The following is a 55,821-nucleotide window of genomic DNA, read 5'->3' on the forward strand; positions in this document are numbered from 1 at the left end:
CGCGCCCACCCCGCCCCGGACGCCAAAAACACCACCACCCGCCGCCGCCGTCCCCGCCGCCCCCGCCCCGGCCGCCCCCCCCCCCCGCACTCCAGGCGGGAGCACGGCCGAGTCACGAACCCATCCGACCTGTGAGGAGTGCCCGTGCCCGAAGGAACACCCGTGTCCGAATGGCTCGACCCGACCGTCGCGACGTCGTGGCTGGAACAGGACAGCCTCGTCGGATTCCTCGTGCTGCCCCGGCGAATCGCCGCCACGCTGGTGGCGGGCGACCGGCCGCGGACGAAACTGGTGGCCGACATCGGCAGCGGCCCCGGTGACTTCCTGGAGGTCCTGCTCGATCTGTTCCCCAGCGCCCACGGCATCTGGACCGACGTCTCCACGGTGATGGAAGACGCCGCCCGCGCGCGGCTCGCCCGCTTCGCCGCCCGCGTTTCCTACCAGCTCACCGACATGACGGACCTCGCGCAGCTGCCCGGTGACCTCGACGTGGTGATGACCTCGCGGGCCAGCCACCACCTCAACCCGGCGCAGCTGGCGCGGTTCTACACCGAGGTGGCCGAGCACCTGGCGCCCGGCGGCTGGCTGCTGAACCTCGACCACATCGGGCCCGGGCCGGTGTGGGACGCGCGGCTGCGCGCGGCCCGCAAGCAGCTCATCCCGCCTTCCGACAAGGCCGGTGCCCACAAGCACAACGACGCCCTGCCGTCGGTGAACGACCACCTCGAAGGGCTCGCGAAGGCCGGATTCACCGACGTCGAAATGCCCTGGCGCGGCCTCTACACCTGCCTGCTGGCGGCTCGTCGTGACGGTTGACGGAAGGCTCGCCCGCCTCCGCGTCGCGCTCAGCGGCCGCGAGTGGGCGTCGCTGGGCGGCATGGCCACGGTTGTCCTGCTGCTGAACCTCGTCGGCTGGGGAGTGCTCGGCCTCGTGGTGGCCCCGGAGCACCACGCGCTGGCCGGCGGTGGGTTCTTCGGAGTCGGGCTCGGCGTCACGGCGTTCACGCTGGGGTTGCGCCACGCGTTCGACGCCGACCACATCGCCGCCATCGACAACACCACTCGCAAGCTGATGGCCGAGGGGGGCCGGCCGCTGTCGGTCGGGTTCTGGTTCTCACTCGGTCACTCGACCGTCGTGTTCGGACTGTGCCTGCTGCTCTCGATCGGGGTGCGCGCGCTCGCCGGATCGGTCACGGACGACTCGTCGGCGCTGCACCGGGTGACCGGCCTGATCGGCACGTCGGTGTCGGGGGTGTTCCTCTACATCATCGGGATCGTCAACCTGGTGGTGCTGTTCGGCATCCTGCGCGTGTTCCGCGAGATGCGCCACGGCCGGTTCAGCGAAGCCGAGCTCGAGGAGCACCTCGCGCGGCGCGGCGTGCTGAACCGGATGCTGTCCGGCCTGACGAAGGCGGTCCGCAAGCCCTGGCACATCTATCCGGTGGGTGTCCTCTTCGGACTCGGGTTCGACACCGCCACCGAAGTGGGCCTGCTCGTGCTGGCGGCCGGCGCGGCCACTTTCGCCCTGCCCTGGTACGCGATCCTCGTGCTGCCGGTGCTGTTCGCGGCGGGGATGACGCTGTTCGACACCGCCGACGGCTGCTTCATGAACTTCGCCTACGGGTGGGCGTTCGCGAAGCCGGTGCGCAAGGTCTTCTACAACCTCACCGTGACCGCGCTCTCGGTGGCCGTCGCGCTCGTCATCGGGACGATCGAGCTGCTGTCGATCCTCGCCGACCGGCTCGGGATCGTCTCGGGCCCGCTGGCCGCGATCGCCGACCTCGACCTGAACAACGTCGGCTTCGCGATCGCCGGATTGTTCGTCGCGACCTGGCTCGTCGCCGTGATCGTCTGGCGGGTCGGCCGGATCGAGGAGAAGTGGTCGGCCCACCTCTCCGTCGACCCCGACCGTTAGGTGTGCCGATCGTTACCAATCCGACCACAGTCACGGCCGAATGGCCTTCGTAGCAACGGTTACGTGCCGCGCGGGGGGTCCGCCTACTTTTGGCCGGATTAGTAAGAGGCCGGCCCTTCGAACAGCTCCGCCACGCCCGCGACGGTGATGCCCTCCATCACCTCGCGGGCGGTGTGCGCCACCGGCAGGTCCTGTCCCACTCCGTCGGCCATGCGGAACGCGTTAGCCAGATCCTTGCGGTACCAGGTGAAACGCATCAGTTCGAGTTGCGCGAGCGTGGCGCTCGCGGCCACTCCGTCGAGCAGCGCCCGGCGCAGCTTCGCCGGCTCGACCCCCAGGCTGCGACCGAGCCGCATCGCCTCGACGATCGCCGTGATCTGACCCCAGTGGCACAGGTTGTTCACCGTCTTGCCGACCTGGCCGGAGCCGAGCGGACCGAGGTGGTGCACCGCTTTCGTCCACGGCGCGAGTGCCGGGCGCACCCGGTCCAGCACGGATTCTTCCCCGCCGACCAGCAGGACGATCTCGCCGTTCTCCGCTCCGCGGACGCCACCGGTGAGGGCCGCGTCCAGGACGGCCACTCCGGCACCTCCGGCCTCGGCCTCGACTCGGCGGGAGGTCTCGGGCGTCACCGAACTGCAGATCAGCAACGCGGAGCCGCGCTTCGCGGTGGCCAGCACGGCCGCCGACACCTCGAGCACGTCCTCATCGGACGGCACGATCACGAGCACCACGTCGCACCCGCCGAGCTCCGCCGCGGACCCGGCAGCCCGCGCACCCCCTTCGACGTGTTCGTCCACTGTGGAGCGATTCCGATCGAACACCACTGTGTCCAGGCCGGCGCGGACAAGGTGCCGGGCGATCGGCCCGCCCATCGCCCCCAGCCCTGCCACCCCGACACCGGCGATTCCGTGGTTCGGCATCAGCACGTTCCTCTCCTTCGGCAAACGGTCGAACGAAAAGGGCCTGCCTCGCGGCGAACCACGAGACAGGCCCCTCCGGCGGACGATCAGACGGTCGCGGCGGCTTCGGCCAGCTCGCCGGCGGCGTACTCCGGAGCGTTTTCGAAGTAGTGCACCTTGTCGTAGCCGAGGTGCTTGAACATGCGGTTCTGCGCGGACAGCAACCGCAGCGGAGTGCCGTCGGCGGCGTAATGCACCGCGATTGTGTTCTGCGGAACGTAGAGCGTGTCGCCCTTCGTGATCTCGTGCCGGGTCGGCGTCTTCGCGACTCGCGCGTAGTACTTCTCCGCGATCTCCTCCTGGACTTCCCAGTGCAGCGAATAGCCGGAGCCGTCGAGCACGTAGAGGACTTCGTCGGCCATCTTCCAGTGCTTGCCCGAGCGGCTGCCGGCCGGGATGTCGAGCTCGAAGACGTCGACGGAGAACTGGCGCAGGTCCGTCCGCTCGGGACTGTTGAGCACGCGGACGCGGCCCATCGGGGTCGTTTCCCAGACCGTGTCCTCTTGCCGCACCACCTTCTTGCGCTCCAGCACGCCGTCGGTCCAGATCCTCGACCAGTCCTCGCGCTCACCGAACTCGTCCGGCCGCTCGATCGGGCCGCCGCGGCCCTGCTGCAGCAGGCCCAGGAACATCCACGTGCACTTGGCTTTCATGACCAGCGCGACGGCTTTTTCGTCGTAGGGGTTGTAGTGCCGGTGCACCGAGTCGGTGTGCACGAAGACCAGTTCCCCGGCCTTCCAGTCGTAACGCTGGTCGTCGTGGATCTCGTAGCCGGCGCCTTCGAGGATGTAGAAGGACGCCTCGTTCTGGTGTCCGTGTCCCCGGTTGGAGCTGTGCGGCGGCAGTTCGACGAAATGCACCTGCAACGTCTGGGTCAGGAAGTCCTCGTCCCCCGGCCCGATCCGCCACCACGTGCGGGACTTCTCCGAGTCGCCGGAGTGGCCGACCTTCGCGTCGTCGACCACCACCGAGTCGTCGCGGACCCGTTCGGCGGCCAGCTGGGCCTGACGGAACTGACCGAGCCCGTAGGTCTCAGAAGTCAAGCCACGTACGAACACGCGTCCCTTCTTGCCCATGCGTTCCTCGCTTTCCCGCGCCTTGGCGCTTTTCGACGGAGGCAGAACATGTTCCTCCCGGACGTCCCGCCCGGGTACGCTCCGAAGTATAGGCCTAACTGTCCTACCAATCCAGAGCCCGAGCTTCCGGGAGGCTTCCTTGAGCGACGTCCGCCTCAGCATCGCGACCACCGACTACGACCACTTCCGGGATTTCCGCACCGGCGCCGTGCGCGCCCAGGGCATCGACCACACCTGGTCGATGCTGAGTCACCACGAGATCTTCGCGCGGTTCACCGCGAACCGTGAGTGGGACGTGGCCGAGTTGTCCTTCGCCAAGTTCAGCACGCAGATCACCCGCGACGAGCCGGACATCGTGGGACTTCCGGTCGTCTGCTCGCGCCTGTTCCGGTTCGGCTCGTTCTACGTCAACCGCAACAGCGGCATCCGCTCCGTGGAAGACCTGCGCGGCAAGAAGGTCGGCTCGCCCGAGTGGGCCCACTCCGCGGCGGTGTACATGCGCGGCTGGCTGCACAACGACATGGGCGTCAAACTCGACGAGATCGAGTGGTACCAGGCCGGCGCGAACGCCCCGGGCCGCGTCGAGAAGGTGGAGCTGACCCTGCCGCCCGGCGTGCGGCTCACCCGCGTTTCCGACCGGTCGCTGTCCGACCTGCTCGCCGCGGGCGACATCGACTGCGCGATCATCGCCCGGCCGCCGACGTGCTTCCTCGAAGGACACCCCGACGTCGTGCGCCTGTTCCCGGACTACCGCGAACGGGAACAGGACTACTACCGCGACACCGGCATCTGGCCGATCATGCACCTGATCGCGATGCGCCGGCAGATCCTCGACGAGCACCCCTGGGTGGCGCGCAACCTCTACAACGCCTTCCTGGAGTCGAAACAGCGCAGCGTCGAACGGCTTCTCGACCCCGCCGTGTCGCGCTACCCGCTCCCCTGGCTCGCCACCTACGGCCGCGAAATGCGCGAACTCTTCGCCGGCGACCCATTCCCCTTCGGCATCGAACCCAATCGCGCGACCTGGGAACAACTGCTTACCTATGCAGCCCAGCAGGGAATAGCGCACCGGCTCGCCACGGCCGACGAGATCTTCCCGGCCGGGATCATGACCGAGGTGGTGGTGTGAACCCGGTGCGGTAATCCGCCATTCGGCCCTACGGTTTCCGCCGGGCTTTGGCAGAATGGCTGCCACTTCGCCGCAGGGACGCGCCCGCCCGCACTCATCGCGCACGGGCCGTCCCGCGCTGCGCTCACTGTCCGAAGTGGATCCGTGGGCCGAGGATTTCGATCGGGAGCAGCATCGGCATCAACGGTTGACAAATGGTCATACCATAGGTCCATACTGCTCGAACCGAACGGCCCGTGGCCTCAGGCACCGGACCCTCGGCACCCGAAGCTCTGCGACAGTTCCGCACTCACATCGTGGTGAGCCCGCCTTGTTCCCGGCGGCGGTCCGCTCACCGAAGGGAACCGCAATGCACAAGAGGCGAAGCACCCGACGGACCGTCTCGGCCGTCCTCGCCGGCGGCCTGGCGTTGACGATGGCCGCCGCGTGCGGCTCCGGCGCGGCCAGCTCTACCGACGCGGCCCAGACGACGGCCGACCAGCGCAACCCCCAGCAGCTCGCCGAGGTGGCGGCGAGGGAAGGCCAGGTGGTCTGGTACACCACGTTCGCCGACGCCGACGTCGCGCCGATCATCGCGTCGTTCAACAAGGTCTACCCGAAGATCAAGGTCAACGCGCTGCGGCTGAGCGCCGACAAGATCCCGCCCCGCGTGATCACCGAGCAGCGCGGCGGCAAGTACAACGCCGACGTGGTCTCCGGTGACTCACCGCAGATCGCCCAGCTCCTTCAGGCGGGCGCACTGCAGCCCTACAAACCGGTCGACGCCGCGCCGCTGCCCGCCGGGCTCAGCCTGCCCGACGGCTACCAGGGTGTCGTGTACGCCGTCACCACCGTGCTCTCCTGGAACCCCCAGGTGCTCAGTCAGAAAGGCCTCACCGCACCGAAATCCTGGGAGGACCTCACGAAGCCTCAATGGCGCGGCCAGTTCTCGATCGACCCCGGCGCGGTCAACTGGTACGACAGCCTGATCACGGCGATGGGCCACGACAAGGCACTGGCGTTGCTGAAGGGGCTCGGCGACAACGCGCCGGTGTTCGTCGAGAGCCACACCCAGTCGCTGACCAACGTGCAAGCCGGCGAGCCGCTCGCCGCCGCGACCGCGTACGGCTACAAAGCCTCCAGCCTCAAGAAGAAGACGCCGAACACCCTGGACTTCGTCAACGGCACACCACTGCCCGCGTCGCTGAACCTGATCGACGTCGTGAAGAACTCGCCGCACCCCAACGCCGCCCGCCTCTTCGACGACTGGATGGTCTCCAAGGCCGGGCAGCAGGAGATCGTCGACGTCACCAACCACACGTCGGTCCGCCCGGACGTCACCAACGACGCGAAGGTGTGGGACGAGACGAAGTGGCCGGCCGCGTGGGGGCACCCGAACCTCTCGCAGGCGGACTACAACAACGAGCTCGCGGAAATGAAGTCGGCACTGAAAGCGCCGTGACCCCTGACGGCCGTGGCGGACCCCGCCGGCGAAAGGACCCACGATGACCCTGCTGGACACCCGACCCGGCGACCCGGCACCCACCGAGACCGGCCGGGCCGTGAAGACCTCGCGCCACCGGTCCTGGCGATCCCTGCTGCAGCCGCGCTACCTCACGCTCGCCATCGCGGCGATCGCGGTGGCCTACCTCGCACTGGTGCCGGTCGGCACGATGATCTACGCCAGCCTGCAGACGTCGTTCCTCGGCACCGGCGTTTCGACATGGACACTGCACAACTACGCCACGACCTTCGCGTCCGACGGGTTCGGCACCCTGGTGCTCAACTCGTTCCTCTACGCCGGGCTCACCGCGTTCGTCTGCACGGTGATCGGGTTCGGGCTCGCGTGGCTGGTCAGCCGGACCAACACGCCGTGCAAGACGTTCGCGCAGCTGGCGGCGCTCGTGCCGCTGATCGTGCCGGGGATCCTCAACACGGTGGCGTGGGCGCTGCTGCTCTCCCCCGAACGCGGGCCGCTCAACGGTGTCCTGCGGTCGGTGGGGCTCCCGGCGTTCAACATCTACTCGATCGCCGGCATGGTGTTCGTGCAGTCCATCCATGTCGCGCCGGTCGCGTTCCTCATGGGCACGGCGGCGTTCAGCTCGATGGACTCGTCGCTGGAGGAGGCCTCGCTCGCGTCGGGCGCCTCCCCCGTGCGCACCTTCCGCGTGATCACGCTGCGGATGGCCCGGCCGGCGATCCTGTCGGCCGCGCTGCTGATGTTCATCCAGACCATCTCGACGTTCGAGGTGCCGCAGCTGATCGGTGTGCCAGGCCACACATACGTGTTCGTCAGCCGGATCTACAGCGCACTGCAGGCGTTCCCGGCCGACTACGGCACGGTCGGGGTGATCGGGGTGTTCGTGCTGGTGATCGCGTCGATCGGGCTGATTCTGTCGCAACGGCTGAGCCGGCGCTCGGCGACGCAGACGATCACCGGCAAAGGGTTCCGCTCGACGGTGCAGGACCTGGGCCGGTGGCGGTGGGCGGGACTGGCCGTGTTCATCCTGTTCTTCCTCATCGCGGTCGTGCTGCCGCTGGCGATGCTGATCTGGTCGTCGCTGCTGCCCGGCTACGAACCGCCTTCGCTGAAAGCGCTGGGAGACCTGGGGTTCGGCAACTACGCCCAGATCTTCCGGCAGCCGGCCCTGATCGAGTCGGTGCGCAACAGCGTCGTCACGGCGGTGAGCTCGGCGGTGATCGTCACCGCGCTGAGCGCCGTGGTCGCCTACCTCACGGTGAAGACGAAGGTGTTCGGCCGCGGGCTGCTCGACGGGCTCGCGACGGTGCCGATCGCCGTGCCCAGCATCGTGATGGGCGTGGGCATCCTCTACTGGTACCTCGCCGCGCCGCTGCCCGTGCACCTCTACGGCACGCTGACCATCCTGGTCGTCGCCTTCGTGACGATCAGCCTGCCGTACGCGATGCGCTACCTCGTGCCCGGCATGTCGCAGATCAAGGACGAGCTCGAAGAGGCGGCGACCGCCAGCGGGGCTTCCTGGGCCCAGACTTTCCGGCGGGTGTTCATCCCGCTTCTCATGCCCTCACTGCTGGCCGCGTTCCTGTACACGATGATCGTCGCGTTCCGCGAGATCTCCGCGGCGATCTTCCTGTACTCCTCCGGGTCGGAGGTCGTGTCCGTGAGCATCTACGACCTCTATTCCAACGGCTCGTACCCGGTGGTCGCCGCGCTCGGCGTGGTGATGGTGCTGTTCCTGACGATCCTCGTCGCCGGTGTCCGGCTGCTCGGGCGCCGCTTCGGGATCCAGGGCGCGAATCAGAGCTGAGCACACCCGACAACAACCCCCGCGGGAGAGTGGGATCCGAAGATGATCAGGCTGACCGGACTGACGAAACGATTCCCGGGCCGGACCGTGGCCGCCAACGCGGTCGACGGGATCGACCTGGAGATCGCCGAGGGCAAGCTGGTGACCCTGCTGGGTCCCAGCGGCTGCGGGAAAACCACCACGCTACGGCTCATCGCCGGGCTGGAACGCGCCGACGCCGGCTCGATCGAGCTCGACGGCAAGGTCGTTTCCGACCCGCGCAACGGGGTGTTCGCCGGCGCGCACCGCCGGCCGATCGGGATCGTGTTCCAGTCGTACGCGATCTGGCCGCACATGTCGGTCGTGCAGAACGTGATGTTCCCCTTGCGGGTCAACAAACCCCGGGTCCGCGCCGCCGCGGCGCGCAAGAAGGCGCTCGACGCGCTCGATCTCGTGGGCCTGGCCGACTTCGCCGAACGCCCGGCCCCGGCGTTGTCCGGTGGCCAGCAGCAGCGGGTCGCGCTGGCCCGCGCCCTGGTGCGCGAGCCGAAGGTGCTGCTGCTCGACGAGCCACTGAGCAACCTCGACGCCGGGCTGCGGGACCGGATGCGCGACGAGATCCGCGCCGTGCAGCAGCGGCTCGGCATCACCACGGTGTTCGTCACCCACGACCAGGACGAGGCCCTCGCCGTCTCCGACGACGTGGTCGTGATGAACAGCGGCTCCATCGTCGAACGCGGCCGGCCGCAGGAGATCTACGCCCGGCCGCAACAGGAGTTCACCGCGCGCTTCCTCGGGGTCTCCAACACGCTCACCGGCGTCGTCACCGAGGTGCTGGAGACCGGCGTGTGCGTGCAGGTCGGACCCGGCCGGCTGGTCTGCGGCGCCAACTCCGAGCTGAGCGCGGGCGACACCGTCAGCGTGTTCATGCGGCCCGAGAGCTTCGGGTTCTCCCGCAAGCAGCACGACGCCGAAGCCTGGAAGGGCACCGTGCAGTTCAGCATCTACCACGGCGACTGCTGGGACTACTACGTCCGGCTCGGCGACGACGTGCTGAAGGTCCGCGTCTACAAGGAGAAGGTCGGCCTCGCCCACGGCGACCCGATTTTCCTGCAGCCCGAGCCCGAGGACGCGATCGTCCTGCCCGCGCACTGACCCGAAAGGAGCACGGTCGCCGATGACCGCCCCGTACCCCTTGTCCGCACAGGCTCCCGGTGTCCCCGCTCCGCTGCCCGGGTTCGACTACCCGGCGCCGCGGTTCCCGGGCTACCTCCTGCAGGAGCGCACCGACGACCTCGAGGAGCTGATGCCGCTCGCGCGGGCGCACGTGCGGCGCCGCTACGGCCGGTCCGCGCTCGGCGACGTCCGGCCCGGCGACGAGCTGCTGATCGTCACGTTCCCCCACCAACACGAGCTCGTGTTCAAGGCCATCCGCCAGGCACTGCTGGAGATCGGCGTCGCGAAGGTCGACCGGATCGACGTCACCGACCTCGGCATGGAGGTGAAGTCCTACAGCGCGGCCGAGGGGTGGCGGGAGATCACCGACCGGCTGCCGCCGATGATCGAGGAGGGCATCGAGTTCAACGTCGCCGCGGCCGCGCTGAAGCGCTACCTCGACGACCGCCCCGGTTACACCGGTGTCTACGCGGGTGAAGCCGGTCGCTCGCACTGGAGACGCGCCGCCGGCAAGCGGATCCGGAACAACTGGGTGTACTCGACCTACGAGGACTTCATCTCCCGCGCCAACGGGATCCCGGACGAGATCTGGCGGACCGTGGACCTCATGGTGGTCGACGCGTTCCGCGACGCCGCCGAGGTCCGCATCACGAGTCCCGAAGGGACGGACCTCGGCTGGCAGGTGACCCCGCAGCAGGCGGAGCTGTGGCCCAAGGGCGCCTACATCTCGGGGCACATCCTCGGCTCGACGATCCAGGGCATCCGGTTCGGCCACCCGGCGGAGACCTTCCTGCGCGAAGCGAAGACGTTGATGCCCACGCTCAACGGCGTGGTCGGCGGGACGAGCAACCACACCGGATACTTCCCGCACGCGTCGGTGACCATCGAGTCGGGGATGATCACCAAGATCCAGGGCGGCGGCCGCTACGGTGAGTTGTGGCGCGAGGTCGTGGAACGCTACCAGGACACGCACTACCCCGGCTTCCCTTACCCGGGCTGGGCGTACTTCAACGACGCGTCGATCGGCACCAACCCGAAGAGCTACCGCCAGATCGAAACCCTGTGGAACTACAACGACTCCTGGACGAACCTGCCCGAGCGCGCGCAGGCCGGCGTGATCCACTTCGGCTTCGGTGCCGAGCACTGGGACCAGACCTTCCTCTCCTACGCCAAGGAGAACAAGTTGCCGACGATGCACTTCCCCCACGTGCACAACCTGTTCGCCACCTACGAGATCCGGCGGCGCAGCACCGGCGAGTGGGTCAAGCTGATCGACAAGGGCCGCATCACCGCACTCGACTCCGAGCGCGTGGTGCGCCTCGCCAGCAGCCTCGGCGGCACGCACCACCTGGAGTACGACTGGATTCCCGCGGTGCCGGGCATCAACTACCCCGGGGACTACCACCGGGACTACGCGCCCGACCCGGTCTCGTGGATCCGCCGCGAGCAGAACGGGGAGTTCGCCCGGTGACCGCGCCGTTCTATCTGCCCGCAGGCGACGAGGTCGACCTCTTCCGCGCGGCCTACGACCAGCGCATCCCGGTGCTGCTCAAGGGACCCACCGGGTGCGGCAAGACCCGGTTCGTCGAATACATGGCGTGGGAGATCGCGAAACAACGCACCGGGGCGCCGCCGGACGAGCCGCTGGTGACCATCACCTGTCACGACGACCTCACCGCGGCCGACCTCGTCGGCCGGTACCTGCTCTCGGCCGAGGGCACGACGTGGCTCGACGGGCCGTTGACGCGGGCCGCGCGCACGGGTGCGATCTGCTACCTCGACGAGGTGGTCGAAGCCCGCAAGGACACGACCGTGGTGCTGCACTCGCTGACCGACCACCGGCGGATGCTGCCGCTCGAACGGCTCGGCACCACCGTGGCGGCGCACCCGGACTTCCTGCTCGTGGTGTCGTACAACCCGGGCTACCAGGTCACGAGCAAGGATCTCAAGCCGAGCACCCGGCAGCGGTTCCTCGCCATCGAGTTCGGCTACCCGGACGCCGATCTGGAGGCCGAGATCATCGCGCACGAAGCGGGCGTGCCCGCGGACGTGGCCGAGGCACTGGCCGCGCTCGGCGCCCGGATCCGCAACCTCGACGCCGCCGATCTCGTCGACGGCCCGAGCACCCGGCTGCTCGTCCACGCCGGCGCGCTCATCGGTCGCGGGGTCGCACCGCGGCGCGCGTGCGATCTCGCGCTGGTACTGGCCACCAGCGACGACCGGGACGTGCAGGACGCCGTCCGGCAGGTGACGCACGCCGTGTTCGCGGCATGACGGCGCTCGCGCCGCTGACCGGCTCGCTCTCGCTGTACTACCGGGCGTTGTGCGGGCGCGGGTGCGAACTGGTGCCCTACGACGACGATGCCGAACTTCGCCAACGGCCCGACACCGCGACGACCGTGCGGCTCCCGTCGCACGTGCACTCGGGACCGTCGTGGTACCAGGTGGCGCTGACGCATCGGGCGCTGCACCACGAACTCGGCACTTTCGAGCTCGATCTCGACCGGCCGGAGCCGTTCTTCCGGCGGCTGCGCCCGGCCGGCCTGAGCGGCGGGCTCGACCGCTTCGCCGGCCTGTTCGGCCGCACGGCGCTCGCGGTCGAGGTGTTCACCGCGCTCGAAGACCTGCGCGTGGACACCGCGGCCCTGCGCCTGTTCCCCGGCCTGGCACCGGCTTACGAGCGGGTGCGCCACGACGAGCTGGCGGCGAGGCCGGACCTCGCCGAGCTGCCGGCCCGCTCCGCCGCGGCCGAGGCGCTCGTCCGGCTGAGTCTCGGCGCCACCTCGATCCGGCTGCCGCCGGCACTGCATCCGGCAGTCACCCGGATCGCCGCCGTGGCGAAGGTACTGACCGACCGGGAGTCCACTGTGGAATCGACGGCCGAGGCGGCGATCCGGTGCTACGGCGTGCTGGTGCGGCTGCCCAACCTGGTGCCGGCGGCGGGTCCGGACGAAGAGGTCGCGTTCACCGAATCCGATGTGGACGACGGGTTCACGCTGCCGGGCCAGGAGTTCCGGCTCGAAGGTGACGAGGTGTTCGACGTCCGGTTCGCGCCCGTGCGCTACCGCGACGTGCCCGGTCCCCGGTATCTCGGTTTGTCGGCTTCCGGCATGCCGCTCACCGAGGCGATCCTGCGGACGACCGGCGAGGAAGGCCAGGCGGCCGACGAGTTCACCGAACGCTCGCTGGCGGCCGAGAGCGGACAGGTCGACGTCACGGCGGTCCAGCGCCCGCCGGAGCCGCTGCCGCACGACCACGGCCCCGACCTGGACGACCACCACCACGGGGAAACCGGGCCCGTCCACGCGAGCGGACGGCACGAGTTCGCCTATCCGGAGTGGGACCACCACGCCGGCCGGTACCTGACCGACTGGTGCCTGGTCCGCGAGAAGCGGCCCCGTTCGGGGCGCGGCGGCCGCGCGCACCGCGACGCGCTCAAGCGCAACCGCGCGCTGCTGCCCGCGCTGACCGCGCAGCTGGAACGCATGGCTCCGCTCGGGCGCCGCCGGCGCACGCGGCTGCGCCACGGCGACGACCTCGACCTCGACGCCTGCGTCGAAGCCATGGCCGACTTGCGGACCGGACGGACGCCGGGCGAGGCCGTCCACAGCGCGCTCGAACCGGTGGCCCGCGAGGTGGCCGTCGCGTTCGCACTGGACCTGAGCTCGTCGACGGCCGAACGCCTGCCCGAGCGCGACGACGGGATCCGCCGGATCCTCGACCTGGAGCGGGAATCGGTCGCGTTGCTCCTCGAAGCGGTGGAGCGGGTGGGCGACAGCTACGGCATCTACGGCTTCTCCGGCACCGGCCGCGAGGACGTCGTGGTTTCGGTCGTGAAGTCCCTCGACGAGCGGCGCACGCCGGCGACCCTGCGGCGGCTCGACGGGCTCGTGCCGCAGCACACCACCCGGATGGGCCCGGCCATCCGCCACCTCACCCGCCGGCTCGCCACGCACGGCGCGCCGGCGAAGCTGCTCGTGCTGGTTTCCGACGGTCGTCCGTTCGACCTCGACTACGGGCAGCGGTACGGCGAGGACGCCGTGCTGGACTACGCGCTCGCCGACACCACGCGCGCGCTCGCCGAAGCCCGCCTTGCCGGTGTCCGCCCGTACCTCATCACCGTCGACCCGGCCGGCGGCGACTACCTGCGGACGATGTGCGACCCCGACGAGTACCACGTGATCGCCGATCCGCGTGACCTGCCGATGGCCCTCGCCCGGCTGTACGTCACCGCCCGGCGTGCGTAGGCCGCGACGTAGAGCCGCGAGTCAGTGCGGCCGGGAGAGGTCGCCGGGCCGGAAACCTTCCAGCGTCGAGCTGACGAGCCCGTCGAACTGGTCCTTGTACTCACGCGGGTAGACCCAGCGCAACGCGGCCATCGAGGCGGATCCTGTGAACCCGCGTTCGTAGAAGATCTTGCCGTCGCCCTGGTAGCCGGAAATCGAGTACCGATCGCCCTCGACCTTCTGGTAGGTCACTCGTCCGCCGCCCGCTTCTGCCGCGGCGACCGCGCCGGCCAGCGCCTGGGCCGCGGACTGGTTCGAGTTGGCGCCCCACACCGTCAGCGTCGCGTCGACATCGGAGCTGGTGAACGTCATCCCGTCTCCGTTCGGCGGGGCGTACGGGGTCGCGAGGTAGCTCTCGGAGATCAGCGCGGTGAAACCGAACCGGGGGTTCGTGTATGTGGGCCCCTCCGCGGACTGACCAAGAGAGGGCGTCGTCGGCGGCGGGGAGAGCGAGGTCGAAGGCGGTGGCGAAGCGGGAGGCGACGAGGCGGGCGCCGTTCTGCCGAGCATCGTCAGGAACTTCGGCAGCAGCAGGTCGCCGATCCCGTTGTAGGGCAGGGTCACGGTCTCTTTCCCGGACGCCGTGTCGCAGCCGAGGTCGTACCACTGGATCTCGAACTCGGCCCCGGTCGCGGTGAACCCGATGGCCGCGCCCGGCACATGGTCGGCGCCCGAGCCGCGGTCGGCCGCGTCGATGGTGACCTTCTCTCCGTCACCGTCGATCGTGGGCACCCGGCAGAACCCGTTTTTCGTGACCGGCTCGAGCCGCTGGGTCAGCGTCCGCATCCCGGTCGCGGTCAGCACCTCGGGCCGGAACATGTCCTTCGGACCGAGCACCTGTCCCGTGCCGAGGTCGACGTTCACCGTCTCGGGGAACCGCCAGGTCGTGTGCGACAGCACGTCCGAATCCAGATCGTGGTCGTACCGCACGGAAAGCAGGCTCGGCGTCCGCAGCAGGATGCGTGCCGTCGTGTGCGCCGCGGCCGTGTCCCCTCGCTCCTGGAACATCTCGCGATTGCCGGCCACCCCGTCGCGGATCGCCTTCAGCCGCTTGTCGACCGGTGCCCGCAGCGCGTCGTTGATCCGTTGCCGGACCGCGGGATCCGGACCGCCGGACACCTGCGGAAACTGGAGGTCGTAGGTGACCGGCAGGGCCTGGTCCCGCCCCGACGTGGTCTGCAGGCTGACGGTGAGCGCCGCCGCTTGCGGGGGCGGATCGTCGTGGTTGCCGAAAATTGCCACTCCCCCGGCGACCAGCGCGCCGACGATGAGCACCGCGGCGGCGATCTTGCCGGCGATCACCGCGGTCGCGCCCACCCCGGTCCCCGTGGCCGGAACCCCGCCCCCGACCCCACCCCCGACCCCGGCCGCCACGGCACCGGCGCCGACCGGCGCGGCGGCCGTGCCGGCGGTGGCCAGCAACGCCAAGGGCGTCAACGCCGTCAACGCGGCGGCCGACGCGGCCAGGCGCTTCCAGCCGCGTTTCTCCCAGTTCTTCCCGTAGGCCTTGCGGGCGACGGTTTCCAGCTCCGCCACGAAAGCATCAGCCCGGGCCGGTCGCCACGCCGGATCCTTCGCCATCCCTCGCGCGATCAAGGGGCGCAACGCCTCGGGCACCGCCTCCACGGGCACCGGCGCCGCTTGGTGCAGCGAGCGCAGCCCTTCGGTCGTGTCCGCCCGGAACGGCACCTGTCCGGTGACGCACTGGTAGAACACGCAGGTTGCCGCGTACACGTCGGTGGCGGGCACCCCGGGCTGCCCGGACCACTGCTCCGGCGCCATGTACGACGGTGAACCGGCCGTCAGCCCATTGTGGCCGTCCAATGTGGCGAGCCCGAAGTCGACCAGCTTCGACACGCCTTCGCGGGACACCAGCACGTTTCCCGGTTTGTAGTCCCGGTGGACCACCCCGGCCGCGTGGGCGTCGGCGAGGCCGAGCAGCGAGCCCTTCAGAATGGCCAGCGCCGATTCGGGGGCGAGCACGTTCTCCGTCGCCAGCAGCGCGCGCAGCGACACACCGGGCACGGCCTCCATGACCAGCGCGGCGCCGTCCGGCGTCTCCACGAAGTCGAAGAGCCGCACCACGTGCGGGCTCCGCACGCCCGACAGCAGCCACGCCTCGCGCCGGAACCCGTCCGCGATCCTCGCGTCGGCGAGGTACTCCGCGCGCAGGTACTTGATCGCCGCCATCCGCCCCGAGGCCTCGTGCTTGGCCAGCACGACCCGCCCGAAGCCGCCGATGCCGAGCACGTCGACCTCGGTGAACCCGGGCACGCGCCAGGTGTCGCCCATTCCCCGCCCCCTCCGCGAATCGCGGAGGACATCAGACCACGACCGGAGGTTCGGCACTACCGGAATGTGGCATTCAGTGCGAAACCGTCACACTCGTGGGTCACGCCGGCTCGGATTCCTCCGCCCGTGCCGCGGCGTAGTTGCGCACCGGGTTGGCCCGACCGAAGTGACCGACCGCGAAGGCGGCGGTCGCGAGCCCGCCGATCATGAGCGCGAGCACGGGACCGATCGCCGCCGCGACGCCACCGATCACGGTGTCGCCCAGGGCGGGCCCACCGCGTGAGGCCATCTGGTAGATCGCGGAAACCCGCCCGCGCAACGCATCCGGCGTCTCGAGCTGCACCGCCGCCTGCCGGATCGTGGTGGCCATCGCGTCGAACGCACCGAGCAACAGGCAGGCGACCAGCGCGACGAGGAGCCCCGCGGCCCACGCGAGCAGAACGGCGCTCAGGCCGTACGCGATCGTCGAACCGAGGAGGACCTTGCCGAGCCGCTTGCTGCGGTCGACCACCCGGAAGACCGTGTACGTCGCGATGAGCGCTCCTGCTGACGGGGCCGCCGAGAGCAGCCCGTACGCCGTGGCGCCCAGGTGGAACCGGTCGATCGCCAGGGACGGCAGGAGGACCCGGTACCCCGCGAAGACGGTCGCCACCAGGTCGAGCAGCACCATCTGCCACACGATCCGTCTCCTGACGACGAACCGGACCCCCTCCACCAACTGCTCCCGCAGCGTGATGTGCTCGCCCGACCCCGGCAGGTGCGGGATCCGCAGCAGCGCCAGGGTGACCATCAGCAGGAGGTAGGTCACCGCGTCGACGGCGTACATCAGACCCGGCCCGCTGACGGCGATGAGCACACCGGAGAGCGCGGGGCCGAGGAGCACGGCGAGCTCCCGGGAAGGGTTGAGCAGCGCGAAGGCCTGCGGCAGCTGCGCCCGCGGGACCAGCGCCGGGATCAGGGCTTGGCGGGCGGGCTGGTCGAAACTGGCCGCCGCGGTGGTGAGCACGACCGAGCCGACCACCTGCACGACGTCGACGTGGCCGGCGAAGCTCGTCGCCGCGAGCGCGAGCGCCACGACCATGGCCACGGCCTGCGACCACTGCAGGAGCTTGCGCCGATCCACCCGGTCCGCGTAGACGCCGGCCAAGGGACTGAGCACCACCAGCGCCACGACCTGCGCGGCTCCTACCAGCCCGGTTTGCGCCACCGAACCGGAGAGCTCGTAGACCTGGTAGAGGTTGGCGGCGATCGTTCCCCGGCTGCCGATCTGCGAGAGAACGACGCCGCCCCAGTAGAAATCGAAGTCGCGGTTGCGCAGGACCTCGGCGACCTTCATGTCCGCCATAATGCCTGATGGTATGACCAAAAGTCCATGCTTGCCGCAGGGCGCCCGGCGGACCACAATGCGAAAGGTAAAATGGTCCGGCCAATTGGAGGCTCGGTGTCGACGAAGACCACCACGAAGACCACCCACTACCACCAGCAGAAAGCCCGGCGGGCGAAGTTCCTCGAGGACTGGCGCGACAACCACCGCACGGTCATCCGCGGCGAGGACGTCAAACTCGAGCAGACCGCGCGGGGGATGCGCACCGGCGTCTACATGGGTGAGGACGGCGACAACCCGACCCGCTCCATCGACGCCCTCGTGCACGAGGTCGACCACGGCGTCGTCACCACGATCCACCGGCACTCCTGGGACGCCATGGTGCTCGGCGTCGGCGGCCGGGGCTGGATCGAGGTCGACGGCGAGCGGGTGACCGTCGCCCCCGGCGACTCGGCCCACATCCCGGCGTGGGCGTGGCACCGTTCGGGCAACGACGGCGACGAGACGTTCCGCTACCTCACGTTCTCCAGCGAGCCGCTGCTCGCCACGATGGGCATGTCGATCCTCGACGACCGCGGTCACGAGCCGGTCGAGAACCTCCCGGGCCGGCCCGAGTTCAGCGCTCCCGACGCGCAGGGAGACGACGCGTACGCCCGTCGCCTGCGCCGTCTCGGCAAGGAGCAGCAGAAGCGCCGCAGCGGTCGGCTCCACACCGACTGGGACGAGCTCGAGATGCTCAACACCCCGCGCGGCACCCGCACGACCTTCCTCCTCGACCGCGCCATCGGGTACCAGGCTTCCGGCATCACGATGGCGATGTTCGAGATCGCCCAGGGCCGCCGGCAGTCGATGCACCGGCACGCCGGCGAGGCCTGGCTGTACGTGCTCGAAGGCGAGGGCCACTCCTACCTCGGTACCGAGCCCGAGGGCGGGGAGAACCACCCGTGGAAGAAGGGCGACCTGATCGTGGTCGACCACTTCCTGTGGCACCAGCACTTCAACGACTCCGCGGAGAACACCGCGCGAGTCGTGCGCATCCACATGTTCGACAGCCTGCTCGAGACGATGCGGGCGCTGATGGATCCCGCGGTGCTCTTCGAAGAGCCGCCGGACCACATCCGCGACGCCCAGGCCGGCGACGTCAACACGGTCGTGTGGCCCGCCCTCGACCGGCCGTCCTGGCCGTGAGCGAGCGGACGCTCCCGCCCGGAGTCGTCGGACTGCACGCGCTCCCCTCGGACCACCACGACGGGCCGTGGGACTCGATGATCGTGCCGGCGGGCACCAAGGAGAGGCTGCTCGGCACCGCGCTGCTCGTCCTGCGGCAGGGCCGGTTGCTGAGCGGGCTCTCCGGCGCGCCGCACGGCCTGATCGTGCTGGCCGGCCCGCCGGGGACGGGAAAAACGACTCTCGCGCAGGGACTCGCACAGGCCGCCGCACGGAAAATGGCCCCGCGCGGCGCCACGACGCTGGTCGAGGTCGACCCGCACGCCTTCCCGAGCGACATGCTCGGCGAAAGCCAGCGGGCCGTCTCGCGGCTGTTCCTCGACACCCTGCCCGAGATCGCCGCGCGGCGACCGCACACCGTGGTGCTGATCGACGAGGTCGAAGCTCTCGCCGTACGCCGGAGTTCGGCGTCGTTCGAAACCAACCCGGTCGACGTGCACCGCGCGACGGACGCCGTGCTGTCCGGTCTCGACCAGCTTCGCGGGCAGTGCCCGCACCTGGTTGTCGTGGCCACGACCAACTTCGTCGACGCGGTCGACGAGGCGGTGCTTTCGCGGGCCGATCTGGTCATGAGCACCACGCTGCCCGACGACGAGGTCATCGAGCAGATCGTGGCGTCGTCGCTGGCCGAACTGGCCGAGCAGTGGACCGCGCTGACGCCGCTAGCCCGGGACGCAGATCTCCGCGCGGAGCTGGCCAAGGGCCTGCGGGGGCTCGACGGCCGGCGGGTCCGCAAGTCGATCCTCGCGGCGCTCACGGTGCGCACCGAGGTCGCTCTGGACCCGAACCTGCTCACCGCCGACGACCTGCGCCACGCGACGCAGCTCGACGGCTGAGGCCCTGCGACGGATGAACGCGCGGTGCCGGGCCGACGACCGACCCGGCACCGCGCGTTTCCCGTGCGCTGCCTACTTGCTCCCGAACGCCTTGTCCACAAAGGACGAGTCGATCAGCGACGCGAGGTCGACTTTGTCGACCCCGTTCACCGAGCCCTCCAGCGACTGCTGCGACGACTTGAGCTGGTCCACCGTTGCCACCGGGGGGTCGGTGAGGACCTCACCGGCGTAGTACTTCCAGGTGGCGTCGAGCGCGCGCTGGTCGGTGACCCCGAGGTGGGCGCCCAGGATCTTGGTCGAATACGCCTCGTCGGAGCGCTCGCGGTCGAACCCCTTCTTGAGGCCGGCCATGAACTTCCCGACGACGTCCGGGTGGTCCTTCAGGTACTCGGACGTGCTGGAGATGCCCACGTTGATATTGGGGATCTTCTCCTTGGCCATGTCGATCACCATGTGCAGCCCGGCGTCCTCGAACTTGAGGCTCGCCGGCGGGTGCGTGGCGGAGGCGTCGATGGTCTTGGCCAGCAGCGCGTTGTTGACGTTCGTCACCGAGCCCAGCGGCACCAGGTTCACGTCGGTCGGGTTGATGCCCAGCTTCTTCAGTGCCTGCAGAGTGCCGATGTACTGCGAGCCGCTCTTCGTGGTGTAGCCGATCTTCTTGCCTTTCAGCTGCGCGGCGGTCGGCACGTTCGCGTAGATCTGGTACGGGAGCACCGGGGTGAGCGCGGCCAGCACCTTCACGTCACCGCCCGCCGCGGTGCCGGCCACGATCTGGGAACCCCCCATCGAGGCGAGCTGCGTCTGGCCGGAGATGAGCGCCGGGTAACCCTGGTTGCTGTCGAGCTTGATGAGCTTGACGTCGAGCCCTTGCTCCTTGAAGTAGCCGGCTTCCGAAGCGATCCACAGGGGCAGCTCGTCAGCGACCTCTTCGCTGTAGCTGACCGTGATGACACCACCGGCTCCGGCGTCCGACGAACCACCGCAGGCCGTGAGAGACGACGTCGCGAGCGCCACGGAAAAGGCGACGCCGAAGGCGCCAGACTTGAACTTCATTGTTCTGTCCTTCTGGGAATGGGCGGGGACGGGAAACGTCAGTCGTTGCTCAGGCGCCAGGCCGCGTAGTGGTTCTCCACCCGGCGCAGCAGCGCCGTGAGAATCACCCCGGCCGCGGCGAAGATGAACAGGCCGGCGAAGACCGTGGCGGTCTGGAACTGCTGGCCGGCGGTGTTCATCGTCATGCCGACACCGTGCTGCGCGCCGCTGAGCTCGGCCACGAAGACACCGATCAGTGCCTGGCCCACCGCGAGCCGCATGCCGCTGGCGATGAAGGGGACGGTGCCGGGCAGGGCCACGGTGCGGAACAGCTGGAGATCGCTCGCCCCGAAACACCGCGCCACGCGGACGGTTCCTTGTTCGAGCGACTGGACGCCCTGCGCGGTGTTGATGAGCACCGGGAACAGCGCCATCAGGAAGACGATCGCGATCTTCGAGGAACTGCCGATGCCCAGCCAGATGATCAGCAGGGGCGTCAGCGCGATGCGCGGCGTGGCGTAGAGGAAGTTGACGAAGGGGTTGAGCGCCCAGGCGATGCGCTTGTACCAGCCGATCAGCAGCCCCACCGGCAGGCCGATCACCACCGCGAGCGCGAGGCCGGCGAGCAGTTCCTGGGCACTCGTCCACAGGTCGATCCAGATCTGCCCGCCTTGGATCATCGCCCCGAAGGCGTTGATGACGTCGACCGGCCCGGGCAGGATCAGCTGCGGCTGGATCCGCAGCAGCGCGATGACCTCCCACGCGAGGAGCACGACGACGACGGCGCCGATGCCGAACAGGCGTTGCTCGCTGAGCCACGACGGCAGCCGGCGGCGGCGGGCCGCCTGGCCCGCGCGAGGGCTCCGGCGCGCCGGCCGGGACTCGATCCGCGAGGCCGGCCTTGGCGAAGAGGTGACGCTCATCGGGCTCCCTCCCCGGCGCCGGCTTTGGCGCCGTAGAGCACATCGGCGATCTCGTCCCGCAGCTGCGCGAACTCCCGCGTCCGCCGGATCTCGTGCGACCGCGGGCGAGCCCACGGCACCGTGATCTCCTTGACGATGCGACCGGGCCGCGGGCTGAACACGCACACCCGGTCCGCGAGGAACGCGGCCTCGGTGATGTCGTGGGTGACGAACAGCGCCGTCACGTCGCGTGCGGCGCACACCCTGAGCAGTTCGACCTGGAGCACCTCACGAGTCTGGGCGTCGATCGCGGCGAACGGCTCGTCGAGCAAGAGGATCTCCGGCTCGACCGCGAGCGCGCGGGCGAGGTTGACCCTGGCCTGCATGCCACCGGAGAGCTGCGCCGGGTACTGCTGCCCCACGCCGGTGAGTCCGACCAGCTCCAGCAGCTCGTCGGCGCGCTGCTTGGCCGCCGGCTTCTTCACCTTTTTCGTGAGCTCGAGGCCGTAGCTGACGTTCGCCTGAACGGTCCGCCACGGCAGCAGGTTGGCGTGCTGGAACACCATCGCCCGGTCGGGTCCCGGACCGGGGATCGGCCGTCCGTCGAGCTCCAGATCGCCCTCGGCGAGCTGGACGAACCCGGCGACCGCATTGAGCAACGTGGTCTTGCCGCAGCCGGAAGGCCCGACGAGGCAGACGAAATCCCCCCGCGCCAAGGTCAGGTCGCACTGCTCGACGGCCGTCGTCACCTCTTTCGACCCAGGCTTGGCGTAGTCGATGGCGACACCTCGGGCCTCGAGGTGCGCGATCCCGCCCGTGGCCCCCACATCGATGTGCGCAGCATCACGGCCTGCCGTTCTGGACAGTGCCGGCTTGTCTCGGCTCAGCATGGAGGGGAGGGTAGGACTAATTGTCAGTCCAAAGCAATGGTCCAACTGAGTTTTCTGGCCAGGTCGTGACCAGCCGGAGCAGCGCGGCCGCCCCTGACCAGGGCTAGTGCCGTAAGGTCAGACCATTGACTGTTAAACTACGGTGCATTTCCGGCATCGACCTTGACGAGGTGGAGACATGGCTGCAACAGGGCGCGGCGCGAAGGACGACCTCTTCAGCCGCGTGAGCACCTCGCGGGTGTCCCAGGTCATCGTGGACCAGATCAAGGTCCTCATCCGCGACGGTTCCCTCACCCCCGGCGACCGGCTGCCGAGCGAGCGCGATCTGTGCCAGCGCTTCGGCGTGAGCCGGGTGACCGTGCGTGAGGCACTTCGGGTGCTGGAAGCCACCGGGCTCGTCACCATCCGGGTCGGCGCCCACGGCGGCGCCTTCCTGACCGCGCCGAGCACGGACCGCGTCGGCGAGGGCCTGGCCGATCTCCTTTCGATGTCCGTGCTCACCGCCGGCGAGGTGACCGAGGCGCGCAAGATCGTCGAGATCGGCGCCCTCCCCCTCATCGTCGAGCGGGCGACCGACGAGGACATCGACGCGCTGTTCAAGCTCGTCGACGAGGGCCAGACCGCCGTCGACGAGGGCGTGCACGCGGTGGACATCTCGGCGCGGTTCCACATCCGGCTCGCCGAATGCGCCCACAACACCGCGCTGACGATGCTGATCCAGAGCTTCCACGGCCCGCTCCTGATGTCCCTGCGGGAGGCCCGGGAGCAGGCCCCGATCATGGGCGCGCGCGGGACCGGCGAACACCGGGAGCTCGCCGAGGCCATCCGCGACCGCGACCTCGCGGCCGCACAGCGGGTCATGAGCGAACACATCGCCCGGACCGCGCAACGCGTGTCGCACGAGGTCGAGTAGCACCGGAAAAACGCCGCACCACCCTCGGGAACTCCTCTCGCACTGGACGCCACCTTCCGCTAAGGTCCAATGGACTAGCCAACGGAGGAGTCAGGGTGGTGAAGGCATGGCGGTGAAGGGAAGCGGCACCCTGGTGGTGGGCGCGAGCCAGGCGGGCGTGGAGCTGGCCGCCTCGCTGCGCAAGCTGGGTGCTTCGGGACCGATTACCTTGCTCGGCGGGGAAAACCGGCTGCCCTACCAGCGGCCCCCGCTCTCCAAGGCGTTCCTCAAGGGGGACCTGCCCGAGGAACGGCTGGCACTGCGTGGCCCGGACTTCTACGCGGCTCAGCGGATCGAGCTCGTCCGAGGTGAATGGATCGACGAGATCACGCTCACCGACCCCGAGCTCGGTGACGGCTTCGCAGTCACGCGGTCCGGTCGGACGGTGGAGTTCGATCGGCTCGCCCTGGCCACCGGAGGCACGCCACGCCGCCTCCGGATCCCCGGGAGTGAGCTCGCCGGCGTCCACTACCTGCGCGATGTCGACGACGCGATGGCGCTCCGGCACGACCTGGCCCAAGCCCGCGAGGTCGTGGTCGTCGGCGGGGGGTTCGTGGGGCTCGAGGCCGCCGCGGCCGCCACCGCCGCCGGCCGGAACGTCACCGTGGTCGAAGCGGCCGACCGGTTGCTCGCCCGCGCCGTCGCGCCGCAGATGTCGGGCTTCTACCTCGCCGCGCACCGTCGGCGCGGCACCGAAGTCGTGCTGTCGACCGGGGTGACCGAACTCCTCGGCCGCGACCGGGTGACGGGGGTCGGGCTCTCCGACGGCCGCACCATCCCCGCCGACGTCGTGGTCGTCGGGATCGGCCTGGTCCCCCACACCGAGCTCGCGGAGCAGCTCGGGCTCGCCTGCGCCGGCGGGATCCTGGTCGACGAGTCCGCCCGGACCAGCATACCCAGCGTGGTCGCCGCGGGCGACTGCACGACCGTCGCGCACCCCGACCACGGCGCCCTCCGCCTCGAGTCCGTACCCAACGCCATCGCGCAGGCGAAGATGGCGGCCGCGAGCCTGCTCGGCCTCGCCGCTCCCGTCGCCGGGATCCCGTGGTTCTGGTCCGACCAGGCCGATCTGAAACTCCAGATCGCCGGGATCAGCAGCGGCTACGACGAGACCGTGCTGCGAGGCGACCCCGGCAGTGAACGGTTCTCGCTCTTCTACTACCGCGGCGGACGCCTCATCGCGATCGACGCCGTCAACGCGCCACGTGACTACATGGCGGTGCGCAAGCTGCTCGAGGCCGGCCGCACCGTCCCGCCGCACGTCGCGGCCGACACCGAGGTGGCGCTGAAGGAATTCCTGCGCGCGGCTTGACGAGTCAGATGACGAAGGACTCCGTCGACTCGGGCGCGAACAGTTCTTCCGCGGTGCGCAGGCCGGACGAGAGCCCCTGCTGGTGGTGGTAGCGGAGGAACACGTCGAGCACGTGCCGGTTGGCGTCCAGCCCGTAGGACCAGTAGTCGGGGCCGAGCAGGCTCCGCGCGTCCTCCAGATGCTGGTTGAGCCACGGCTCCATGAACCGCAGCGCCGAGGCGTCGTAGATCCGCGCGTACGCCTCGTTCTTTGCCGCTGTGAACGCTTTCATCAGGGACTGCGCAACCCACGGGTGCCGCTCGTAGACCTCGCGGCGCAGGGCGACCACGTGCATGATCGGGAAAATCCCGGTCTCCGCGTAGTACTCCTTCTCCGCCGCGACGGTGTCGGGGAAGAGCCGGGCGACGCGACCGTCGCCGGCGACGTACGAGCTCGGGATCCGCGGGCTCTGCAGCGCGTCGATCTCGCCGGTGGCCAGCATGTCCGAAAGGGTCCGGCCGGCCGGGATCGACTGGACGTCGAAGCTGGTCGAGACGGCACCCTTTTCGATCCGCCCCGGCGTTTCCTGGCCACCGGTGAGGTAGGTGACCGAGTCGAGTGGCACGTCGTACGCGTCGGCGAGGATGCCGCGGATCCAGACGCCCGCGGTGAGCTGGAACTCGGGCGTGCCGATGCGTTTGCCGACGAGGTCGGCCGGTTTCTCGATGCCCGCCGCGGTGTTGATGAAGACGCCGCCGTGGCGGAACATCCTCGACGTGAACACCGGCAGCGCGACGAACGGCGCCGGGTCGCGGTCGAGCGAGGCGACGTAGGTCGACAGCGACATCTCCGAAGCGTCGAACTCGCCGTGGCGCAGCATGCGGAAGAACGTCTCCTCGACCGGGAGCCGCAGGTACGTCAGGTCGATGCCGTCGGGCCGGATCGACCCGTCTTCGAGGGCGCGCGTGCGGTCGTAGTCGCCGCATGCGAACGTGAGGGAAAGTCGGCTCATCGGGTCACCTTCCTGCGGCGGCGAGCCGCCGGTCGAGCCGGGGGTAGACCCGGCGAGCGTTGTCCTCGTACACCGCCGCCAGGTCCTCGCCGGCGAGACCGGCGCGGTCGACGTACTGCAACGTGTCGTCCCAGGCGATGCCGGTTTCCGGGTCCGCCCCGCGCACCGCGCCGAGCATCTCGGACGCGAAGAGCACGTTCTTCGCGGGCAGGACATCGAGCAGCAGGTCGATGCCGGGCTGGTGGTAGACGCACGTGTCGAAGAAGACGTTCGGCAGGAGCTCGGCCGGGTCGCGCCAGCCGTTGCGCATCGCCAGGCCCCGGTAGCGTCCCCAGTGGTAGGGCACCGCTCCCCCGCCGTGCGGGATCACCAGTCGCAGACCGGGAAACCGGTCGAAGAGCTTCGACTCGAGCAGCTGGGTGAAGACGCTGGTGTCGGCGTTGAGGTAGTGCGCGCCGAGCGTGTGGTGGTTCGGGTTGCACGCCGTCGAGACGTGCACCATGGCGGGCACGTCCAGCTCGGTCAGGACCTCGTAGACACCGAACCACGACTCGTCGGTGATCGGCTTGCCCGCCCAGGTGCCGGACGGGTCCGGGTTCAGGTTGACGCCCACGAAACCGAGTTCGCCGACGGTCCGGCGGATCTCGGCCGTGACTCCGCCGAGATTGCCTTCCGGCGTCTGCGGAAGCTGCGCGACCGCGGCGAAGTGCTCGGGGTAGAGCTCGGCGACACGGTGGACGAGGTCGTTGGACGCGCGCGCCCAGGCGTTCGCCACGCCGGCGTCCTCGACGTGGTGTTCCATGCCGGATGCCCTGGGAGAGAACAACATCAGGTCGCCGCCACGCTCCCGCAGCACACGCAGCTGGTTACCCTCGACGCTCTCGCGCAGCTCGTCGTCGGTCACCGGCGCCAGTGCTGCCCGCTCACCGTCGAGCTGGGCGTCGCGGAACTGTTTCAACGCCGGCGGGGCTGTCGTGTAGTGACCGTGGATGTCGATGATCACCGGTCGCGCACCTCCTTGAGGTACTCGTCGTGCTCCACGTACCGCAGGCCCTTGCGGGCGAGGCGCTCACGCATCGAGTTGACGTCGAGGCCCAGCTCGCCCGCGGCGTAGCGGGCCCGCAGGCGCGCTTCCTTGTCCTCTCGCGCAACCGACGCCGCGAGGATCTCGTCCGCGTCGGCGCGGCGCACGACCACCACACCGTCGTCGTCGGCGACGATCACGTCACCCGGCTCGACGAGCCGGCCACCGCAGACGACCGGGGTGTTCACCGAGCCGAGGGTTTCCTTGACCGTGCCCTCGGCGGACACGGCCCGGGACCACACGGGGAACGGCAGCGCACGCAGCTCGGCGATGTCGCGGCAGCCGGCGTCGATGACCAGGCCCCGCACCCCGCGGGCCTTGAGCGAGGTCGCCAGCAGCTCGCCGAAGTAGCCCGCGTCCGACGGCGACGTCGGCGCGACCACCAGCACGTCACCGGGCTGACACTGTTCCACGGCCACGTGGATCATCCAGTTGTCGCACGGCGCCACGCTCACCGTCACGGCCGTGCCCGACACGTGCGCACCGGGATAGATCGGGTTCAGCGTGGACGCCATCAGCCCGGTGCGGCCCTGGGCTTCGTGAAGGGTGGCGACCCCGAACCGGCCCAGGCCGTCGCGTGTCTCCGAGCCGGTCCGGGGCGGGTTCGTGACGACGATCCCGCTCATCGGACGACCGCCCCACCGGCCTGGCCGACCAGCGAGGGCATCAGGGAGATGTGGATCGCGTCCTCGTCGGTCTCGCCGGCGAGCACGCGGATCGCGTGGTCGACCTGGTCGATGCCGTAGCGGTGGGTCGCCAGCTTCTCCAGCGGGAAGCGGCGCGAGGCGAGCTGGTCCACGGCGAGCTCGCAGGCGCGGAACGAGTGCCCGCGCGCGGACTTGATCGTGATCGCCTTCTCGGTCACCTTCTTGACCGGGAAGTCCGGGAACGCGGCCAGCTCACCCTGGATGAGGAGCGTGCCTTCGCGGCGCTTGAGGACATCGACGCCGAGCAGCACCGGCGCGGTGCCGGCGCGCGAAGTGCAGTCGAGCACGATGTCGACACCGCGGCCGCCGGTGAGGTCCAGGACCTTCTCGCGGGGGTCCTCGGTGAGCACGTCGATGACCTCGTCGGCGCCGAGTTCCTTCGCGAGGTCGAAGCGGTGCTTGTCGCGTGTGGTGCCCGATACCAGGATCTGGGCGGCACCGGCAGTCTTGGCCGCGACCAGCTGCGCGAGGCCCTGCTGGCCCGGGCCCTGGATCAGCACGGTGTCGGCGTACCCGACGCCGGCGGTGAGCAGCGCCCACTCGATGCCGTTGGACAGCGGCATGACCATGCCGGCGAGCTCGGGCGTGACCGTGTCGGGAACCTTGTGCAGCACGGAGTTCCAGGGCAGGTACATGTACTCGCTGAACCCGCCCCACAGCGTGCCGGGGTTTTCCGCGGAGGTGTAGCCGAACCGCCGGCCGTCGGGGTTGGTCCGCCAGTCCGTCGCCTCGCAGTGCCGGTACTCGCCGAGCCGGCACCACTCGCAGTTGAAGCAGCCGACGTAGTGCTCGACGAACACCCGATCGCCTTCGGAAAGCCCGTGGCGTCGCTTGAACCGCGCCCCGGCCTGCGCGATGACGCCGACGTTCTCGTGCCCCATGATCACCCGGCCCTGGATCACCGCGGGCGGGTTGGCGTACATCTTCACGTCCGTCCCGCAGATCCCCGCGACCTCCACCTGCAGCAGGGCGGAGTCCTCGTCGATCGACGGGAGCCCGAATTCCTGCATCTCCGTCGTGCTCGGCGCGACGCGGACGGCCGCCTGCACAGTCTGGACCATCGAATCTCCCTCGTTGGCAGAATGGACAGCCCAATATACCATCAGCGGGGTAGTCCACCAGACGAAGCGAGGAGCCGCATGGCCGAGCACCTGCTGACCGTGACGCGTACCCAGGGCAACAACCGCGCGCTGACCGACGGCGAGGTCGTCCCTGCCGGGTTTCCCTTGGCGTTCAAGGAAGAACCGGTACTCGTCAACGGGTTCCGGCGGATGGTCCGCGACCTCGCCTACGACGTCTGCGAGATGGCGCTGACGACCTACCTCACCGCGCGCGAGCACGGCGTGCGCTTCACCGCGCTCCCCGTCTTCCTGGTCCGGGGGTTCCACCACGGCGCGATCCTCGTACGCAAGGACTCTGGCATCACCGAGCCTGGGCAGCTGGCCGGGAAACGCGTGGGCGTCGGCCGCGGCTACACGGTGACCACTGGTGTCTGGGCGCGCGCGATCATGGCGCTCGAACACGGCCTCGACCTCGACTCGGTCACCTGGGTCCTCAGCGGTGACGAGCACGTGGTGTCCTACCGTCCGCCCGCGAACGTCGAGCCGGCCGGGCCCGGGAAGAAGCTCGGGGACATGTTGCTGGCCGGCGAACTGGACGCCGTCGTCAACACCGGAGTGGACTCGCCCGAGGTCGTGCCCCTGATCACCGAGCCGGTCGAGGCCGGGTTCGCCGCGCTGCGCGAACGCGGCTTCTACCCGATCAACCACCTCGTCGTCGTCAAGGACGAGGTCCTCGACGCGCACCCCGGCGTCGCGAGGGCCGTGTTCGACGCGTTCGCCGAGTCCAAGCGCCGCTACGTCGAGCAGCTGCGGGCCGGGGTCGTCGAAACTGCCGCCGACCGGATGTACGCCCGGGTGATGGTCGAGACCGGCACCACCGACCCCCTCCCCTACGGCATCGAACCCAACCGGGCGATCCTCGACCTCCTCGCCGAACAGGCCGCGGCGCAACACATCCTGACGAAACCGGTGGACGTCGACTCGATGTTCGCGCCCGCGACCCGCGAACTGGCGGGCTGAGCCATGCGGATCGCGATCGCCGCCGATCACCACGGCGTGAACCTCAAGCAGCGCCTCACCACCTGGCTCACCGACCACGGTCACGAGGTGGACGACCGCGGCTCGCACAGCGCGACGGACACCGTCGACTACCCGCCGCTGTGCGCCGACGTGAGCCGGCGGGTCGCGGACGGCCGCGCCGACGCCGGCCTCGTGCTCGGCGGCAGCGGGCAGGGCGAAGTCATCGCCTGCAACAAAATCCGCGGCGTGCGCGCGGGTCTCGGGCACACCACGTTCATGGTGGAGATCTCGCGCGGCAACAACAACGCCAACGTGCTCGTGATCGGCACGAAGGTCATCTCGGACGACGAAGCGGAACGACTGCTCGCGCTGTGGCTGGCGACTCCGTTCAAGGGCGGCCGGCACCAGGACCGGATCGACCAGATCACCGCGCTGGAAGCCTGATTTCCGGCCGGAGCGGGACAGCGGTCGGCACCTCGGCGCCGATCGCGTCGGCCACGTCCAGCCCGCTCACGTGGGCGAGCAGCATGCGCAGCGAGTTGCCGTGCGCGACCACGAGCACCGAGCGGCCCGTTTCCAGCAGCGGCAGCAACTCGTCGAGCCAATACGGCCGCAATCGGTCGTGCAGCATCTCCAAGCTCTCGCCGCCGGGCGGCACGCCGGCCGGCGACCGCCGCCAGCAGGCGACCGCTTCGGCGCCGAACCGCGCTCGCGCGTCGGCCCGCAGAAGTCCTTGCAGCGCACCGTAATGCCGCTCGACGAGGGCCGGGTGGTACTCGGCCACGGCGGTCGGCGCGAGCCGGCTCCTGACGATCGCGGCGGTGTCGGCGGCGCGGGCCAGCGGCGAGCAGTGCACGATGTCCGGGACCCAGCCGGCCAGTCCTTCCGCGGCGGCTCGCGCTTCGAGGACGCCGGCCGGCGTTAGCGGCACGTCGAGGTGCCCGGCGAACAGGTCCCCGGCGTTGGCGGTGCTCTCGCCGTGGCGCAGCAGGACGAGCGGAGTCACCGGTCGTGTCCGCGGAGGAACTCCAGGACGCGCGCCGGCGCGGTCTCGGCCGTCTGCTCGGAAACCGGAACGTCCCAGTATTCGTGCACCGGCAGGCACTCCTGGAGGTAGCGCGCGGCCGAAGGGGCGTGCGAGCTGTCCTGCCCCGGCACGATCAACGCGGGCACGTCACAGATCATCAGGTCTTCGGGCTCCACGCCCGGAACGGTGTCGCGGTCGAACAGGCCCCGCACGGAGCCGGTCACGAGCAGGTCGTAGCGAGCCGGGTCGAAGGCCGCGTACTCCTTTGCGAAGGTCTCGTCGCTGCGCAGCGGCGCGGCCCACGGACCCACCCGCGGGTCGGTGCTGAAGCCGGCCGTCGTCGACCGGGCCAGGTCGACGACCGCCGGCAGCCCGTGTTCGGCGACGTAGGCGAGGTGCTGCACGAACCGGCGGTGCTGCGCCATCCGGTAGCGGGGCCCGCCGGCCGGCGAGAACATCACCATGCCGCGCACGCGTTCCGGTGCCGCGACGGCCAGTGCCGCGGCGGTCGAGCAGCCGACGCAGCCGCCCATGGTGTGCGCCGCGTCGATGCCGAGGTGGTCGAGCAGCCCGAGCGCCTGCCGGACGTAGACCGGCCAGTCCAGCCGCTCGACGCGGCCACCCGACTGCCCCGATTCACGTCGGTCGAAGACGACGCAGGTGTATTCGGGGGCGAAGGCGTCGAGGAAGCCGAGTTCGCGGTAGCGCCCGAAGCTGGTCCAATTGTCCAAACTGGAATCAAACCCGCCCGGACTGAACATCAGCAGCGGTGGCCCGTCCCCGATGATCTGGTACCGCGTGGCGATCCCGTCCAGCACGACCACGGGCATGCGAACTTCTCCTCAGCTCTGTGGCACCTTGATGCCACCGCGAATCTGCCTGCCACCGCGGATGTCCGCGGCGCAATCGGTCAGGGCCTCGAACGCGATGCGCGCGACGTTGGCGTAGGTGTCGATCTCTTTGTCGACGTTGGCGGCGTTGTAGCCGATGGCCGCGGTGGCCATGCGGATGCGCCCGTCGAGCCACGGCCCGCCCCCGAACCCGCCGAGCACGGGGATCGACACCGCGTCCACCACCGCCGGCCCCACCACCGGGCCGGAGTTGGTGAAGTTGAGCGCGACGGCTCCCGCCGACTCGAGCTGCTTGGCCTCCGCGACCAGCTCGTCGAGCATCCCGTCGGGCACCTGAGCGACGCTGGCCGCGGAGTACTCGATGCCGTACTTCAGGGCCGTCTGCGGCGTGATCCCGAACTGCGCGAAGACCGGAATGCCCGCCCTGGTCACGGCCTCGACCGCGTCCGGGAAGTCGGCGGCCCCGTCGAGCTTCACCAGGTCGACGCCCGCCTCCTTGACCAGCCTGATCGCCGCGTCGACCGCACTGGCCGCGCCCTGCTGCAGCGGGCCGAACGGGAAGTCGCAGCTGAGCAGCGCTCGCCGGACTCCCCGCCGAGCCGCCTTCGCGACGACGAGCACTTCGTCGAAGGTGATTTCGAGCGGATGCGGCTGCCCCCAGAGGTTGACCCCGACGGTGTCGCCGACCGAGACGATGTCCACGCCGACCCGGTCGGCGATGCGCGCCATCTGGTAGTCCCAAGCGACGATGCAGACGCTTTTCTCGCCGCGCGTCTTCATCGCCTGCAGAGCCGGGATGGTGACCTTGCCGGCCGGATCGCTCTGGGGGCTCATGCGCGCGTCGCTTTCAGCAGTTCCAGCAGATCGCCCTCTTCGGCGGGCACCAAGAGGATCCGGGCGTGCGGACGCAGCGAGAACAATGCCTCGTTCGAGACCCCGTCCGAGGTCACGACCAGGCCCGCCGTCATGATCCCGCGCACCGTGCAGGCCGCGCCGATGGTGGCCGCCGCCTCGGCGTTCTCGCCGGTGGTCGAAACCAGCACGACGGTGTTGCTGTCCCGCAGCTCATCGGTGAGCGCCACCCGGTCGCCGGTCATGGTGACCAGCTCGTCACCGGCGCCGGAAACCGAGTAGAAGCGCGCCTGCGCCCACTCCTCGGCGGCCGCCCGCCCGACGATGCCCTTCGCCGCTTCGTCCAGCGCCACCACCCGCGTGTTGCGGGCAGCGGACAACGGGTAGTCGATCCGGAAAGCCGCTTCCTCGGCCGTCGCCGCGCGGGCACAACTGCTGACCAAGCCACGTTGCAACACGGTTTTCCTCGCCGTCTCAGACCGTGGTCTGCCGCACGCCCGGCTTGGCGACCATCGCCTCGCCGATGCCGTCCACAAAGGACTGGTTGGCGGGCAGCACGACCGCGACCGAGCGCACCTTCTGGTCCTGGGCCCGGTTGCCTGCCGGCTCGACCCCGTCCTCGGCCAGCGCGAGCGCGGCCTTGCGCAGCTTCTGGCGCGCCTTGATGATGCCCGCGTCGGTGGCGACGAGCCGCTCCTTGGTCCGGTCGACGATCGGCCCCATCGACTCCTGCAACGACGAGTCCTGGAGCGCGATGCCCTTGATGCCGGAGTAGGTCTCGCCGCGCCGCTGCGCGTCGCGGTCCATGAGGTAGTCGTTGTCCTTGTTCGCGAGCGGCCGGTAGTTCTCGTCGTTCGCGCTGTGCACGCCCAGACCGGCCCGCATGGCCGCCACCTCTTCGCTGTCGAGCTGGCGGGTCGGGTGGTAGTCGAAGCTCCAGGCCCAGCAGTTCTCGTCGTCGATCGGCACCCAGAAGTGGCCGTGCATCGGGTGGTCGGCGCGCGGCGGGACCATGGTGAAGTTCGGCAGCACCCACGGCGTCACCCGCCAGTAGTAGTGCCCCTCCTCCGCGCTGCGGCGAGCGGCGATGAGCAGGCCGCCCTCGTAGTCGACGACCTCGAAGAACGGCTTGAGGTCCGCGCGGTTGTAGGCGTTGCCCTTCGACCCCTTGAACAGCGGGTCGCTGTCGAGGCTGCCCGAGTGCAGGAAGGTGACGTGGCTGGAGTCGATGCCGCCTTCGAGCGCCTGCAGCCAGTTGCACTCCTGAAAGCGCTTTGACGTGAACGCCTGCCCCTCCGGAACGGTCACGAACTCCCACTCCGGCAGCGGCGGCTGCGTCTCCGGGTCACCGAAGTAGGCCCACAGCACGTCGCCGCGCTTGACCATCGGGTAGGACTTGAGCTTGACGTTGGCACAGAAGTTGCTGGTCTCGGGCTCGCTCGGGACCTCGATCGCCTGACCGGTGTAGTCGTACTTCCAACCGTGGTACGGGCAGCGCAGGCCGCCGGCCTCGTTGCGACCGAACCAGAGCGAGACGCCGCGGTGCGCGCAGAACTCGTCCATCAGGCCGTACCGGCCCTCAGAGTCGCGGAAGGCGATCAGCCGCTCCGAAAGAATCTTGACCCGCATCGGCGGGCAGTCGTCGGCGGGCAGCTCCTCGGCCAGCAGAACGGGCTGCCAGAAGCGCCGGAACAGGGCGCCCATCTTGGTGCCCGGCCCGGTCTGCGTCAGCAGTTCGTTGATCTCTGTTCGGAGCACGCTGAAGTCCTTTCGCACCGGCGATCGCGAAGCCGTTATAGGATTGAATATCAGACCATTGAACCACTGGCAATGGCGAGTTCCCCGCGCCGAGGTCAGACGACCTGCTCTCCGGGCACGTCGACGGTGAGCCCGTCGAGCTGCGGCGTCATCTCGATCTGGCACGAGAGGCGGCTCCCGGCCCGCCGGTCGCCGACCGCGAGGTCGAGGAGGTCGTCCTCCATGTCACCGACTTCGCCGACGTGATCCAGATACTCCTCGCGCACCCACACGTGGCAGGTGCCGCACGAAAGGCAGCCCCCGCACTCGCCGATGATCCCCGGCACCCCCGCGCGCACGGCCGCGCTCATGACGCTCTCCCCCACGGAGGCGTCGACCGCCCGCTCCTCGCCGGCGTCGTCGACGTACACGACCTTCGGCATGTCCACTCCTAGCCGCTGACTAATGGACTTACCAATATACCGGTTGATCTCGGTGGCGCAAGACGCCAAGAGCCTGCATCGTGGCACTCGGCGACGGCTGGATCACCGCGCCGCAACTGGCCCGGGGACAGCTCGCACACATCCATACGGCCGCGCCGACGCACCTGACGGTCGACTGCCGCGGCGCCGGCCGCTCGGCGGCCGAACACGTCGAGATCAGCGCCACCGCGGCGGCGCTGATCTCGGACGAACTGTGAACCACTGGCTTGCCGAAGCCGCCAAAGGGGCTAGAAGCCGGTTTTACGTCCCCAAGGGCGACCGGTCCAGTACAGCAGCGAAGGGTAGGCGGCCAGGTCCCCACGGACTTCCGGAGTCAGGTCGAGCGCGCCGAAGATCGGCCAGATCGTGTCCATGGCGCTGGAATCACCGCGAGCGAAGACCTGCTTGCTCGTCCACCGGTGGTGAATGCCGTCCTCGTCCTCGGTGAACACGTGCAGGAGCGGGATCTGCGCACCGTCCGGGGTTCCGCGTGGTAGTCGCGGTCGAAGGTGGTGTTCTTCGACGACACCGCGCGAATGGTGCGCCAGTGGCGTTGCCGGGCGTAGGCGCCGAGCCGATCGGCGTCGGCCCGTCCACTCCGGACTCGAAGACGAGACCTGCTCGGTCAGCAGCAGCCGATCCCAAGTACTGCGCGGGTCAGCAGTGCTCCCTGGCGCGCAGCCTCGAGATCGTCGGCGAACGCTGGAAGCCGCTGATCGTGCGCGACGCCTTATTCGGGGCGCGCCCGCTTCGGAGATTTCCCAGCCCACCTGGGCATGTCACGTGCCCTGTTGACCGAGCACCTCGAAGGCCTGCTCGAGACCGGCGTGCTGTCGGAGACGCCCGGCAGCCACGGCTACCGAGAGTGGGCGTGCACGCAAATGGCGGCGCGTACGCCCACCGCGTCCGCGATGGCCGCGATGACCATGGATCACCTGTCCGACGGCCGGTTCGTCCTCGGGCTCGGGTCAAGTGGGCCGCAAGTGGTCGAGGGCTGGTACGGGCAGCGGTACCGCCGGCCGTTGCAGACGACGAGAGAGTACGTCGAGATCGTGCGGAAGGTGATTGCGCGGGAAGGCCGATCGAGTTCCACGGCGAGCACTTCACGATTCCCGCGCCCGGCGGCACCGGTTTCGGGAAGCCGCTGCGGGCCAACATCCGGCCGCGGCGGCCCGAGATCCCGATCTCCCTCGGTGCCCAGGGCCCGAAGAACGTCGCCCTCGCCGCCGAGATCGCGGACGGCTGGCTCTCGATGTTCTTCGGCCCCAAGCTCGACGCGTACTACCGCGCGGCACTCGGCGAGGGCTTCAGCCGTCCGGGCGCGCGACACACCGCCGAATCGTTCACCGTCGTCGCCAACGTCAACGTACGCGTCGACGACGACGACGTGGAGCGCGCGGCGGACAGCCTGCGCCCGCTGCTGGCGCTCTACATCGGCGGCATGGGCGCGGCCGAGGTGAACTTCCACCGCAACATGTTCACGCGGCTGGGCTACGAGGCCGAGTGCGAGAAGATCACCCAGCTGTACCTGGACGGCCACCGGGCCGAGGCGATCGCCGCGGTCAGCACCCGGATGGTGGAGGAAGTCGCCTTGATCGGCCCCCCGCACAACATCCGCCACGACCTCCAAGCCTGGGAGACGACCGTCGTCGACGTCATCAGCGCGAACATGGCGGACCCGGCGACCCTGCGGACCCTCGCCGAACTGATGGCCTGATCCCGGAGCCGGACAACCGTCGCGTTAGGACGGTTCAGTCCGCCGCGAGCGTGACGGCGAATTCCGGCGGTGTCCGCAGCGACTGGAACACGACACAGTAGCGTTCGGTCAGCTTCTTCAGCGTCGCGAGCTGGTCGGGGTCGGCGTCGGTGTCGAGGTCGAACGACAGCCGGATCGCGCGGAAGCCGACCGGGGCGTCCTTCGCGACGGCCAGCGTGCCGCGGAAGTCCAGGTCGCCCTCGGCCCGGACGCGGCCGCCGCGCACTTCGAGGCCCAGCGACGTCGCCACTGCCCGCAACGTCACCCCGGCGCACGCGACGAGCGCTTCGAGCAGCATGTCCCCGGAGCAGGCGAGAGTGCCATCGCCGCCGGTCGCCGGGTGCAGCCCGGCCTCGACGATCGCGCGGCCGGTCTCGACCTTGCAGGAGATGCCAAGGCCGTCCAGCTCGGCGTCGGCGTGCAGCGTGACGAGCGCGCTCTCCGGTTCGTCGCGGTACTTGTCCTTCAACGGGGCCTGGGTCGCGCGCAGCGCTTCGGAGTCCATGCGCTCGATTGTGCCTGCGTTTGCCGGAAAGCGGAAAGGCGGGGAGCCGGGCTTCCGGTCTCCCCGCCTTCTCAGTGCGGATTCAGGCGCGTCAGCTCAGTGTCACCGCGGCGTCGTCGATCACGAACGACGTCTGCAGCGAGCTGTCCTCGGTGCCGGTGAACTTCAGCGCCAGGGTGCCACCGGCGGCCGACGAGACGTCGATCGTCCGGAGCGCGTATCCCGAAGCCTTGTTCAGGTTGGAGAAGCTGCCCAGCGTCGCGCTGCCGTTGGTGACGGTCAGCTTGTCGTAGGCGGTCGTCGTGGTCGTCTCCGCGGTGTCGATGTGCAGGTAGAACGTGAGGGTGGCGTGGCAGCCGGCCGGGACGCTCACCGACTGCGCGACGGACTCGGTGTGCGTCGAGCCGTAACCGTCGAGGTAGGCGCTGTAGGTGCCGCCGTGCGCCGGCTCACCCGAGGACGCCCACTGGCCGATGGTGCCGGTGGTGCCGGTCCAGTTCGCGCTGCCCGACTCGAAGCCGCCGTTGAGGAGCTTCTGGCCGGAGCAGCCGCCGGTGGCGCCGACGGTCCAGGTGAACGACGCCGTGCCGGTCCTCCCGGCCGAGTCCCTCGCGGTCACCGTGGCGTTCGAGGAGCCCGCGGTGGTCGCGGTGCCCGAGATCGTGCCGGTGGAGGCGTTGATCGACAGGCCGGCCGGCAGTCCGGTGGCCGACCAGGTGTACGGCGCGGTGCCGCCCGAGGCCGACAGCGGCAGGTTCACCGCGGAGCCCGTCGTGGTCGACTGGTTGCCCGGGTTGGACACGGTGACGGTGCCGGTCGCCGAACACGTCGGCTCACCCGATTGCGCCGGGACGGAGATCGCGTTCCACGCCGCCTTGACGGTGTTGAATTCGGCGCAGCTGCCCGGGAACAGGTTCTTCGCCGCGGTCAGGGTCCAGGTGCGGTACTTCAGGTAGGAGCTGCCGGAAGTCTTGAGCAGCATCGCGTTGTAGAAGATCTTCACCGCGGTCTGGACACCGAGCCCGGTGACCGTGGAGTTGTTGCACGTCGTGCTGGTCGGCTGTCCGTTGGTGGGGTTGGTGCCTTCGGCCAGCAGGTAGAACCAGTGGTTGCCGGGGCCGGCGGCCGCGTGCACCTCGCCGCCCGGAACCGAGCTGTCGTAACAGTTCTTGTCGCCCAGCGCCGACGGGTTGTACATGTTGCGGATCGGGCCGGAGCCGACCAGGTCGACCTGCTCGCCGACGAGGAAGTCGGGCTTGTCGTAGGGCGCCGGCTCGTTCGCGAACCACTCGGTCGAAGCACCGAAGACGTCCGCGACGAACTCCTGGGTACCCGCGCCCGAGATGCCGCCCGGCGTGTGGTCGTCGATGCCGTGTCCGTGCTCGTGCGCGACGACGTCGATCGAGCCGATCCACTGGTTCTGCGTGTTGTGGCCGACCTGGACCTGGGTGCCGTCGTAGAAGGCTTGCTCGTCGTTCAGGCCGACGCGGATCGGCCAGCCGCCGCCGTTGCCGTCGAAGCCGTCGCGGCCCAGCCACTGCGAGAGCATCTTGTTCTCGGTCTGGGCGGCGAACAGCGCGTCGACGCAGCCGGTCTCGCGGCTGCTGGCGGTGCCGTTGCCCCAGCTGTCGTCCGGACCGCTGAAGGTGGTATTGGAGGCCGCGTCCTGGCAGGACGTGTTGGTGATGGCCGGGTCCTTCATCGTGTAGGTGCTGCCCGAGTGCGTGGTGTCGAGGTGCACCGGGTTCGGGCCGTTCCACGCGCTGGTGCCGTCACCGTTCATCACGTGCTCCTGCGTGTGGAGCACCTTCCCGGTCGCCGCGTCGACGATGACGTCGAGCCGGCTCGGGCCCTCGGCGTCGCGTCCGACGGCCGTGCTCTTCCACGCCAGCTTCGGCGAGCCGAGCGCGTAAACGACTTGCTGGGCCGGGCTCACACTGTCCACGGAGGACAGCTGCTGCCGGGCAGTCGCCTCGGCCGCGGCCTTCGTGACGGCCGGAACGGACGTCGCGACGTTGATGGTCTGGTCCTGCGCGACGGAGGTGGCCAGCACCTGGCCCGTCGAATCGGTCGCGACGACGAAGTCACCACCCACCACGGGCAGGCCCTTGTAAATGCGCTCGTAAGGGATGTACTGGAGCCCGTTGGTCGAGGAGATTGCCTTCTGCTGCACGAAACCGTCGTCCGCGCTGGCGTGCAGCGCGGCCGGACGGCTCGCGACGAGACCGGCGGCGGCGTTCACCGCCATCGCCTGGGCGTTCGGTACGGCGTTGGGTACGGCGTTCGGGGTGGTTTGCGCCTGTGCGGTGCCGGTGACGCAGAGCGCGCCGACGAGTACGCCGGTCACGGCCAAGACGGCAGAACGTCTCAGTTCCATATCTCCTCCGGGCAGGGTGAACCGGACCCGGGTTCGAGGCCGGGCCCTGGTCAGGGGAACGGGAAGTGGCGCTGCGCAACGGAAAACAGAATCCGGCGCCTCAGCCTCGCGAACAAGCTACTAACGTACGGTCTTACCGATACTTCACCCTGTTGCCCATAGCGGACAAAGGTCATCACGATCAGTTTTCGGCCCTGCCAGTCCACTGAGGACGCATGAGCCAAGTGGCCACCCGTTCGCCGGTTGACCCCAGCCCCGGCGCGGCCCGGAAGCCGGCAATCAGCTCGTCGGCCCCGGCGTCCCGGCGACCGTCGAGCCGCTCACGGAGCGTGTGCCACCGCTCCGGGAACGCCGCGGCTGCGGCCACCGCCGGCGACCGCCCACGCCGCGATCGCCGCATTCGCCCACTCCTGAGCCGAGCGGACCGACGACAACAGGTCGCCAAAGGTCCTCTGCGGGCTGCGGCGGGTGTTGAGCAAATCCTGGACGAGGGCGAGCCCGCCCGGCGCCGGCGCAAGACCGTAACGCTCGTTGCCGTGCCACGTCATGGCAGCCGCGCAGAAGCCGGCGGCGCCACGGCCAACACTCGCCGCAGCGCGTCGACCAGATCGGCCGCTATTCGGCGGGACACCGCGGCGCCGGCGACGAACGTCGACCCGTGGAACGTGCCCGGGTACAAGCGCAGTTCCACCGGCACGTTCGCCTGCGCGAGACGGCGCGCATACTCCAGCGCCTCGTCCCGAAACGGGTCGAACTGGCTCGCCGTGACGTACGCCGGCGGCAGCCGGGTCAGGTCGGTAGCACGCGCGGGTGCGGCGTACGACGACACGCGCGGACCGCCGGCCTCGTCGCCCAGGTAGGCGGCCCAACTCTGCTTCGCGTTGCCACGGTGCCAGACCGGAGTGTCCACACAGGTCCACATCGACTCGGTGGCGAGCCGATCGTCGAGCGCCGGGGTGCCGAGTGCCTGGAACGCTAGCGCGGGCCGCCGCAGTCGCGGGCCAGCTGCGCCACGGCTGCCGCGAGCCCGCCGCCGGCGTTCTGCCCGGACACGGCGATGCACGCCGGGTCCACCCCGAGGTCTTGGGCTCGCAGAGCTTCCTCGTGCGCAGCGGCGGCCGGATCATTCTGGTCGACACCGGGATCGGCAACGGGAAGCCGCGCCCGGGCGTACCGCCGTTCGACCATCTCGACACCGGCTACCTCACCAACCTCGCCGCGCTGGGCGTGCGGCCGGAGGACGTGGACTTGGTGGTGTGCACCCACCTGCACCTCTACCACATCGGGTGGAACACCGTCCTGGAGGGCGCCGAGTGGCGCCCGACCTTCCCCAACGCGGCCCGAAAGCCGACTTCGACCTGTTGTCGGGCATGGCGAAGCCAGGCGTCCTCTGACTCTGCCGACCAGAAGACCGGCTCGAGCCAGCCCTTCTCCGCCTCCCACCCCTCGCGCCCGGAATCCGGCAGGAGCTCCGGCCGGGAGAACAAGTGATCGCTCCACTCGTGGACCCGGGTGACTTCGACCTCGCCGAAGGCAGCCGAGGTGATCTTGTCGGTCATGGGATTTCCTTGCCGCTGCGGTTTGGCGTTGCCCCGTCCTCAGGGATGCCGGGGCGGCCGGCCGAGCCGACGGTTTCACCAGTTGATGTCGTAAGGGAAAAAGACCTCGTCCTCAGGCGCCGTTTTGCGGGCAGCCAGGACCTTGGTCGCGGTCGCACCGGCCGGCACGCGCAGCGGCGGGTTCTCCTGCTCGATCGTGTCGGCCACGACCGTGGCTACTTCCTCCGGCGTCACAACGTCACCGCGGGTCTTGACCAGCTCGTCGAACAGCGGGCCGTACGGGTCGTCGCCGGCCCGGTAGACCTTGGCCTTCGCGCCGCCGTTGGTCGCCACCACACCTGGCTGGACCAAGCTGACCTTCACCCCGAAATGGCCGGCTTCGATGGCCAGCACCTCGGCCATGGCCTCCACCGCCCACTTGCTCATCCCGTACGGGCCGATGATCGGCAGCACCATCCGGCCCTGGATGCTGGACAGGAACACCAGGTGGCCGGACCCGCGTTCGCGCATGCCGGGCAGCGCGGCCTGGACAACGCGCAGCGCTCCCAGCGTGTTCAGGTCGAACAGCCGGGCGACCTCGGACACCGGGACGCTCTCCAGCGGCGCCCGCATGGTCTCGCCGGCGTTGTTGATCACGACGTCGATCTCGCCCGCAGCGGCGATCGCAGCGTCCACACTGGACTGATCGGTCACGTCCAGCCGGAGGCGCCGGGCGGTCGGCAGGTCGGCCAGGCTGTCCGGATTGCGGGCCGTGCCGATGACACGGTGACCACGCTTTGCGAGCTCCAGCGTCATGGCGCGGCCGATTCCCTGCGAGGCGCCGGTGATGAGGATTGAAGACATGTCTGGAATCTCCAGTTCACTGATGGGCTGGTGAGGTTTGCGGTGGTGGACGACACGGCACAGCGAGTTCGCCGTTCGGCCAGGACCCATCCACGTCAGGCAGCCATCCATGTCTCGCCGGTCCGACGTGGACCAGGTCGGGCAGGTGGCAGACCCACCCCTCCGATGGCGGCGTTGCACCATCACCCAGCCAGGCTAGCACGTATATATACCGACCGACATAATTAAGGTGCCTCGTCAGGGTGATTCACCTGGACCCGCGATGTCAGTCGCGGACCGCGGTGAGAGCGCGGGCTCGGGCGACCACGGTGTCGCGGATCGCGTTGAACGGCTCGGGGCTGCGCAGTGCGCGCGAGGTCACCATTGCTCCTTCGACACCCGCCACGGTCGCGTGCGACAGCTCCCGGGCGTCGGCAGCCTCGGCGCCGAGCACCATGAGTTGAAGCGCGAGGGTCTCGGTCATGAGGACGAAGGCCCGCCGGCTGGCAGCGCCGAGTTCCTCTGAAGTCTCCCCGACCTCGAGCACCAGTGGCGCGATGGTGCAACCGCGCCCGTAACCGCTGGTCAGCATACCTTCACGAGCCAGCTCGACGTAGGCCCGAACCAGGTCCTCGGCCGACGTGGCCTCGCCGGCGAGCTGGTTGATCAGGTCGACCTGCTCGCGGGTGTGCGCCTCGGCCGCTTCGGCGGCCATCTGAACCTTGCCCTGGGGAAAGTGGTAGTAGACCGATCCGCGGGGGGACGCGCTGCGCTCGACCACGTCGGACAGGGCCATGGAGTGGTAGCCGTGTTCGCGGATGAGCTGGCGGGCGGCCCCGATCATGCGCCGCTTGGTGTCTGACCGTCTGACCATGCGGCGAGTGTACCGCGATTGCCTGTATGACGCCCGACATATATAGTCGCTCTCAGCGCTATGCCGGTCGACATAACACGGCCGCCTGCAGGCGATCCCGTCCGGAGCCGCTGCTCGCCATCCCGGACCGCACTCGCGTCGGCCAGTCAGATCCGGATCAGCCCAGTTTCACGAGGAGCCACACCATGAGCCGTGCCGTCCGCTTCCACCAGATCGGCGGTCCTGAAGTACTGCAGCTCGACGACGTGCCCGAGCCGAAGCCGGGTGCCGGCGAAGTCCTGATCCACGCCCGCGCATGAGGGCTCAACCGAGCGGATTCGCTGTTCCGCCAAGGAATGTACAGTGTCGCCCCGGTCGTCCCGGGCGGCATGGGTTTCGAGGTCGCAGGGCTGATCGCGGCCATCGGCGACGGAGTCGGCGAGGTTCACGTCGGCCAAGCCGTCAGCGTGTTGCCCGGCTTCAACCTGCTCGACTACCCGATGCACGGTGAAGCGGTTCTCGCACCCGTCCACGCCGTCGTGGCCCACCCCGAAGAGCTCTCCTTCGAGCAGGCGGCCTCGACGTGGATGCAGTACATCACCGCCTACGGCGGTCTGGTGGAGATCGCGAACACGCGACCCGGGGACACCGTGCTGATCTCGGCCGCGTCCAGCAGCGTCGGTCTCGCGGCCATTCAGATCGCCCGGCGGGCGGGCGCGAAAGCCGTCACGCTGACCCGTACCGGCGCAAAGCGGCGACAACTGCTGGACGCCGGAGCCGACGTGGTGATCGCGACCGCCGAGGAGGACGTCGTCGCGCGGATTCGAGAGCTGACCGAAGAGCGGGGCGCGAGGGTCATCTTCGACCCGGTCGGCGGCGCCGCCCTCGCGACCTTGATCGAGGCCGCCGCCCAGGACGCGGTCCTCGTCATCTACGGCGTGCTCGATTTCACCCCGGCGACCGTGAACGTGATGGACGTGCTGCTCAAGCGGCTCACCATTCGTGGTTTCGGGGTCGCGGAGCTCGCGTCGGACAGCCTGCGTCTGGCCCCCGCGGTGGACTACGTCCGGAACGGCATCGTCGACGGCGACCTCGTCCCCGTCATCGACAAGGTGTTCCCGCTGGAGGACTACGCCGACGCGCACCGTTACCTGGAGCGCAATGGCCAGGTCGGCAAGATCGTTGTCGCCGTCGACGGCCGCACGGACGGCTGATGAGACACTCCCCCGTGGCGTCGGCGTGGTTTTGTCCGAAGTGGACCAGGCGGACCGCCAGGTCCACGTCGGCACCGTGCACAAACGAAAGGGTCTTCCTCGAATGATTGAAAGTCGACGACCGGGTTCTTCTCCGAGGAGAGCATTGGTTCTGGGTGGCGGCGGACCCGTTGGCGCATCGTGGGAGGCAGCTCTGCTTCTCGCACTCGGCGCGGCAGGATTCTCGGCCGCCGATGCCGATGTCGTCCTGGGAACGTCGGCCGGCTCGATCGTCGGCGCTTGGCTGACGATGCGCCCGGAAGGCCTCGCCGGGCTGCCCGACCGGATGCGCGCACGAGCGGCCTGGCACGCCGACCGCGCGGCGAACGGTCGCAGCGACCGCGAGAAGCTGACGCGCCTCATGACCAAGAGGTCCGATGCGGGCGCACCTTCGATGGTGGCCATGGCCCAGGCCGCGGTCGAAGCGGAGCCGCCTCTCTCGGCCGGCGAGGCCGAAGAACTGTGGAAACCGGGATCACCCGAAGGCTCGTGGCCGCGAAACCTGGCGATGGCGACGGTGAACGTCAGCACCGGCGAGGCACACGCGTGGTCGACCGACGATCACCTCCCGGTAGCAGTCGGCATCGCGTGCTCCACCGCGGCTCCGGGCGTCGCACCGGCCGTCGACGTGGCCGGTGCCGTCTGGGTCGACGGCGGAGTGCGCTCCGCCACCAACGCCGACCTGATCGTCGATCTTCATCGAACGTCACGTCGATGCCGTTGTAGTTGAGCAACCGTGTGAGCTCTCCGAGCCTGTCCTCCTTCATCAGCATGAAATCGTCATACGCCGCACGAGCGCGAGATTGCTCCATCGTCCGCAAAGGACCCGGCTGTGTCGGAATATAGGGAAACCAGCAACCGAGTTCCATCATGAGGTGCCGACCCTTTCAATCCTCGCAAATCGGGCGATCCGCTGACAAGCTGTCCACGCTGGACTGCGGCGCCTCGAGCAACGCCTTGTCTCGACTGACTTCCGCCGACTTGTCGATACGGTGCGACCACCGCTCCCTCGATCACGGGCAAGTCGCCGACCTTACCCGGCCACGAAGGTGATTCGTAGCCGCGTGAGCCGGCCGCGAACCGGTAGTTCGCCGCGGGAAGCCGTTCGGATGTAGCGCCGGCAACACCTGGCCAGAGCCGTGCCGGCCAAGGTGGCGCGAGGTTGGGCCAGAACGCCGGACGGGCCCGTTCGGTTGCCTTCGCCGGCAGTGTTTTCGATCGCAGAGAATTCCTGGTGGAGCTGTATTTCTCGGTCGTATCCTCTGCTGATGGATCTGGGGATGACCGGCGCGGGTGAGCCCCCGCGCCAAGAAGACGACGAACCTCTCTTAGCCCGCACCGGGCGGCTGCCGAAGCCGGACCCGGTGACCTTGGACCGAGCCGTCCGGGTGCGCATTCGCCAAGCCGCCGGGGCCGTGGCGCTGTGGGTGCCCGCGCGAGTGGTCGCGGTGGCGAACGACGCGCGAGGTGGGCCCTACATCGTCGTGGACTACTCGGCGCCGGGCCTCGAAGGCGGGATCAGGCGCGACTCCCAGATCCGGTACTACGTCGGCGAAATCTTGACGGCGTACTACGACCCAGCCGATCCGTCGCACGTGCGCACCGCGGACGAGCCCAACGGCGACGACTCCTGGGGCTCGATCGTCGTGGTCGTCCTCGAGTTGGGCGCGTTCTCCTGGGTCGTCGCGTACACGGTGGTCTTGGTCCGGCGCCGGCGGATCGCGCGCCGCTCCGGATGGCAATCGGTCAAGCTCGCGGCGCTCGGCCACGGGTCGTTCTTCCTGAACCGCGCCGGCCGAGACCGGAAGTCGGTCCGCATCGTCGCGGCAGTCCGCAGCCACTATTCGTTCCTCACGGCGGCGCCCACCCGCGCGTGGCTCTCCGGCGAGGTTGAGCGTCTGGGTGCCGGTGGTGCCGCACGACCCTTGGGGCAAGGGCCCGTACGCCATCCCGCTCAGCCGCTTTCACGGCAACAACCCGCCGCCACGGGGACGCCGCCGATGACCACGCACGAGGACTGCCGCCGCGGGCGAATCCGGCGCCGGGGTGGTGTGGTTCTGCCCTGGTGGCCGGTATGCCGCCGTGGGACACTTGACGTTGATCGTTCCATGGTGCCGCACCGGTGCCGCCGGCTCTGGACTTCGGCAAGTGGGACACCACGCCCGAATTGTCCGGAGGTGTCGGGTAATGTACGCCGATCGATCGCCGGAAGGGCAAACCGGCGTGCTGCTCATCGGCACCCGCGGGCCGGCGGGACCGGGTGAGGTCCTGCTCCGGATCCGCGGAGGCACCGAGACCTACCGGGCCTATTCCGAGGTACCGCTCGCGAAGGGCACGACCGTCCTCGTCGTCGAGTCCCTCCCCCATCGTGCCGTCGAGGTCATCGCCTGGACGGATCCCTTCACCAGCAATTAGGAGAACGACGATGTTCGGTTATCGCGTGCCCGCGCCCGACGAGGCGATGCTCATTTCCGGCGGGAAGAGCAATGGCACAGGGGGAGCGCCGTTCCGGGTGGTCACCGGGCACGGCGCGTTCGTAATGCCGTTCTTCCGGAAAGTGCGGTTCCTGACGCTGAGCATGTCCGAAGCCGAGGTATCGGAAACCTGTGTGACGAAGCAGGCCATCGCGCTCAACGTCCGTGCGGTCATCGCGTTCAAGGTGGGCAATGACACCGAGAGCATCGTGAACGCCGGTCAGCGATTCCTGTCCGACCAGGAGCAGATGTCGATCCTGACCGGCCGGATCTTCGCCGGCCACCTGCGTTCGATCGTCGGCTCGATGACCGTCGAGGAAATCGTGACCGAGCGGCAGAAGCTCGCGACCGAAGTCCTCGACGGGTCGGCCGCGGAAATGGCGAAGATCGGCTTGACGATCGACTCCTTGCAGATCCAGTCGATCGACGACATGAAACTCGGCTACATCGCCGCGATGGCCGCACCGCACAACGCCGCCATCCAGCGCGAGGCCCAGATCGCGCAAGCTCGCGCCGACCAGGCCGCGGCCGAGGCGGCACAAGAATCGCAGCGGCGGCAGGCGGAGTACGCGCGGCAGACCTCGGTCGTGCAGGCGCAGTACAAGGCCGAAATCGACCGGGCCCAAGCCGAGGCAGCGCAGGCCGGGCCACTGGCGCAGGCCACGGCCCAGCAAGAGGTGATCGACGCCAGGACCGTACTGGCGCAACGGGAAGCTTTGTTGCGCCAGCAACAGCTGGTGGCAGAGGTCGTCAAGCCCGCCGAGGCGCAGGCCGAGCAGGTGCGGATCATGGCGCGGGCGGACGCCGAGGCGACGGAGGTCACGGCCGCGGCCGCCGCGTCCCACAACCGGGTCGCGCTCGACCGATTGCTCATCGAGCAGCTGCCGCAGATCGTGAAGGAAGCAGCCGCGGGCCTCAGCGGCGCGAACGTCACCGTCCTCAATGGAGCCGACGGACTCGGTCAGGTCGCCGCCGGGCTCGTCGGTCAGGGGCTGGCGATCCTCGAATCCGTGAAGAAGAGTGTCACCGACTCCGGCACGCAGCGGCCGGCGGTGGCGGAGAACGCACCTGCCGAGCGGGAGAACAACCACACTTTGACGAGCTGACGACACCAGCACCGGTGACCCGGCGGCGGCCTGGCCGGATCATGATTCCGGCCAGGCCGTTCGGGAGGCCGACGACCCGGCCACGGGGGCCGATGTCGAACACGCGGATCACGTCGACACCTCGGCTGGGCGGCCCGCGTCACGTCAGCTTCGAGAGGTCTTTGACAGCAGCCACCGTCAGCACTCGCACGAGGCGAGGCGCGGCGCGGCCAACGCAGCGCGATCATGCGCACGGCCAGCCCCCACAATCGGTCTGAACGGCGGATTTCTCTGTCATGGGCCGCGGAATTCCCTCTCCGATGCGGATGTCCCAGCCGAATCCGAACAGGGCACCGTTGTTCGGATTGCTGATCCGGACGGCGACGCCGTGGGCCGCGGCATGGGCGTGGAGAGCATCGAGCAGGATGCGACGCGAGTTCACGCCAACCCACGCAGTCGCCGCGGAGGTCGGGGAGAGCGTTCCGTCGGCAAGCTCGAACGCGATGCCGTGTTTGCGCCCATACGTTCCCAGCCCGATCAGAAGCGTTGCGGCGACCTCGTCCGCGGCGGTGATGCGGGCACCCCAGCGTTTGATCGTCACGGCGCTGAGGTCGTTCGCGGCCCGCCACCACCGCTGCCTCCGCTGAACCCCCAGAAGGTGCCCGAGATGCCCGAGGTGACGGAGTTAAAGTTGTCGCGCACCGCCGTCGGCAGCCTGCGGCGTCCGTGATGCGCTGCATTGGCGGACACCACCCTGTATCGCATCGCGACACCTCTGACCCACTACGCCCTTTGCCGGCGCACCCCAGTCGGTTTGCCCGAGCTCCCTGCCGAGCATCGGCGAGAACGGCGCCTGACGCGTTAGGTGCCGTTCTCCGCAGTGCGATCAACGGGTCGGCTGGGTCACCGGCTGTGCCGTGCCGCTCCCCTCCGCGCCGTCGATGAGCTGAAAGCACGGGGGCCCTGGCCGGCGCACGATGCGTCCGTGACCGTGCGCCGGCCAGGTTTCCACCACAGCGAGCCCGAGCCCTCGACATCTCGGCCTCGCTCCCAGTAACCGGGACCATCGGACCCGGCGGCGGCCCGTGTTGCGCGACAGCTGACGGTCTGGCACCGGCCGGTGTTCGTCTGGGCGAAACAAGATAGCTCTGCGGCGGGACCGGCGTCGTGGGCCGGCCGACATTCCTGCAGGGCGGCCGCGGGGTCGGTAAACCCTCGGGAGCGCTCAGGTACGCAGAACTCCATCAGACGCCTCAAAGATGAACGCGAGATGAACGAATGGGGCATCGTCGTGCCCGACCGGACAAGGGGTCCGCGTTACCGACGTATGACGGAAGTTCGAGCTGTCAAACTGCCGACCGCGAACTGAAAGCTGCCCGACCTGAGGAAATTCGATGAGCGGCCGCACCATCTCCCCGCCACACGCGAGCAAATGATTCACAGATCGACGTCGCAGTACGTCTCCCAGCTGGCGAGCGAACCGGGATGGGACATCGACCGCAGTATCACCACCGGCGACTGGTCGACCGCAGAGTGGCGCGATGGCCTCGCAAAAAAACGAGAGTCCGTGCTCGCGGTATGCCCGAATCTTCGACGGCGTTGGATTCGTGAGTTTTTTGCCAAGTGGCACGCAGAACTTCGTGCGAAGGAGGCGTCAGAACCCGCAGGTTCCTTCTTCATGAGATCCAGTTGCGTCGGGAGCCAGAGATAGCAGTCAGCATCCGGCGCGCGATCCCGAAAATCAGCAGGACAGCCCGGAACCTGCGCAGCAGCCTCACACGGGCCAGATTCCCGAACTGCCCCGCCGGTGCGAGCCGAGCAGATGGGTGTCGACGATGCCGATCGCCTCCATGAGCGCGTACATGGTGGTCGGTCCGACGAACGCGAACCCGCGCCGGCGCAGCTCGTTCGACAAGGCGACCGATTCGGCGGACTTCGTGGGGATCTCCTCGAACCGTGCGGGGCGAGGAGTGTCCGCCGGCCGGAACGACCACACCAGGTCGGCGAGGCCCGTTTCCTCGCGCAGAGCAATCGTGGCGCGGGCGTTGGCGATGGTCGCCTCGATCTTCCGCCGGTTGCGCACGATCCCGGCGTCGGCCATCAGCCGTTCGACGTCGGTCTCGGTGTAACCGACGACCGTGTCCGGGACGAAGCCGTCGAACGCCGCGCGGAAGGCGGGGCGTTTGCGGAGGATCGTCGCCCACGACAGGCCCGCCTGGAAGCCTTCGAGACTGATGCGCTCGTAGACGCCGTGCTCGTCGGTGACGGGCATGCCCCACTCAGGTGTCGTAGTAGTCGCGAAGTAGCGGGTCCGCGGCCGCCCACGCGGGCCGGGCGAGCCCGTCGTCCCCGACGACGACGCCGCGGTCCGCTTCGGCGGGGTTCGTCGCCTGCGTCATGCGTTCACCTGTCGAAACCGGTCGTGCACCACGCGCCACAAAGCGCCGTCCGCGGTGGTCCCGGCCAGGCCGTCCAGATGGGCGAGGCCGACGAGCGCGAGGGTGCGCGGATCGCCGATTCCGGCAGTCGCCAGCGTGCGGTCCGGGCTCCAGCAGGTCGACCACAAGAGGCGCCGGGTCATCTGTGCCCAGCCGGTCACCGGTCCGGTCATGATCCACAGATCAGGGTCCGCGGCCGCGAATCGTGAGGCAGGGCGCAGCCAGGACGCCGCGGTCTCGGGCCAGGTGACCGTGCCGAGGGTCCGGCCGCCGGCGCGGTCCCACGCGGATTCGACCAAGCGTGCGGTCGCGAGCGCGCGGGCAGTGCGGCCGGAGCCGACCGCGATGTCGCGGGCGCCGCGGCCGCGGGCGAGCCGGACGATGGTCTCAACTTCGGCGTCGGTGGCGATCAGGTCCGTGTCGTGAGTCGCGGGCCTCGTCAGCAAGGGGCTGGTCAGAGCTTCCATGTTTCGCCGTTCTCCCGGGCGGTCTTCCGTTTCCGGTGGCGGTCCTCGCAGCACGTCCCGCGGGGGCGGAAACCTGCCGCGGCCGCCTCGTCGACGAAGAAGACACGATCCGTGACGTAGCCGCCGCCGGCGATCGCGCGCAGCGCGCACGGGCAGTCGAGCCGCCCGTAGATCTTCGCTTTGCGGTGGCCGCCCCACGCTCCCTTGACCGACGGCCGGTACGGAGGGCCGTCCGGTCCGAGCAGGGTGCAGGTCTTCGCCTCGTCGATCATGCTGCGTCGTGGAAGACGAGCGCGAGGGTGTGCCGTTCGCCCGATCTGATGGCGGACACTCCGTGCCGGACCGGTGCGGCCGACCAGCCGCGGGCGGATTCGACCGGCCGGTCACGAGTGGTGAACAGATAGCCGTGACCGTGCGGCAGCAGGGTGGCCGTACCCCGGGACTGGGCGCGAGGACGCTGTTCCAGCAGCAGGAATTCCCCACCGGTGTGGTCCACGCCCGGCTCGTTGAGGTTGATCACGACCTGCAGCGGGAACACCAGGTCGCCGTACAGGTCACGGTGGAGGGCGTTCCAGTCCTTCTCGGCGTAGCGGAGCAGGATCGCCGTGGACTTCGCCTGGCCTGCGTCGTGGCACATCCGGAGCCACTCGTCGAGCGTGTCCGGCCAGGGCGCGGGCCGGCCCAGCTTCGTCCACCAGTCGCGGGCGATGGGCAGAAGGCGCGGGTACAACGCCTGCTTGAGCCGCTCGACCGGCTCCGGGTACGGCGCGTGGAAGTACCGGTACTCGCCCCGGCCGAAGCGATGCCGGCCCATGTCGACGGTGCTGCGGAACAGGTCGTCCCGCTCGTAGAGCCCTCTGATCTCCTCGGTCTCCTCCGGGGCCAGCAGCCGGGGCAGCAGCGCCCCGCCGTACTCGTTGACCTCGGCGGTGATCGCCGTCCAGTCTCCCGACTCGACCCGGTCACGCCAGCGGTCGCCGGTCTTACGCCGTGCAGTGCTCATGCCGCCTCCAGCTTCAGCAGTGCCGTCTTGGCTTCGAGCCCGCCGATGTACCCACCGAGCGTGCCGTCGGAACGCAGCACGCGGTGGCAAGGGACGACGATCGGCAACGGATTGGTCGCGCAGGCGGTGCCGACCGCGCGGACGGCCTTCGGGTTGCCGACGAGCTCGGCCATGTCCCGGTAGCTGCGGGTCTGGCCATAGCCGATCTCGGGCAGATGCGTCTGCACGAGCCGCCGGAATCCGCGCGACAGGGACAGGTCCAGCGGCACGTCGAAGGCCTGGCGGACTTTGGCGAAATACTCGTCGATCTCGCGTGCGACCGCGTCCAGCCGTTTCGGCGCGCGCAGGATGCGCGAGCTCAGCTTCTGGCCGAGGACTTCCAGCACCCGGTCGTGGTCCTCGCTGGCGAAGGCCACGCGGACCACACCCGCCGGCGTCGCGGCGAGCAGCAGCTTGCCCACCGGCGAGTCGACGGTGGAGTACGCGACATCGAGCAGGCCGGCCAGCTCGGCCTCCTTCGCCAACCGACGGTGCAGCCGATCGAGAAGATCGGCGTCCACGGACGTCGACAGCAGCGCGACCGTGTCGTCATCGTTGCGAATGTCGTTCATGAGGATGCTCCTCTCGTGATCACGCCCGGACGTTTCTTTCTGAGGTTCTTGAGCCCGTCGGCAGCGGCTCTGCGCGCCGCGTCGACGGAACCGCCGAGAATCTCCGCGATCTCGGCGTACGCCAAACCGCCGACGTAGCGATACGCCACGGCCTGACGCTGTTTCGCCGGCAGACCACTCACCGCGGCCCAGAGGTCGTGATCCTCCAGATCGGGAACGCCCAGCGTCGTCGGCTCCTCCGGAACCTCCTCGACCGGCAGCGGATTCCGCTTCGCCGCACGCAGCAGATCGATGGCCTTGCGGTGCGCGATCGTCACGAGCCACGCCTCGACGTTCGCCGTCTCCGGCAGGTCCGGATAGGCGCGCATGGCGGAAAGGAAGGTCTCCGACCACGCGTCGTCCGCATCGTGCGGCCCGAGGACGACCCGGCAGACCCGCACCACGGTTGCGCCGTGCCGCGCGACTATTTGCTCGAAAGGCAGCTGCATGTCCATCCCACCGAAGACGATTTCGAGGTAGCCGCTGTGAGATCGCCGGTCACGACGAGCGTCCCACACGGACCCACACACAACGGGTTCGCGCCGGCAGCCTCCCCAGCCTCTCGCGCGAGGCCGCGGCCGCCCCGCAGCGGATCCGCCGAAGCACCCGCCTCCGGGCCGAACGTCTCCGGCGAAGGCCGGCTGACCTGACGGCTGAAAAACAGGCCGGTGACAGCCCCACCCCGGGCTACCAGCGTGACCGGTCCGCGCCCCGCCTCGACGACGTGTCGCATGCTCATTTGTGCCCTCCTCTCCTCCGCCCCGTAGACGACCGCCGCGCACAAAACGTGAGATGGCCTCTTTCAGTGATCGACGCCGAAACTCGCTCGCGTTCGTCCCTGGTGAGCACGACGAGGCTGGACCTGCAGCCGGTCCAGCGCGGCCGCGCTGGACCGGCTGCCCCGCCAGCGGGCGGCCGGTGTGCTCGCTGCGCGGCGGCCAGGATTTTGGCGAGGAAGACTCGACGGGCGTCGGCGGTCCCCTATGGACCTGCGTTGATCACGAGATTCGGTGTGGTGATCGTGCAACGGTCCGCCTGCGCGGTCTCGTATGTAGGGGGAGGAAGGGGTGATCGTGGCGGATCGGTGGGAGTTGAGCCAGGTTGTGCGGGAGCGCGCCGGGGTGTGGCGCCGGGAGGCGTTCCTGATGTGCGGAGACTGGGCGCTGGCCGAGGACCTGGTGCAGACGGCGTTGCTGCGCCTGCACACACGCTGGCAGCGCATCGACCCCAGTGGTGTCGATGCCTACGCGCGCCGCGTGATCTCGCGGCTGGCGATCGACGAGTCCCGGCGCCCGTACCGGCGCGCGGAGCTGCGGGCCGACCTGCCGGACGCCCCCGTCACCGGCGCTGATCAGGCAGGAATTCTCGACGTCCGCGCCGCGCTGGCCAAGGTGCCGGCGCGGCAGCGAGCGGTCCTGGTGCTGCGCTACTTCAGCGACTTGACCAGCACCGACGTTGCGAAGGTACTGCGCATTTCCGAAGGCACCGTGCGATCTCAGGCCGCGCGAGGCCTGACCACACTCCGGCAGTTGCTGTGTGAGGCCGCCACCGCGGCCGAAACACCAGAGGGGAGCACACGATGACCACCGGCGACAGGGAACTGCTGATTCGCGCGCTCGGCACCGACGAACCGCCGATGAGACTCGATCTGGACGCACTGGAAGCGCGCGGGCACGCCCGCCGGCGTACGCGCGCCCTGACCGCCGTCACCGCGGCCGTGGCCGGCGTGGCCGCGGTCTCCGGTGGAGTAACCGTGCTGGGCGGGCACAGCGCTGTGGATGCTGCAGCACCGGGCAGCCTCCTGGCTCCGACCAATCGGGAGATCGGCTACTGCTACCGCAGCGCCGACATCACCAGCAGCGCCCCGAACCAGCACGTGGGGATCGGCATCGGCGGCCGGAACGGACCCGTCGACGTCACCGGCGACATCATGCAGATCTGCAGCGACAACTGGAAGTCGAACAGGCTTGACTACCAGCCCCGCCAACCGGGTGTCACCGACTACCCGGTTCCCCCGCTCGTCGCTTGCGTGCTCAACGCGCACGCCGTGACCGCGGCAGAAGGCGCGGTCGGCGTCTTCCCCGGGGACGCAAGCACCTGCGCCGAACTGGGCCTGCCGGTCGCGCAGCTGTGAATCGGTTCGCAGCTGCGCGACCGATGGTGCGGATGTTTGCGCAGTTGGCATCGACATCACCCTGCCGTGGCCGGTCCACGAGTCCGCAGCTCGTCCTGATCAGCCAGGTCGAGTCCCATGATCGCTCCGACGCTCAACGGACACGGCACTCGTCGAGCGCCAGAGGGAAACTCATCCTTGATCCCGCCGTCGCAGTAGTGCAGGTCGGTGTGGCACCCCCACACACCTGCACCTGCACCTGCACCACGACTATCGTCTCGACCGATACCGGTTCGCCCTCCTTCACCGCCCGGAACCGTTAGAGGGCACCTTGAACCGGAGTAGATGGTCCATCCGCGGCTGGAGCTGACAGCCCACGCCGCTGCTCCCTGCCCAGCCTGCCGATCGCCAGCACGCACAGTCCGCCGACGACAAGCGGACCCGCGAACACCACCATCAACGTCTGCGGTGACCAGCCCTCGTCGAGGAGCGATCCGGCGAACAGCGGAGCGACGATGGCACCCAGCCGGCCCATCGTGGCGGCCCAGCCGACCGCCGTGGTGCGGACGGAGGGTGCGTAGAGCTCCGGTGCGATCGTGTATAGGCCCGCCACGGCAGCGTTGATGGTCACGCCCACCGCCGCTGCGGCGACGAAGGCGCCGCCCGCGCTGCCCAGAGACAAGCCCATGACGACGAAGGACGCTGCGGCCGCGACAAAGGACAGCACGGTGAGCGGCCTCGGTCCCACACGTAACGCGAGCACGCTGAACAGCAGCGTGGCGGCGATTCCGCCGACGTTCAGCAGCATGCCCCCACTGATGCCTTGCTGCGCGGAGAAACCGCTGCGCTGCAGCAAGGTGGGCGTCCAGCTGCTCGCGAAGTAGAAGCACGCCACGCTGATGAAGAACGCCACCCACAGCAGAAGCGAGCGCGCGCCTGCCCGGCCACGGAGGACCCCGCCGGCTACGCCCGCCGACCCATCGCCGCGTTGGGCGAGATGGGTAACGGGGTCCCGCCCCATCCGGGCAAGGGTCCGGTTGATGCGCTGAAGCGCACCACGCGGGCGGCGAATCTCCAGGTGTTCCAACGACTCCGGCAACAGCGCAAAACTCACCGCCTGCAGCGCCACGGTGAGGAGCGCACCCGCGACGAAGATGCCCCGCCAGCCGTAGTGGCTGCCGATCAACGTCGCCACGAAACCGCCGACCACGCCGCCCAGCGGCAACCCGGCCGTGTACAGCGCGACCGCACTACCCCGGCGACGAGCCGGGACGAATTCGGAGACGAGCACAGGAAGACTCGCGACCAGCCCGCCGATCGCCAACCCGGCCAAACCCCTGCAGAAGGCCAACTCACCGGCGTTGCGGGTTGCGGCGCTCAGCGCCATCGCCACCGTCGTCGCGGCAAGGCACGCAAGGATCAGCGGCCGGCGGCCGATGCGGTCGGCCAACGGCGCGATCACCGCGGACCCCGCTGCCATACCGAACGGGCAGGCGCTCAGCAGCATTCCAACCGAGGCATTGTTCAGCCCCCAGTCCCTGGCCACTCCAGGAGCGGCGAAGGACATCATAAGGATGTCGAATCCCTCGACCACGCACAGGGCGGTGCACAGCAGCACGACCGCAACCTGGAACCGGCTCATCGGCGATCTGTCGATCAACTCACGGACAACCACAGCGATCACACCTTCGGGATCAATGGTTCGGACGAATGCCATGTACGGGAAATCCACGGCGCGTTGAGGCAGCCCTCCGCGGAATCTCCGAGGTCGGACAGCGCTTTGCTATACAGAGAGTGGCGGCCCGGTTCCGCCGGACCCTACGCACGCTGGTCACGCGCGGAGGCCAGAGCCGTATGATTTCACACAAACAGTAAGATACGGAAAGTACACTTATATATTGATTTCATCTGCGAATAGTGAGTTCGGGCCGACCGAAAGGGCGCCAGTCACCGACGGCGCAGGGTGTCCGACGGACACTCCCCATGGGCGCGGTGGTACTGCGCGGCAAACCGCCCGAGGTTGAGGAACCCCCACCGGTGAGCGATGTCGGCCACGGTGGCGCCGTCACCCGGCTGCGCGGCGACCAACTCCTCGCGG

Annotated in this window: 54 protein-coding genes and 3 pseudogenes (1 of these 57 running past the window's edge); 24 read left to right on the forward strand and 33 right to left on the reverse strand. The window is 69.2% G+C overall.

Annotated features, from left to right (window positions below):
- The first annotated feature begins 144 nt into the window (after positions 1-144).
- Positions 145-816 carry a class I SAM-dependent methyltransferase gene (locus AB0383_RS23695; protein ID WP_366188553.1) on the forward strand — a complete coding sequence of 224 codons (672 nt, stop codon included), beginning with the start codon at positions 145-147 and terminating at the stop codon, positions 814-816.
- A 61-nt stretch (positions 817-877) separates the two neighbouring features.
- Positions 878-1,915: a HoxN/HupN/NixA family nickel/cobalt transporter gene (locus tag AB0383_RS23700; RefSeq protein ID WP_366188632.1), complete on the forward strand. Its 1,038-nt coding sequence runs from the start codon at positions 878-880 to the stop codon at positions 1,913-1,915.
- Positions 1,916-2,013: 98 nt separating this feature from the next.
- Here AB0383_RS23700 and AB0383_RS23705 read toward each other — a convergent pair whose 3' ends face one another.
- Positions 2,014-2,838 carry an NAD(P)-dependent oxidoreductase gene (locus tag AB0383_RS23705; protein ID WP_364177060.1) on the reverse strand — a complete coding sequence of 275 codons (825 nt, stop codon included), beginning with the start codon at positions 2,836-2,838 and terminating at the stop codon, positions 2,014-2,016.
- A gap of 86 nt (positions 2,839-2,924) precedes the next feature.
- On the reverse strand, positions 2,925-3,953 hold the full coding sequence (locus AB0383_RS23710; RefSeq protein WP_364176690.1) for a cupin domain-containing protein: 1,029 nt from the start codon (positions 3,951-3,953) through the stop codon (positions 2,925-2,927).
- A gap of 139 nt (positions 3,954-4,092) precedes the next feature.
- Here AB0383_RS23710 and AB0383_RS23715 point away from each other — a divergent pair, with 139 nt between their 5' ends.
- From AB0383_RS23715 to AB0383_RS23745, 7 genes are all read left to right on the forward strand, one after another.
- Positions 4,093-5,082 carry a hypothetical protein gene (locus AB0383_RS23715; RefSeq protein WP_364176687.1) on the forward strand — a complete coding sequence of 330 codons (990 nt, stop codon included), beginning with the start codon at positions 4,093-4,095 and terminating at the stop codon, positions 5,080-5,082.
- A gap of 349 nt (positions 5,083-5,431) precedes the next feature.
- Positions 5,432-6,523, forward strand: coding sequence for an extracellular solute-binding protein (locus AB0383_RS23720; protein ID WP_364176684.1), 1,092 nt, complete (start codon positions 5,432-5,434; stop codon positions 6,521-6,523).
- 43 nt (positions 6,524-6,566) lie between these two features.
- The gene (locus AB0383_RS23725; protein ID WP_366188554.1) at positions 6,567-8,348 is read left to right on the forward strand and encodes an iron ABC transporter permease; all 1,782 of its coding nucleotides are present in this window, start codon (positions 6,567-6,569) and stop codon (positions 8,346-8,348) included.
- Positions 8,349-8,390: 42 nt separating this feature from the next.
- Positions 8,391-9,482 carry an ABC transporter ATP-binding protein gene (locus AB0383_RS23730; RefSeq protein ID WP_366188555.1) on the forward strand — a complete coding sequence of 364 codons (1,092 nt, stop codon included), beginning with the start codon at positions 8,391-8,393 and terminating at the stop codon, positions 9,480-9,482.
- A 22-nt stretch (positions 9,483-9,504) separates the two neighbouring features.
- Positions 9,505-10,974, forward strand: a complete 1,470-nt coding sequence (locus AB0383_RS23735) for a hypothetical protein (protein ID WP_366188556.1) — start codon at positions 9,505-9,507, stop codon at positions 10,972-10,974.
- Positions 10,971-11,777, forward strand: a complete 807-nt coding sequence (locus tag AB0383_RS23740; protein WP_255638253.1) for a CbbQ/NirQ/NorQ/GpvN family protein — start codon at positions 10,971-10,973, stop codon at positions 11,775-11,777. Before AB0383_RS23735 ends, AB0383_RS23740 begins: the two co-directional genes overlap by 4 nt.
- Positions 11,774-13,750: a VWA domain-containing protein gene (locus tag AB0383_RS23745; RefSeq protein ID WP_366188557.1), complete on the forward strand. Its 1,977-nt coding sequence runs from the start codon at positions 11,774-11,776 to the stop codon at positions 13,748-13,750. Before AB0383_RS23740 ends, AB0383_RS23745 begins: the two co-directional genes overlap by 4 nt.
- Before the next feature lie 21 nt (positions 13,751-13,771).
- Here the strand turns inward: AB0383_RS23745 and AB0383_RS23750 are convergent, their stop codons facing one another.
- Positions 13,772-16,081, reverse strand: a complete 2,310-nt coding sequence (locus AB0383_RS23750) for a protein kinase (RefSeq protein WP_366188558.1) — start codon at positions 16,079-16,081, stop codon at positions 13,772-13,774.
- Positions 16,082-16,181: 100 nt separating this feature from the next.
- Positions 16,182-17,426: an MFS transporter gene (locus AB0383_RS23755; RefSeq protein ID WP_364176665.1), complete on the reverse strand. Its 1,245-nt coding sequence runs from the start codon at positions 17,424-17,426 to the stop codon at positions 16,182-16,184.
- Positions 17,427-17,522: 96 nt separating this feature from the next.
- Between AB0383_RS23755 and AB0383_RS23760 the strand changes: the two genes are divergently transcribed.
- Both AB0383_RS23760 and AB0383_RS23765 read left to right on the forward strand, forming a co-directional pair.
- Positions 17,523-18,593 carry a cupin domain-containing protein gene (locus tag AB0383_RS23760; RefSeq protein WP_364176662.1) on the forward strand — a complete coding sequence of 357 codons (1,071 nt, stop codon included), beginning with the start codon at positions 17,523-17,525 and terminating at the stop codon, positions 18,591-18,593.
- Positions 18,590-19,468, forward strand: a complete 879-nt coding sequence (locus AB0383_RS23765; protein WP_366188559.1) for an AAA family ATPase — start codon at positions 18,590-18,592, stop codon at positions 19,466-19,468. The genes AB0383_RS23760 and AB0383_RS23765 overlap by 4 nt, the downstream gene beginning before the upstream one ends.
- Positions 19,469-19,540: 72 nt before the next feature.
- Here AB0383_RS23765 and AB0383_RS23770 read toward each other — a convergent pair whose 3' ends face one another.
- From AB0383_RS23770 to AB0383_RS23780, 3 genes are read right to left on the reverse strand one after another with little or no spacing between them, the layout of a single operon-like run.
- On the reverse strand, positions 19,541-20,521 hold the full coding sequence (locus AB0383_RS23770) for an ABC transporter substrate-binding protein (protein ID WP_364176656.1): 981 nt from the start codon (positions 20,519-20,521) through the stop codon (positions 19,541-19,543).
- Between the two features lie 38 nt (positions 20,522-20,559).
- A complete protein-coding gene (locus AB0383_RS23775) occupies positions 20,560-21,423 on the reverse strand; it encodes an ABC transporter permease (protein WP_366188560.1) in 864 nt (287 codons plus the stop codon).
- A complete protein-coding gene (locus tag AB0383_RS23780) occupies positions 21,420-22,292 on the reverse strand; it encodes an ABC transporter ATP-binding protein (protein WP_366188561.1) in 873 nt (290 codons plus the stop codon). The genes AB0383_RS23775 and AB0383_RS23780 overlap by 4 nt, the downstream gene beginning before the upstream one ends.
- A 178-nt stretch (positions 22,293-22,470) precedes the next feature.
- Between AB0383_RS23780 and AB0383_RS23785 the strand changes: the two genes are divergently transcribed.
- Both AB0383_RS23785 and AB0383_RS23790 read left to right on the forward strand, forming a co-directional pair.
- The gene (locus AB0383_RS23785) at positions 22,471-23,205 is read left to right on the forward strand and encodes a FadR/GntR family transcriptional regulator (RefSeq protein ID WP_366188562.1); all 735 of its coding nucleotides are present in this window, start codon (positions 22,471-22,473) and stop codon (positions 23,203-23,205) included.
- A 106-nt stretch (positions 23,206-23,311) separates the two neighbouring features.
- The gene (locus AB0383_RS23790) at positions 23,312-24,556 is read left to right on the forward strand and encodes an FAD-dependent oxidoreductase (protein WP_366188563.1); all 1,245 of its coding nucleotides are present in this window, start codon (positions 23,312-23,314) and stop codon (positions 24,554-24,556) included.
- 4 nt (positions 24,557-24,560) lie between these two features.
- On the opposite strand, the gene AB0383_RS23795 is transcribed toward AB0383_RS23790, so the two are convergent.
- Genes AB0383_RS23795 through AB0383_RS23810 form a run of 4 tightly spaced genes read right to left on the reverse strand, consistent with a single transcriptional unit; the run spans position 24,561 to position 28,399 of the window.
- Complete coding sequence (locus AB0383_RS23795; protein ID WP_364176645.1) at positions 24,561-25,547, reverse strand: ABC transporter substrate-binding protein; 987 nt, start codon at positions 25,545-25,547, stop codon at positions 24,561-24,563.
- 4 nt (positions 25,548-25,551) lie between these two features.
- Positions 25,552-26,550, reverse strand: a complete 999-nt coding sequence (locus tag AB0383_RS23800) for an amidohydrolase family protein (RefSeq protein WP_366188564.1) — start codon at positions 26,548-26,550, stop codon at positions 25,552-25,554.
- Complete coding sequence (locus AB0383_RS23805; RefSeq protein ID WP_364176640.1) at positions 26,547-27,257, reverse strand: 4-carboxy-4-hydroxy-2-oxoadipate aldolase/oxaloacetate decarboxylase; 711 nt, start codon at positions 27,255-27,257, stop codon at positions 26,547-26,549. Before AB0383_RS23805 ends, AB0383_RS23800 begins: the two co-directional genes overlap by 4 nt.
- Positions 27,254-28,399, reverse strand: a complete 1,146-nt coding sequence (locus AB0383_RS23810) for an alcohol dehydrogenase catalytic domain-containing protein (RefSeq protein WP_364176637.1) — start codon at positions 28,397-28,399, stop codon at positions 27,254-27,256. The genes AB0383_RS23805 and AB0383_RS23810 overlap by 4 nt, the downstream gene beginning before the upstream one ends.
- 78 nt (positions 28,400-28,477) lie before the next feature.
- On the opposite strand from AB0383_RS23810, the gene AB0383_RS23815 reads away from it, so the two are divergent.
- On the forward strand, positions 28,478-29,419 hold the full coding sequence (locus tag AB0383_RS23815) for a hypothetical protein (RefSeq protein WP_366188565.1): 942 nt from the start codon (positions 28,478-28,480) through the stop codon (positions 29,417-29,419).
- Positions 29,420-29,422: 3 nt separating this feature from the next.
- The gene (locus AB0383_RS23820; RefSeq protein ID WP_364176632.1) at positions 29,423-29,863 is read left to right on the forward strand and encodes an RpiB/LacA/LacB family sugar-phosphate isomerase; all 441 of its coding nucleotides are present in this window, start codon (positions 29,423-29,425) and stop codon (positions 29,861-29,863) included.
- Here AB0383_RS23820 and AB0383_RS23825 read toward each other — a convergent pair.
- From AB0383_RS23825 to AB0383_RS23850, 6 genes are all read right to left on the reverse strand, one after another.
- Positions 29,844-30,425, reverse strand: a complete 582-nt coding sequence (locus AB0383_RS23825; RefSeq protein WP_366188566.1) for a 2,3-bisphosphoglycerate-dependent phosphoglycerate mutase — start codon at positions 30,423-30,425, stop codon at positions 29,844-29,846. The genes AB0383_RS23820 and AB0383_RS23825 overlap by 20 nt on opposite strands.
- Complete coding sequence (locus AB0383_RS23830; RefSeq protein ID WP_366188567.1) at positions 30,422-31,276, reverse strand: alpha/beta hydrolase; 855 nt, start codon at positions 31,274-31,276, stop codon at positions 30,422-30,424. The genes AB0383_RS23825 and AB0383_RS23830 overlap by 4 nt, the downstream gene beginning before the upstream one ends.
- Before the next feature lie 12 nt (positions 31,277-31,288).
- Complete coding sequence (locus tag AB0383_RS23835; protein ID WP_366188568.1) at positions 31,289-32,131, reverse strand: 3-methyl-2-oxobutanoate hydroxymethyltransferase; 843 nt, start codon at positions 32,129-32,131, stop codon at positions 31,289-31,291.
- The gene (locus tag AB0383_RS23840) at positions 32,128-32,607 is read right to left on the reverse strand and encodes a hypothetical protein (protein WP_366188569.1); all 480 of its coding nucleotides are present in this window, start codon (positions 32,605-32,607) and stop codon (positions 32,128-32,130) included. The genes AB0383_RS23835 and AB0383_RS23840 overlap by 4 nt, the downstream gene beginning before the upstream one ends.
- A 16-nt stretch (positions 32,608-32,623) precedes the next feature.
- On the reverse strand, positions 32,624-33,907 hold the full coding sequence (locus AB0383_RS23845; RefSeq protein ID WP_366188570.1) for a Rieske 2Fe-2S domain-containing protein: 1,284 nt from the start codon (positions 33,905-33,907) through the stop codon (positions 32,624-32,626).
- Positions 33,908-34,002: 95 nt separating this feature from the next.
- Positions 34,003-34,329: a 2Fe-2S iron-sulfur cluster-binding protein gene (locus tag AB0383_RS23850; protein WP_364176614.1), complete on the reverse strand. Its 327-nt coding sequence runs from the start codon at positions 34,327-34,329 to the stop codon at positions 34,003-34,005.
- 80 nt (positions 34,330-34,409) lie between these two features.
- Here AB0383_RS23850 and AB0383_RS23855 point away from each other — a divergent pair, with 80 nt between their 5' ends.
- Positions 34,410-34,586 carry a hypothetical protein gene (locus tag AB0383_RS23855; RefSeq protein WP_366188571.1) on the forward strand — a complete coding sequence of 59 codons (177 nt, stop codon included), beginning with the start codon at positions 34,410-34,412 and terminating at the stop codon, positions 34,584-34,586.
- A gap of 30 nt (positions 34,587-34,616) precedes the next feature.
- Here the strand turns inward: AB0383_RS23855 and AB0383_RS23860 are convergent, their stop codons facing one another.
- A complete protein-coding gene (locus tag AB0383_RS23860; protein ID WP_366188572.1) occupies positions 34,617-34,820 on the reverse strand; it encodes a hypothetical protein in 204 nt (67 codons plus the stop codon).
- 426 nt (positions 34,821-35,246) lie between these two features.
- Here AB0383_RS23860 and AB0383_RS23865 point away from each other — a divergent pair.
- A pseudogene (locus AB0383_RS23865) lies at positions 35,247-36,085 on the forward strand (LLM class F420-dependent oxidoreductase); the annotation flags it as partial.
- Between the two features lie 34 nt (positions 36,086-36,119).
- On the opposite strand, the gene AB0383_RS23870 reads toward AB0383_RS23865, so the two are convergent.
- From AB0383_RS23870 to AB0383_RS23880, 3 genes and pseudogenes are all read right to left on the reverse strand, one after another.
- Complete coding sequence (locus AB0383_RS23870) at positions 36,120-36,629, reverse strand: OsmC family protein (protein ID WP_366188573.1); 510 nt, start codon at positions 36,627-36,629, stop codon at positions 36,120-36,122.
- Positions 36,630-36,720: 91 nt separating this feature from the next.
- Positions 36,721-38,982, reverse strand: coding sequence for a M4 family metallopeptidase (locus AB0383_RS23875; RefSeq protein ID WP_366188633.1), 2,262 nt, complete (start codon positions 38,980-38,982; stop codon positions 36,721-36,723).
- Positions 38,983-39,550: 568 nt separating this feature from the next.
- Positions 39,551-40,194 (reverse strand): annotated as a pseudogene (locus AB0383_RS23880) (alpha/beta hydrolase fold domain-containing protein).
- Here AB0383_RS23880 and AB0383_RS23885 point away from each other — a divergent pair.
- Positions 40,099-40,344 (forward strand): annotated as a pseudogene (locus AB0383_RS23885) (MBL fold metallo-hydrolase); the annotation flags it as partial. The pseudogenes AB0383_RS23880 and AB0383_RS23885 sit on opposite strands and share 96 nt — an antisense overlap.
- Here the strand turns inward: AB0383_RS23885 and AB0383_RS23890 are convergent.
- From AB0383_RS23890 to AB0383_RS23900, 3 genes are all read right to left on the reverse strand, one after another.
- The gene (locus tag AB0383_RS23890) at positions 40,281-40,565 is read right to left on the reverse strand and encodes a hypothetical protein (protein WP_366188637.1); all 285 of its coding nucleotides are present in this window, start codon (positions 40,563-40,565) and stop codon (positions 40,281-40,283) included. The pseudogene AB0383_RS23885 and the gene AB0383_RS23890 sit on opposite strands and share 64 nt — an antisense overlap.
- A gap of 75 nt (positions 40,566-40,640) precedes the next feature.
- Positions 40,641-41,408: an SDR family oxidoreductase gene (locus AB0383_RS23895; RefSeq protein WP_364176581.1), complete on the reverse strand. Its 768-nt coding sequence runs from the start codon at positions 41,406-41,408 to the stop codon at positions 40,641-40,643.
- Positions 41,409-41,673: 265 nt separating this feature from the next.
- Positions 41,674-42,261 (reverse strand): TetR family transcriptional regulator, encoded by a 588-nt coding sequence (locus tag AB0383_RS23900; protein ID WP_366188574.1) that lies wholly within the window; start codon positions 42,259-42,261, stop codon positions 41,674-41,676.
- A gap of 335 nt (positions 42,262-42,596) precedes the next feature.
- Between AB0383_RS23900 and AB0383_RS23905 the strand changes: the two genes are divergently transcribed.
- The 4 genes from AB0383_RS23905 (at position 42,597) to AB0383_RS23920 (ending at position 47,073) form a co-directional block, all read left to right on the forward strand.
- Positions 42,597-43,454, forward strand: coding sequence for a zinc-dependent alcohol dehydrogenase family protein (locus AB0383_RS23905; protein WP_366188575.1), 858 nt, complete (start codon positions 42,597-42,599; stop codon positions 43,452-43,454).
- A 25-nt stretch (positions 43,455-43,479) separates the two neighbouring features.
- Complete coding sequence (locus AB0383_RS23910; RefSeq protein ID WP_366188576.1) at positions 43,480-44,223, forward strand: patatin-like phospholipase family protein; 744 nt, start codon at positions 43,480-43,482, stop codon at positions 44,221-44,223.
- Positions 44,224-44,761: 538 nt separating this feature from the next.
- Positions 44,762-45,757: a DUF3592 domain-containing protein gene (locus AB0383_RS23915; RefSeq protein ID WP_366188577.1), complete on the forward strand. Its 996-nt coding sequence runs from the start codon at positions 44,762-44,764 to the stop codon at positions 45,755-45,757.
- Between the two features lie 104 nt (positions 45,758-45,861).
- A complete protein-coding gene (locus AB0383_RS23920; protein ID WP_364176537.1) occupies positions 45,862-47,073 on the forward strand; it encodes an SPFH domain-containing protein in 1,212 nt (403 codons plus the stop codon).
- Between the two features lie 223 nt (positions 47,074-47,296).
- Here AB0383_RS23920 and AB0383_RS23925 read toward each other — a convergent pair whose 3' ends face one another.
- The 7 genes from AB0383_RS23925 to AB0383_RS23955 form a co-directional block, all read right to left on the reverse strand.
- Entirely contained in the window at positions 47,297-47,653 is a 357-nt protein-coding gene (locus tag AB0383_RS23925; protein ID WP_364176534.1) for a hypothetical protein, read from the reverse strand.
- Between the two features lie 1,173 nt (positions 47,654-48,826).
- Positions 48,827-49,324 (reverse strand): DNA-3-methyladenine glycosylase I, encoded by a 498-nt coding sequence (locus AB0383_RS23930; RefSeq protein ID WP_366188578.1) that lies wholly within the window; start codon positions 49,322-49,324, stop codon positions 48,827-48,829.
- 123 nt (positions 49,325-49,447) lie between these two features.
- A complete protein-coding gene (locus tag AB0383_RS23935; RefSeq protein WP_366188579.1) occupies positions 49,448-49,957 on the reverse strand; it encodes a hypothetical protein in 510 nt (169 codons plus the stop codon).
- A complete protein-coding gene (locus tag AB0383_RS23940; RefSeq protein WP_366188580.1) occupies positions 49,945-50,229 on the reverse strand; it encodes a metal-binding protein in 285 nt (94 codons plus the stop codon). The genes AB0383_RS23935 and AB0383_RS23940 overlap by 13 nt, the downstream gene beginning before the upstream one ends.
- A complete protein-coding gene (locus AB0383_RS23945) occupies positions 50,226-50,960 on the reverse strand; it encodes a 2OG-Fe(II) oxygenase (RefSeq protein WP_364176524.1) in 735 nt (244 codons plus the stop codon). The genes AB0383_RS23940 and AB0383_RS23945 overlap by 4 nt, the downstream gene beginning before the upstream one ends.
- A complete protein-coding gene (locus tag AB0383_RS23950) occupies positions 50,957-51,571 on the reverse strand; it encodes a methylated-DNA--[protein]-cysteine S-methyltransferase (protein ID WP_364176522.1) in 615 nt (204 codons plus the stop codon). Before AB0383_RS23950 ends, AB0383_RS23945 begins: the two co-directional genes overlap by 4 nt.
- Entirely contained in the window at positions 51,568-52,065 is a 498-nt protein-coding gene (locus AB0383_RS23955) for an RNA polymerase sigma factor (protein ID WP_364176520.1), read from the reverse strand. Before AB0383_RS23955 ends, AB0383_RS23950 begins: the two co-directional genes overlap by 4 nt.
- A gap of 615 nt (positions 52,066-52,680) precedes the next feature.
- On the opposite strand from AB0383_RS23955, the gene AB0383_RS23960 reads away from it, so the two are divergent.
- Positions 52,681-53,193, forward strand: coding sequence for a SigE family RNA polymerase sigma factor (locus AB0383_RS23960; protein WP_364177054.1), 513 nt, complete (start codon positions 52,681-52,683; stop codon positions 53,191-53,193).
- Positions 53,190-53,744 (forward strand): hypothetical protein, encoded by a 555-nt coding sequence (locus AB0383_RS23965; RefSeq protein WP_364176517.1) that lies wholly within the window; start codon positions 53,190-53,192, stop codon positions 53,742-53,744. Before AB0383_RS23960 ends, AB0383_RS23965 begins: the two co-directional genes overlap by 4 nt.
- A 298-nt stretch (positions 53,745-54,042) precedes the next feature.
- Here the strand turns inward: AB0383_RS23965 and AB0383_RS23970 are convergent, their stop codons facing one another.
- Both AB0383_RS23970 and AB0383_RS23975 read right to left on the reverse strand, forming a co-directional pair.
- Positions 54,043-55,455, reverse strand: coding sequence for an MFS transporter (locus AB0383_RS23970; RefSeq protein WP_364176514.1), 1,413 nt, complete (start codon positions 55,453-55,455; stop codon positions 54,043-54,045).
- Between the two features lie 215 nt (positions 55,456-55,670).
- Positions 55,671-55,821, reverse strand: the end of a protein-coding gene (locus AB0383_RS23975) for an AraC family transcriptional regulator (protein WP_364176511.1). 851 nt of this gene lie beyond the right edge of the window; the window shows 151 of its 1,002 coding nt (coding positions 852-1,002); its start codon lies beyond the right edge, outside the window; its stop codon occupies positions 55,671-55,673.

Source organism: Amycolatopsis sp. NPDC051373 (assembly GCF_040689465.1).
GTDB lineage: Bacteria > Actinomycetota > Actinomycetes > Mycobacteriales > Pseudonocardiaceae > Amycolatopsis.

Excerpts from the sequence above, each read along its gene's own strand:
- AB0383_RS23700 (WP_366188632.1), top strand. The coding sequence starts at position 878 with ATGGCCACGGTTGTCCTGCTGCTGAACCTCGTCGGCTGGGGAGTGCTC.
- AB0383_RS23705 (WP_364177060.1), bottom strand. The coding sequence starts at position 2,838 with ATGCCGAACCACGGAATCGCCGGTGTCGGGGTGGCAGGGCTGGGGGCG.
- AB0383_RS23710 (WP_364176690.1), bottom strand. The coding sequence starts at position 3,953 with ATGGGCAAGAAGGGACGCGTGTTCGTACGTGGCTTGACTTCTGAGACC.
- AB0383_RS23720 (WP_364176684.1), top strand. The coding sequence starts at position 5,432 with ATGCACAAGAGGCGAAGCACCCGACGGACCGTCTCGGCCGTCCTCGCC.
- AB0383_RS23725 (WP_366188554.1), top strand. The coding sequence starts at position 6,567 with ATGACCCTGCTGGACACCCGACCCGGCGACCCGGCACCCACCGAGACC.
- AB0383_RS23730 (WP_366188555.1), top strand. The coding sequence starts at position 8,391 with ATGATCAGGCTGACCGGACTGACGAAACGATTCCCGGGCCGGACCGTG.
- AB0383_RS23735 (WP_366188556.1), top strand. The coding sequence starts at position 9,505 with ATGACCGCCCCGTACCCCTTGTCCGCACAGGCTCCCGGTGTCCCCGCT.
- AB0383_RS23745 (WP_366188557.1), top strand. The coding sequence starts at position 11,774 with ATGACGGCGCTCGCGCCGCTGACCGGCTCGCTCTCGCTGTACTACCGG.
- AB0383_RS23750 (WP_366188558.1), bottom strand. The coding sequence starts at position 16,081 with ATGGGCGACACCTGGCGCGTGCCCGGGTTCACCGAGGTCGACGTGCTC.
- AB0383_RS23755 (WP_364176665.1), bottom strand. The coding sequence starts at position 17,426 with ATGGCGGACATGAAGGTCGCCGAGGTCCTGCGCAACCGCGACTTCGAT.
- AB0383_RS23770 (WP_364176656.1), bottom strand. The coding sequence starts at position 20,521 with ATGAAGTTCAAGTCTGGCGCCTTCGGCGTCGCCTTTTCCGTGGCGCTC.
- AB0383_RS23775 (WP_366188560.1), bottom strand. The coding sequence starts at position 21,423 with ATGAGCGTCACCTCTTCGCCAAGGCCGGCCTCGCGGATCGAGTCCCGG.
- AB0383_RS23780 (WP_366188561.1), bottom strand. The coding sequence starts at position 22,292 with ATGCTGAGCCGAGACAAGCCGGCACTGTCCAGAACGGCAGGCCGTGAT.
- AB0383_RS23785 (WP_366188562.1), top strand. The coding sequence starts at position 22,471 with ATGGCTGCAACAGGGCGCGGCGCGAAGGACGACCTCTTCAGCCGCGTG.
- AB0383_RS23790 (WP_366188563.1), top strand. The coding sequence starts at position 23,312 with ATGGCGGTGAAGGGAAGCGGCACCCTGGTGGTGGGCGCGAGCCAGGCG.
- AB0383_RS23795 (WP_364176645.1), bottom strand. The coding sequence starts at position 25,547 with ATGAGCCGACTTTCCCTCACGTTCGCATGCGGCGACTACGACCGCACG.
- AB0383_RS23805 (WP_364176640.1), bottom strand. The coding sequence starts at position 27,257 with ATGAGCGGGATCGTCGTCACGAACCCGCCCCGGACCGGCTCGGAGACA.
- AB0383_RS23810 (WP_364176637.1), bottom strand. The coding sequence starts at position 28,399 with ATGGTCCAGACTGTGCAGGCGGCCGTCCGCGTCGCGCCGAGCACGACG.
- AB0383_RS23815 (WP_366188565.1), top strand. The coding sequence starts at position 28,478 with ATGGCCGAGCACCTGCTGACCGTGACGCGTACCCAGGGCAACAACCGC.
- AB0383_RS23820 (WP_364176632.1), top strand. The coding sequence starts at position 29,423 with ATGCGGATCGCGATCGCCGCCGATCACCACGGCGTGAACCTCAAGCAG.
- AB0383_RS23830 (WP_366188567.1), bottom strand. The coding sequence starts at position 31,276 with ATGCCCGTGGTCGTGCTGGACGGGATCGCCACGCGGTACCAGATCATC.
- AB0383_RS23835 (WP_366188568.1), bottom strand. The coding sequence starts at position 32,131 with ATGAGCCCCCAGAGCGATCCGGCCGGCAAGGTCACCATCCCGGCTCTG.
- AB0383_RS23850 (WP_364176614.1), bottom strand. The coding sequence starts at position 34,329 with ATGCCGAAGGTCGTGTACGTCGACGACGCCGGCGAGGAGCGGGCGGTC.
- AB0383_RS23870 (WP_366188573.1), bottom strand. The coding sequence starts at position 36,629 with ATGGACTCCGAAGCGCTGCGCGCGACCCAGGCCCCGTTGAAGGACAAG.
- AB0383_RS23890 (WP_366188637.1), bottom strand. The coding sequence starts at position 40,565 with ATGACCGACAAGATCACCTCGGCTGCCTTCGGCGAGGTCGAAGTCACC.
- AB0383_RS23895 (WP_364176581.1), bottom strand. The coding sequence starts at position 41,408 with ATGTCTTCAATCCTCATCACCGGCGCCTCGCAGGGAATCGGCCGCGCC.
- AB0383_RS23900 (WP_366188574.1), bottom strand. The coding sequence starts at position 42,261 with ATGGTCAGACGGTCAGACACCAAGCGGCGCATGATCGGGGCCGCCCGC.
- AB0383_RS23905 (WP_366188575.1), top strand. The coding sequence starts at position 42,597 with ATGTACAGTGTCGCCCCGGTCGTCCCGGGCGGCATGGGTTTCGAGGTC.
- AB0383_RS23915 (WP_366188577.1), top strand. The coding sequence starts at position 44,762 with ATGGATCTGGGGATGACCGGCGCGGGTGAGCCCCCGCGCCAAGAAGAC.
- AB0383_RS23930 (WP_366188578.1), bottom strand. The coding sequence starts at position 49,324 with ATGCCCGTCACCGACGAGCACGGCGTCTACGAGCGCATCAGTCTCGAA.
- AB0383_RS23935 (WP_366188579.1), bottom strand. The coding sequence starts at position 49,957 with ATGGAAGCTCTGACCAGCCCCTTGCTGACGAGGCCCGCGACTCACGAC.
- AB0383_RS23940 (WP_366188580.1), bottom strand. The coding sequence starts at position 50,229 with ATGATCGACGAGGCGAAGACCTGCACCCTGCTCGGACCGGACGGCCCT.
- AB0383_RS23945 (WP_364176524.1), bottom strand. The coding sequence starts at position 50,960 with ATGAGCACTGCACGGCGTAAGACCGGCGACCGCTGGCGTGACCGGGTC.
- AB0383_RS23950 (WP_364176522.1), bottom strand. The coding sequence starts at position 51,571 with ATGAACGACATTCGCAACGATGACGACACGGTCGCGCTGCTGTCGACG.
- AB0383_RS23955 (WP_364176520.1), bottom strand. The coding sequence starts at position 52,065 with ATGGACATGCAGCTGCCTTTCGAGCAAATAGTCGCGCGGCACGGCGCA.
- AB0383_RS23965 (WP_364176517.1), top strand. The coding sequence starts at position 53,190 with ATGACCACCGGCGACAGGGAACTGCTGATTCGCGCGCTCGGCACCGAC.